The sequence below is a fragment of the Bradyrhizobium sp. CCBAU 53338 genome, assembly GCF_015291665.1.
Lineage (GTDB): Bacteria > Pseudomonadota > Alphaproteobacteria > Rhizobiales > Xanthobacteraceae > Bradyrhizobium.
Window position 1 is genome coordinate 2,150,153 of the sequence record NZ_CP030048.1, and the last position, 55,857, is coordinate 2,206,009.

Sequence of the window (55,857 nt, forward strand, 5' to 3'; positions counted from 1 at the left end):
CGGCTTTGGCGACCGGCGCAAGGCCATGCTGGAGGACATCGCGATCCTCACTGGCGGCACCGCGATCTCCGAAGACCTCGGAATCAAGCTCGAAAACGTCACGGTGAAGATGCTCGGGCGCGCCAAGAAGGTGGTGATCGACAAGGAGAATACCACGATCGTCGACGGCGTGGGTGCCAAGAAGGACATCGAGGCGCGCAGCCTGCAGATCAGGGCGCAGATCGAGGAGACGACCTCCGACTATGACCGCGAGAAGCTGCAGGAACGGCTGGCGAAGCTTGCCGGCGGCGTCGCGGTGATCCGCGTCGGCGGCGCCACCGAGGTCGAGGTCAAGGAGCGCAAGGATCGCGTCGACGACGCATTGCACGCGACGCGGGCGGCGGTCGAGGAAGGCATTCTGCCGGGCGGCGGCGTTGCGCTATTGCGCTCGCTAAGGGCCCTCGAGGGCATCAAGATCGCCAATTCCGACCAGAAGGCCGGCGTCGATATCGTACGCCGCGCGGTCCAGGTGCCTGCACGCCAGATCGTGCAAAATGCCGGTGAGGACGGGTCGGTGGTGGTAGGCAAGCTTCTGGAGCACCAGAGCTACAACTGGGGCTTCAATGCCGCGACCGGCGAATACCAGGACATGGTGAAGGCCGGCGTGATCGATCCCGCGAAGGTCGTGCGCACCGCCCTGCAGGATGCGGCCTCGGTCGCGTCGCTGCTCATCACCACGGAAGCGCTGGTGGCGGACAAGCCGAAGAAAACGGAAGCCGCGCCGGCTCCCGCCATGGACTTCTAACGCGTATCGGGCCCGGCCGACCGGCTGGGCCCACCTCTCACATACAGAAAGGACATCTGGATCTGTTTTCGACGATAGGAGCATGAGATGATCAAGGATCAATTCACATTCTCCGCTCGGGCGGAGGGCACCCACAAAACCCTAATCAATCTCCTCGCAGTAACACTCGGTGGTGTCGTTGCGCTGGCGCCGTTTGCGGCGCGAGGGTCGGAAGCGACATCCCCGCTGCGGGCAGCAAAAATCGGCTTCGAACAAATTGCCTTGCCGCCGATTCCGTACGTGGACACGATGCCCTGGCTGACCTGGCCGCAGGCGCCTTCCACGATGAAGGTGGATACGCTGCTTTCGCCGGTCCTGGATGCGCCCCGGCTGAGGTTCGACCTGTTGCCGACCCAGCGCGACGGGACGCCACCTGCAACCAGCTAGTCCGTGTGGAGCGGCCGGTCGATCCGGTCGCTCCAAACTTCCGTCTGAGCTGTGTAAGGACTTTCCATGCCGTATGAACCCGCTGTTGGCGGCGCGTTTGCCTTTCTGATCGAAAGCCAGAGACGCGTTATTTCGCATTGCGAAAGGCTCTTGCCTGCGAGCGACCTAACTTCTGAGGATCGCGCTCGCCTCATGCGCCTGCACAATGATGCTGAAGCACAACTGGCCCGCCTGACTTACGCCGAGGCCGCGTAACCCGGATTGAAATTGCGGCATGATCGGAACTTGAAGATTTTTTTGAGCAACCCTCTTGAAATCATCTTCCATTTTTTTAAGTCATTTTTCGCCGCGAGAGCGGTGCGCCGGACGCCGGTTTAGGGTCCGGTACGGGCGCCGGACCGGGCTTCGGACCGTTCCGTAAACACGGCCTGGCGTTCCTTCGTATCCATCTTGCTCTTTGGAGGACTTGGCTATGAGGACACTCGACTTCGCGCCGCTGTGGCGCTCCACGATTGGCTTCGATCACCTGGCAGACCTCGTCGATTCGACGCTGCGTCAGGCGACCGAAGACAACTATCCTCCCTACAACATTGAACGTTTCGGCGAAGACCACTACCGGGTCACGCTGGCAGTGGCCGGCTTCGGTGTTCAGGACATCGCCGTGACGGCGGAACAGAACGTGCTGACCGTTGAGGGCAAGAAGCCCGACGGTGGCGCGCGCGAATACCTTTACCAAGGTATCGCGGCCCGTCCGTTCCGGCGTGTGTTCAACCTCGCTGACTATGTCCAGGTCAAGCAGGCCTCGTTCCAGGACGGTCTGCTGATCGTTGATCTCGTGCGCGAGGTGCCGGAAGCGATGAAGCCGCGCCGTATCGAGATCGGAACGGCGGCTTCTTCCTCACCCCAGATCGCGCAGAAGAAGGCAGCTTAGGCGCGATTGCAGCATCGAGACGGGGCGTGCGGCGCGTGAAGCGTCCGCACACCCTGTCCCCACGAACAAGCGAGGTAGAACAATGGCTATTCGTGATCTCATTCCGTGGTCGAAACCGCAGGAGCTTGCGCCCGCCCGCGACAGCTTCGATCCCTTCCTGACACTGCACCGTGAAATGAACCGTCTGTTCGACGATGTGTTCCGCGGCTTTGGCAGCCCGGGCCTGTCGTCGTCGATGGAAGGTCGCTTTGGCTGGCCGAAGGTCGAGCTCAGCGAAACGGACAAGGCACTGACCGTGTCGGCCGAACTGCCGGGGATGACCGAAAAGGACGTTCAGGTGGAAATCACCAATGGCGTCCTGACGATCCGCGGCGAGAAGAAGGCCGAGCACCATGGAGAAGGCCGATACTTCAGCGAGCGGTATTACGGCGCCTTCGAGCGCCAGATTCCGCTCGACGATGTGCAGGAAGACAAGGTTGAGGCGACGTTCAAGAACGGTGTCCTGACTGTCTCGTTGCCCAAATCGGACAAGCCGCGCGAGGGCGTGAAGCGCATCGCGATCAATGCGGCATAATCAAAACCAGGAAGCGACGGCTCCGCCGCCGTTTCTTCCCACAGCAATCCCTCGGAAAGGAGAGATAAGGGAGACGCGACGATGACGAACGCAAACACAAATGCTCACAATCTTCATCCGATCTTTCACCCCGCCGCTCACTACGATTCTCCAAGGAGCGTCCTGAACGACAATGAGCTCTCCACGCCGGAGAAGCGCATCATCCTGTCGTCCTGGGCCTCCGACATGTATGCGGTGGAATCCTGTCCGTGGTTGCGCAAGATTCCCGGCATGAGCCATACGGTCCGGCTCGCGGATATTCTCGCAGCCTTGCGCAAGCTCGACGGCGACAATGACAATGATGACCCGCCGCGTGGTGGCGGCGTGCCGATGCGGCTGCGGCGGCCTTGGGCCGCCGCAGAACGGAGGGCCGCATGATGGTCACGCACGCTGTCCTCGGCCTTGTCTTGTTCGGTCATATGGCTGCGGCCTGTGTCGTTCCCTGCGTCGCTCTGCAACGTGCGATGTGGCTGCCGGCAAGCGCTTGAGCCGGCTCCCGCGAATATCATGGTGCACAAGATGAAAAATGGTCGCGTAATCCAATTGGCGCTGTTGGTGTTGACGCTGACGTTTGGGGCACCGTCTCTCGTGACGGCGCAAGTTCCCGATCTCAAGACCGGAGCGCCGATCCCGACATTGGCGCCGCTCGTTCGCCAAGTCACGCCTGCGGTCGTTAACATTTCGGTGCACGGTCGCGTGCGTGAAGACAATCCCCTCTACCGTGACCCGGTGTTCCGCGAATTCTTCGATGTTCCGAAGCAAATCGAGAAAGAGGTCAACGCAACCGGATCCGGAGTGATCGTCGATGCTCTGCGCGGCTTTGTACTCACCAATAATCACGTCGTCGAGGGCACTTCCACCGTGCAAGTCACCACGAAGGAGGGCCGACAGTTTTCGGCCAAGGTGATTGGTCGCGATCCGCCGACCGATGTGGCCGTGTTACAGATCCAGAGCCCCGTGGGGCTCAAGGCGCTTGCTTTTGGCGACAGTGACATCCTGGAGGTTGGTGATTTTGTGCTCGCGATCGGCAATCCCTTTGGTCTGGGCCAAACCGTAACCTCGGGTCTGGTCAGCGCACTCGGCCGCACCGGCCTTGGCAAGCAGGGCTTTGAGGATTTCATTCAGACTGACGCGGCGATTAATCCCGGCAATTCCGGCGGTGCGCTGGTCAGCCTCCGCGGCGAGCTAGTCGGAATCAATTCAGCGATCATCTCGCCAGCGGGCGGAAACGTCGGAATTGGCTTTGCGATCCCGTCCAATATGGCGCGGAGAGTGATGGAGCAAATCGTTGCTACCGGCCATGTCGAACGTGGCCGCATCGGCGTTTCTTTGCAGGACCCGCGGCTGTCCGGTGCTCGGGCCGAAGGCGCTTTGATAGCTGAGGTTCTGCCAAACTCGCCGGCGGAAATGGCCGGTCTGCGCAAAGGGGACATTGTGACAATGGCCGACGACCGTCCCATTCGGTCGGCTGCGCAATTGCGCAACAAGGTAGGCCTGGCGCGAGTTGGACAGGAGTTGAAATTGACGCTTCATCGAAGGGAGGGCACAAGCATCGTCGTTGTCAAAGTGGCGCCCCGCATGGAACGGGGCGCGGCAGTTACCCCAGGCGACTTCGGATTGACGAGCCGGCGACTGTCGGCCGGCCTTACGGCGCCTAATTTCAGTGCTGCTCCGGCTTACGCAACCGATGGCCATCTCCTGGGCTTGAGCCGTGCTGCATAACCCGTGTCGCATCAATTTCCTACTTTCGAGATCATCCTGCAGCCGAAGGGCCGGCGATGGCGTTGGCGTGTATGTTCAACGAGTGGGACAATCGTCATGCAGGGTTCGCGAAGCACACGTGCTGCTGCGAGATATGATGCGCATAGTGCTTTATTTCTTCTGCTGCTCTCGACAACCAGCGCGGGCTGGCCCCGGGGGTAGAGCCGATCGGCAAACTTATGATCGCTTCGCTATTTCCACGAAACCTTCGTGAGCGATCATGAGAGCTTTTTCAGTCCCCTTTTCTGGCGTCCAGGTAGTCGCGGTCCGTCCTTTGTGAGGTCCGCAGCCGTGCCTCGGGACCGCGACCGGGTCTGACCGGGTGCCCGAGGCGGCGAACGCCATGCATCGAGGAGCATCTTGAGAAATTGGCTGGCATGAGGGGATAGCGTCGACCCATGCCTGCGCACGATGCCTATCGTCCGCGACACCTCCGGATCGGTTACCCTCACGGTGTGAATGATCGGATGGCCGGCGGCCGGGGTCGCCAGCCTCGGTAGAATGGCGATGCCCAGCCCCGCTTCGACCAAGCCAAGCGAACCGGAAAGGTGAGCAACTTCGTAGGACCAGTTGAGCTGCAGGCCGTGTCGCGCCAGCGCATTGTCGATCAACGCGCGATTACCACTATTGCGACCGACGGTAATAACACGGTGCGAAACGATCTCCGACCAGCTTACCTGTTTACGCGATGCCAACGGATGGTCGTGGCGGCAGGCCAGGACAAAAGGATCCTCGACCAGTTTCTCGAATTCGATTTCGGCATGCGACGCACCGATGAAATTGATCCCGAAGTCGACTTCTCCGCGCGCGACCGCCTCTAATCCCTCATTGGCACCGATGTCCAGAATCCGGATGCGAATGCGCGGATACGCGTCGGCGAACCGGCCGATCGCACGCGGCAAGAAATAAAACACCGCCGTCGGCACCGCAGCCACCGAAACCAAGCCTGAACTTCGCGCGCCGATGTCACGGATGGCGAGCACCGAGGTCTCGAAATCGTCGATGAGACGACGCACCTTCGGCAAGAAGTCGCGGCCGGTCATGGTGAGATTGACGTGACGCGTCGAGCGTTCGAGCAGCGGCGCACCGAGGCTTTCTTCTAGCTTCTGAATGCGTCGGCTGAGCGCCGGCTGCGACAGGTTCAGCGCCTTGGCGGTGCGGACAAAGCTTCCAGTCTCCGCGACGGTAATGAACGCCTTCAGGTCGAGCAATTCTGCGTTCATGGCTGGCCCCAATTATACCGAATGACGCATTAATACTTCAGATATTTGCATTTTACAGAAGAGTTTCAAGGGCCCATGCTCTGTTCGCACGAAGATGTCGCCGAATGGAACAGCTCCAATGAACGATCAGATTGCCATTCCCTGCGTGGTCATGCGCGGCGGAACCTCGCGCGGGCCGTTTTTCCTGGCCAGCGATCTTCCGGCCGATCCCAGGGCGCGCGATGCGGTCCTGCTGTCGGTGATGGGGGGCGGGCACGATCTGGGCATCGATGGAATCGGCGGCGGCAATGCCGTCATCAACAAGGTCGCGATCATCGGACCGGCATCGGTGCCCGGCGCCGATGTCGATTATTTGTTTGCCCAGGTGCGGGTCCGCGAGGGGATCGTCGATACCTCACCCAATTGCGGAAACATGCTAGCAGCGGTAGGGCCCTTCGCTATCGAAACCGGCCTGGTCGCCGCTGTCGCAGATCGCACCCAGGTACGCATCCATAATGTCAACACCGGCAAGCTGATCGATGCGACGGTTTCCACCCCTGGCGGGAGGGTGACCTATGAAGGCGACGCGCGGATCGACGGTGTGCCGGGAACGGCCGCGCCCATCGAACTGTCGTTCCCCAACGCGGCCGGCGCACGCACCGGTCGCCTCCTGCCGACAGGACAGCCGGTCGACCGCATCGAAGGGATCGATGTGACCTGCATCGACGCAGCCATGCCCGTCATGCTGGTTCGCGCGGCGGACCTGGGATGGACCGGCCGCGAGGCACCTTCGGAGTTCGCCGACAGCGGCTTCCGCGCCCGGCTCGAAAACCTGCGCATCGAAGCTGGGCGCCGGATGGGCTTTCCAAACTCAGCGTCCATGGTGATTCCGAAACCGGTCCTGATTGCACCCGCGACGGACGCGACGTTGCACACGCGGTACTTCATGCCGCACGACTGCCATAGCGCGCTGGCGGTGACGGGCGCGGTCGCTATCGCGACGGCCTGTGTGACGTCAGGAACGATCGCGGCAGAGATTGTCGGACCGCTGGCGCCGCCGGTGCCGATCACGCTCGCCCATCCCTCCGGCCAGCTCGTGGTTCGGCTGGAGCCCGGCCCGGTTGCCCGGGTGCAGCGGACGGCCCGCCGGATTTTCCAAGGTCACGTCTTCGCCCGGCGAGCGCACGTGCCTCATTCAATCCTGGCGGCCTGAACTCGGTCCGCCTTAAGCCATCAAGAAAAATCAGAGCCATGGGAGAGATGAGAATGCACAAAGAAGCGCTAGTCGGCCACGCGAGCACCGAGGCTGGAAAACCCTTCTACCGGATTCTCTATGTTCAAGTGCTGATCGGCCTCGCGCTGGGTGTCCTCACGGGCCATTTCTGGCCCGAATTCGGAGCCGCGCTGAAGCCGTTTGGCGACGGCTTCGTCAAGCTCGTCAAGATGATGATCGCGCCGATCGTGTTCTGCACCATCGTGAGCGGCATCAACAGCATCAGCGATTCCCGCGAGGTCGGCCGTTCGCTGGTGAAATCCATGGCGCTGTTCTACCTGCTGACCGCGCTCGCGCTGTTGGCGGGACTGGTTGCTGTATTGCTGATCCAGCCGGGCGTCGGCATGCATGTATCCGTCAATACGCTGGATCCGTCGGTGGCTGCGAAATTCACCAAGCAGGCAGCTGCGACCGGATTTGCTGACTTCGTGCTGCATATCATCCCGCATTCGTTCTTTGGCGCGTTCGCCGATGGCGAAGTGCTGCCGGTCCTGCTGGTCTCCATCCTGATCGCCTTTGGGCTGAGCCGCGCCGGCGATGGCGGTGCCGTAGTGACGAAGGCGGTTGAATCGTTCTCGCAGGTTCTGTTTATTTCCTTCGGCTTCATCATGAAGCTCGCTCCACTCGGCGCCTTTGGCGCCATGGCGTTCACGGTCGGCCGCTATGGCATCCGTTCGATTGGCTCGCTCGGACTGCTGATCCTGACATTCTATATCGCGTGCTCCGTCTTCGTATTCGTCGTGCTCGGGACGCTTGCGCGACTGAACGGCTTCAGCCTGTGGAAGACGATCCGCTACTTCAAGGAAGAGCTGCTGATCGTGCTCGGCACGTCATCGTCGGAGCCGGCGCTTCCTGGCGCGCTGCGCAAGCTGGAGCAACTTGGATGCCGGAAAGGCGTGTCAGGACTCGTGCTTCCGATGGGTTACTCCTTCAATCTGGACGGCAGCGCTATTTATCTCACCCTGGCGTCCATCTTCATCGCCCAGGCCTGCGACATTCACCTATCTTGGGGGCAGATTGCGGCGATGCTCGGACTGATGCTGCTGACGTCCAAGGGAGCGGCCGGCGTCACCGGCAGCGGCTTCGTCGCGCTAGTTGCAACTCTCACCGTCATGCCGGACTTGCCCGTGACCGGTGTGGCTCTACTGGTCGGTATCGACCGTTTCATGTCGGAAGCGAGGGCACTGACCAGCATGATCAGCAACTGTGTCGCTGCCATCACCGTTTCGCTGTGGGAGAACGCCTGTGACCGCGAGGTGTTGGCCCGTGAACTGGGACAGATTAGCGCTCCCGAACCCGCAGCGGGATCGAAGATAGCCGCAGCAGCAGTGGTGCAGGAGGGCAAGGGTTGGATGCCGACAACGCAATCGGTTGCTTGAAGGTGTCCGTTTCGGCCAGTAGCGCCCACCCCTCCGAGATTTGGGACTCCCGCCGACGCTGGATTCGCAACGGCAGCGCGGGAGGCGACACGACCTCGCCGTTCGATCCAAGGCTCGCTAATAGCCGCTCCACTACGGCCGCAAATTGCGTGGCCTTCGTTGCTTCGGCTGACCGGAATGATGTAGACCCCGCACTTGCTGCTGTTGAAAAAGCTCCCCGCATACGTCACGCAGCCACTGGCTTGCCGGGTCGTGATGGAAGCGGGCATGCCAATATTGCTTCACCGTGAAGCCGGCGACCGCCAACGGGCAATCGAGCACGCGCAGTCCGTAATAGTGAGCCAACGTTTCGCCGATGTGCCTTGGCAGGGTGGCGATCAGGTCGGTCGTCCCGACGATTGCGGGTAGCCCCAAAAAGCCCGGCAGTTCGAGCGCAACGTCGAGGACCATCTGCTGCTCCTTCAGCGCGTCCGCGAGCAATTGATGTCCGGTGCCGGAGCGAATGTGAACGTGCGCCTCACGCCGGAAATCCTTTGCGGTGATGCAGTCGCGGATCCGGGCATGTTTTGCGTTTGCCAGGCAGACCCAATCCTGCGGAAACAGCGCCTGCTGGAAGTGTCCGGCGTCGAGATCCGAGATGTAGCCGAGCGCCAGATCGGCCTCGCCGGACTGCAACATTCGTGGGGTGTCGGCGCCGATCTGTGCCGCCTCGATGCGGATGCCCGGCGCAACATGACGAACATGGGCGAGAATGGCCGGAAGCAGCGTGATGTGGCTCGCGTCCGTCATGCAGATGACGAAGCGGCGTCTTGCAGTCGCCGGATCGAACTCCGGGCGAAGCTCCGCCAGACGTCGCAGCATCTCCAACGCCTGCCGGGCCGTGCCGATCAGAGCCTCGGCGCGCGGGGTCGGCAGCATTCCCTCCGCCGATCGGATGAATAGCGGATCGTCCAACTCCTTTCGCAGGCGGGCCAGCCAGATGGAAATGGTCGGCTGGCTTTGACCGAGCTTCTCGGCGGCCTTGGTGACGCTGCCCGTGGAGAACAACGCGTCAAACAGCCGGAGCAGGCGCGGCTCCAAAAGATTCGTCTCGGACGGGTTTCGTTGCTTCATTGCGAATCGCAATAATGATTATAAGTATCATAGCATATTCAAATACTACTCAGCCTGCTAGCACGCTTCCAACGCCAAAATAGGCGAGGGAGACGCGTTCGGATGAGGATCTGCTTTGCCGGAGCGGGAGCCTTGGGCTCGACCATCGGCGGCACGCTGGCGCGCGGTGGGGCCGAGGTTTGGTTGATCGATCCGTTTCAGGCTCATGTCGACGCAATCAATGCCAGTGGTCTGCGGATGCTCGAAGGTGGCGCCGAGACCGTCGTGAAGGTCTCGGCCTGCACCTCCGCGGGCCAGGTCGGCAATGTGGCGGACCTGGTCATCATCCTCGTCAAATCCTACCACACGCGGGATGCGATCCGGGCGGTTGCGCCGATCATCGGGCCGCAGACGGTCGTGATGTCGCTGCAAAACGGCCTTGGCCACGAAGACATCCTTTCGGAGGAAGTCGGTCGTGACAGGGTCATGGCAGGCAAGACCTATGTTGGCGGCGTGCTGCTCGGACCCGGTCATGTTCGCTCCGGCGTCGTCGGCAAGGAAACCATCATCGGCGAGCTCGATGGACGCTTGACCGAGCGCGCGCAACGGATTTCAGAGACGTTCAATCGTGCCGGCGTTCTCACGCTGCTCAGCGACAACATCCTGGGCACGATGTGGGACAAGCTCTTCATCAACGTCGCCGGCGGCGGAATCACCGCAATTACCGGGCTGACCTATGGCGGTCTGTATTCTCTGCCTGTCCTGGAAGAGTGTGCACTTGCCGCAATCTCGGAGGGCATCGCTGTCGCGCAAGCGGCTGGCGTGAAGATCTCGATTGCCGATCCGCGCGTTGCCTGGACGATGGCATCTGCCGGACTGCCGCCCGAGTTCAAGACGTCGATGTTGCAGAGCTTGCAGTCAGGCAATCTGACCGAGGTCGACTACATCCACGGCTCGGTCGTGCGTTGGGGCGCCAAGGTCAACGTGCCGACCCCCGTCAACGCGACCCTCGTCGCGCTGGTCAAGGGGCTTGAGTACGCGCGCAGCGATTATCCGGGAAGGGCCTGAGACGATGTCGTTGCCCCGCGCTTATGTCGAACACGTCGCGATCCGCGTGCCGGATGTCGATCGTCACGTCGGCTTCTTTCGAGAGGTGCTTGGTCTTGCCATTCGCGACGAGCAGCCCGCCGAAGGCGCGCGTCCGCGGCAGGTCTGGGTGCTCGGAAGCGTGCAACTCATCGAGGATCCGAACTTCGTCGGACCGGAGGGGCGCCTCGCCCATCTTGGCATCATGGTCGACGACTATGAAGGTGTGCTCGCCCGTGCTGCTGCGTGGGGCGCTAAAGCACTGCCCGCGGGGCCCAACTGGCTCGAGCTGCCGGGCGGGCTGAACGTCGAAATCTTGCAAGCCAGTGCGGGTGCCGTGGAAGCGGCGCTGGCGATTAATCCACGGGCCTAGGGAACACGCGACATGACCGATGAGCGCTACTGGGACGATGCCAAGGTTGGCGACGAATGCGTCACTCCCTCAGTGACAGTTACCGAAACCATGGTGAATGCCTACGCCGAGCTGACGGGCGATTTCACGCCCGTTCATGTCGACGAGGAATACGCCAAGACCACACCCTTCGGTACACGCGTCGCGCACGGGCTGTTCGGCCTGTCGCTGGCCGATGGCTTGAAGACCCGTGCCGACTACCGCTTCCTTCCGGGAATGTCGCTGGGCTGGACGTGGGATTTCAAGCTGCCGATCAAGCTCGGCGACACCGTGCATGTGAAGTTCCGCGTCGGCTCGATGCGCACCACCAAGCGCGATGGATGGGGCATCGTGGTGCTGCCCTCGGAGCTGATCAACCAGCGCGGTGAAGTGGTGCAGCTAGGTGAGCATCGGCTGATGATCCCGATGCGCCCGAAGACCAGCGTAGCAGGAGAGCAGGCATGACCGTGCAAGATTTGTCGTTCAAAGATCTGCCGCTCAAAGGCATCCGCGTTATCGACTACAGCCATTTCCTCGCAGGCCCGTTCATGGGCCGCTGCCTCGCCGCGATGGGCGCTGAGGTCATCAAGGTGGAGCGTCCGAGGCAAGGCGATGCGGGCCGCGCCCACGGCTATTTCAAGGACGGTCAGTCCGGCTACTTCCTGCAGCAGAACATGGGCAAGCAGGGATTGTGCATCGATCTGCGCGATACGCGTGGTCTCGACATGATGATGAAGCTGGTCGACACGGCCGATGTCTTCATCGAGAACTACCGCCCCGGCGCACTCGAGCGTCTCGGGCTTGGCTACAAGGCGCTGTCCGCGCGCAATCCCAAACTGATCTACTGTTCGGTCTCCGCCTATGGCCACACCGGTCCCTATGCCGACCGTCCGGGCTTCGGCCTGATCGCAGAGGCGATGTCGGGTGCTCTGGCGCAACTGGGGTCCCCCGGCGAAGCGCCGCCGCTGCTGCGGATGCCGCTCGCGGACATGTACACCGGCATTCACGGCGTGGCTGCCATCAATGCCGCGCTGCTCGGCCGCGCGTCGTCCGGGCGCGGTCAACACATCGATCTGGCGCTGTACGATTGCATGGTCTCGATGCACGACTATGCCGTTCAGCGCTACTTCTTATCCGGCGGGACCGACCTGCCGCGGCAGACCGGCAGCGGGCAGCCGGATTCGACCGTCTACGGCGTCTTTCCCGCAAAGGACGGCAATCTCGTCATCGCTGCGCAAGTCGATGATGCGTGGAAAAGATTGGCAATGCTGATCGGTGGCCCCGCGTTGTCGTCCGATGAACGCTTCGCCACGCCTGCCGCGCGCAACGCTCACTATGCCGAAGCGATGGAGATCGTGCGCAACTGGACGCTGTCGCAACCCTCTCGTGACGCTTGTCTTACGGCGCTTGAGGCAGCAGGCGTGCCGTCCGCTCCCGTGCAGACCATCGAAGAGGTCGTGAAGGATCCGCAGATCAAGGCGCGCGGCATGCTGGTCGAGCAGGAGCATCCTGTGCTCGGCAAGGTGACGTTGCCGAACCTTCCGTTCCGGTTCTCCGATTGCGACACCACGGTGCGCACGCCGGCGCCGCTGCTCGGCCAGGATAATCGCCGTATTGCGGCTTCGCTGGGGCTGTCGGCCGAGCTCGTAGAAACGATGGTGCGCGACGGCGTCCTCTACAACGAAGCCGCAGCGCGGGAGTGAGCCATGAGCGACCGTTACGCGGTGATCGGCAATCCGATCGGCTTCAGCAAATCACCTCTCATCCATGGCACGTTCGCCAAGATGGCGGGGCAGGACCTCGTCTATGAGGCAATCGAGGCACCACTCGGTGGCTTCAACGCACGGGTTGATCAATTCCGGACCGAGGGCGCCAAGGGGCTGAACATCACGGCCCCGTTCAAGCTCGATGCCTTCGCTTACGCAAACGAGATTTCAGAGAGCGCCGACCGCGCTGGCGCCGCAAACTGCCTGAAGTTCGAGGGCGATCGGATCATTGCCGAGAATTTCGACGGGATAGGGCTCGTGCGGGACATCACGGTCAATCTCGGCGTCAAGATGGCCGGCCGGCGCGTCCTGATGCTCGGCGTTGGAGGCGCGGCGCGCGGCGCGCTGCTGCCGTTCCTGCGTCAGGAGCCATCCGAGTTGGTCCTCGTCAATCGCACCTTATCGAAGGCCGTGGCATTGGCCGAAGAGTTTGCCGGTTGTGGTCCCCTGATCGTCAGCGGTTATGCCGAACTGGCCGATCTTGCCGAGGGCTATGACGTCGTGGTCAACGCGACATCGGCCAGCCTGCGAGGTGAGATGCCGCCGCTTCCGGGCAACGTCTTCCGCGGTTCGGAGCTGGCGTACGAACTTGCCTATGGCAAGGGACTCACTCCCTTTCTGCAAGCCGCCCGCGCCGAAGGCGTAGCCAAGCTGGCGGACGGCGTCGGCATGCTGGTCGAGCAGGCGGCGGAAGCTTTTGCGTGGTGGCGCGGCGTTCGACCTGGCACGGCTCGGGTCATCGCCGAGCTGACTGTCCCTTTGAGCTGACGGGCGATGCCGGGCATGCATCCGAAGTCCAGCTTTCTCGTCGGTCTGATCGGTAGCGGCATCGCTGCGTCCCGCACGCCGCCCATGCACGAGGCGGCGGCCGACGCCGCGGGCATCCGCTATCTCTACAAGAAGATCGACCTGACAGAGTTGAAACTTGGTGCCGAAGCACTGCCGGAGTTGCTGACGGCGGCAAGGCGGATGGGCTTCGACGGGTTGAACGTGACCCATCCCTGCAAGCAGGCGATCCTTCCGCTCCTGGACGAGCTTTCGCCTGACGCGGAGGCGCTTGGCGCCGTGAACACCGTGGTCATCAGGAACGGTCGAATGACCGGCCACAACACCGACTGGTTCGGCTTCGCCGAGAACTTTCTCCGCAACATGCAGGGTGCACCACTCGGTTGCGTCGTCCAATTTGGCGCGGGCGGCGCAGGCGCGGCGGTTGCTTTCGCGCTCATGAAGCTTGGTGTGCGGGAACTGACCATTATCGACGTCGACGTAGCCAAAGCGCAGAGCGTCGTCGACGGCTTGTCCCCCCGATTTGCAGAAGTGCGCTTGAAGGTCGGCCGGGATGTCGCGGCGGCCGTCGCTGCCGCTGACGGAATCGTCAACGCAACGCCGATCGGCATGGACAAATATCCGGGCACGCCGCTGCCGACGGCCTTGCTGCGTCCCGATCTGTGGGTCGCCGAGATCGTCTATTTCCCGCTCGAAACCGCGCTGCTGCGTGCGGCGCGCGGCCTCGGCTGCCGCACCGTCGATGGCGGTGGTATGGCGATTTTCCAGGGCACCGAAGCATTTCGCCTGTTCACGGGCATTTCACCTGATCCAGACGTCTTCTTCGCCACTTTTGCATCCCTGGGAGGGTGACCTCAGGCCGATGGGCGAGCGGCACGCACAACGCCCGAGAGGAAACGCAAGATGGGCTACACGCTCGATTTCTCGGTGGTTTGGCAGGCGATGCCCGCGCTGCTGTGGGGGTGCGTGGGTACGTTGGGTCTGGCGCTTGCCGGCATGACGCTCGCGATGGTGATCGGTGTCGCCGGCGTCGCGGCACGCGATGCGAAGGCGGCATGGTTACGTGCTCTCGTGATCGGCTTCGTCGAGATCGTGCGCAATACGCCTTTCCTGGTGCAGATCTTCTTTCTGTTCTTTGCCCTGCCGCTGATCGGGTTGAAGCTCAATCCGACGGCCACCGCCATTATCGCGCTCGGTGTCAATGGCGGCGCATATGCCATCGAGATCATCCGAGGCGGGGTGCAGTCCATCCATAAAGGACAGGTGGAAGCGGGCTACGCGCTCGGACTGCACAAAGGGCAGGTGTTCCGGTTCATCGTGCTGAAGCCTGCACTTCGAGCGATCTACCCCTCGCTCACGGGTCAGTTCATCATGCTGACGCTGACCTCCTCGATCTGCTCGGCGGTGTCGGCCTACGAATTGACGTCGGTTGCCCAGCGCATCGAAAGCGACACGTTCCGCAGTTTCGAGGTCTATTTCTCCGTCACCTTCCTCTATCTCGCGATCTCCTGGCTGCTGATGCTGGGCTTTGCGGTGATCTCTCACCGCTTCTTCTCTTATCCGACGCGCTGAGGGAGGCGATCATGACACCGCATTTTGGTCTTCTTGAGTTCGGATTCCTGCTGCGCGGGTTGCAATGGACCGCGCTGCTGACGCTGGTCGCGTTTGTCGGTGGCTGCACGGCTGGGGTGGCGGTTGCATTGCTGCGCACCTGTGGTCACAGGAGCGTGGAATGGATTACCCGCATCTACATCGGGATATTCCAAGGCACGCCGCTGCTGCTGCAGCTTTTCGTCGTGTATTACGGACTGGCGCTCACCGGATTGAAGCTCGACGCCTTCGCCGCAGTGGCGATCGGTTTCACCGTCAATGCCTCCGCCTTCCTTGGTGAGATCTGGCGCGGAGCGATACAGGCGGTGCCGCGCGGCCAGACCGAGGCGGCGATGGCGCTCGGACTGCACTATTCGTCCCGCATGCGCGACATCGTGCTGCCGCAGGCTATTCGCATCTCGCTGCCGGCGACCATCGGTTATCTCGTGCAGCTCATCAAGGGCACGTCGCTCGCCGCCATCGTCGGTTTCATCGAACTCGCCCGCGCCGGTCAAATCGTATCGAACCAGACCTTCCAGCCGTTGCTCGTCTTCGGCGTGGTCGGCGCGATGTATTTCATCCTCTGCTGGCCATTGTCGTGGTGGGGCAGCCGGATGGAGGCCAGGCTCGCCCTGGCCAGTCAAAGGTAGGAACGGCGCACCTATCCAATCACAAACAGCCATCACCAGGAGGAGATACTCATGTTGTTTTCACCCAACCGTCGCCAGCTCGGGGCCGCATTGCTGGCATTGGCGGCTATCGCCGTCGCAGGCAAATCGCAGGCCGGCACGTTGGAAGACGTGAAGAAGAAGGGCGTCGTCGTCATCGGTATCCAAGGCGACAATCCCCCGTGGGGCTATGTCGACAGCTCGGGAAAGCAGGATGGCATCGATGCCGATATGGGGCGCGCCTTCGCTGACTATCTCGGCGTGAAGGCCGAGTTCGTTCCGCTGGCGGTGGCCAATCGTATTCCGGCGCTGACCACAGGCCGCGTCGACATTCTGTTCGCGACCATGGCCATGCTGCCCGAGCGTGCAAAGGCGGTGCAGTATTCCAAGCCGTATGTCGCCAACGAGATCACGCTTGTCGCGGCCCTGGCGACGGCGATCAACAGCAATGCCGATATGGGCAAGTACGTCATCGGCGTTCCGAGGTCCTCCACACAGGATACCCAGGTCACAAATAGTGCTCCGGCGGGCACCGAGATCCGCAGGTTTGACGATGATGCGGCCACGATCCAGGCGCTGCTCTCCGGGCAGGTGCAGGCCGTCGGCGCCAACAGCTTCTATCCGCAGCGCCTGAACGCCGCAAAGCCGGAACTTGGGTTCGAGCCCAAGCTTCACTTCACCGCTCTGTACAACGGGGCCTGTACGCGTCTCGGAGACAAGGAGTGGAACGAGACGGCCAACAAATTCATCGATCAGATCAAATCCGACGGCAAGTTGGCCAGCTTCTACGCCAAATGGATGAAGGCGCCCGTGCCGATCTTCCCGGGCTCGGTCCCCGGCGTTCCCTTCACAGTTCAATAGCCATTGCAGGCGGCCGGCGCCCGATCCGCGCTGGCCGCCGGCCGATAGCGGAGCGGAATCCATGCAGGACAATATCCTGATCGAAATGAACGGCGTGCAGAAGTGGTACGGCGGATACCAGGCTCTCCGCGACGTCGATCTCATCGTGCGCAAAGGCGAGAAGATCGTGCTCTGCGGTCCGTCCGGGTCGGGCAAATCGACGCTGATCCGCTGTATCAACCGCCTCGAGGCGATCCAGCAGGGCAGCATCGTGGTAAACGGTCATCGGCTTGACGACAGCATCAAGGCTATCGATGTCGTACGTCAGGACGTCGGCATGGTCTTTCAGAGCTTCAATCTCTTTCCGCATATGACGGTCTTGCAGAACTGCATGCTCGCGCCCATTCGCGCACGCCGCATCAACAAGACCGAGGCGGAGGCGACCGCGCGAAAATACCTCGAACGGGTGCGTATCGGGGATCAGGCCGAGAAGTATCCGGCGCAACTTTCCGGCGGTCAGCAACAGCGTGTCGCGATTGCGCGTGCGCTCTGCATGCAGCCCAAGGTGATGCTGTTTGACGAGCCGACCTCGGCACTTGACCCTGAGATGGTCAAGGAGGTGCTCGATACGATGATCGGACTCGCCAACGACGGCATGACCATGATTTGCGTCACCCACGAGATGGGCTTCGCCCGCCAGGTGGCCGATCGCGTCATCTTCATGGCTGAAGGCCAGATCATCGAAGAAGGCGCTCCCGACGCCTTCTTCCGCAATCCGCAGCACGCCCGCACCAGGCAGTTCCTCGGCGAGATTCTTGCCCATCACTGAACGGAGTACTTTCGTGAATCGTCTTGTCTACGTCCTCAACGGTCCAAATCTCAATTTGCTCGGCAAGCGCCAGCCCCACATCTACGGTCACGAGACGCTTGCGGACGTGGAGCGGGATTGCCGGGCGCTGGCCGGGGAGCTGGCATTGGAGCTACGATTTCACCAGTCGAACAGGGAATACGAGCTGATTGACTGGATCCACGAGGCGCGCGAGACGGCTGCCGGGATCGTGATGAATCCGGCGGCCTTCACCCACACGTCGGTCGCCATCCTGGACGCTTTGAACACGTTCGAGGGGACGGTGATCGAGGTGCATATTTCCAACGTGCACAAGCGCGAGGAATTCCGCCACCATTCGTTTGTGTCCAAACGAGCTGATGGGGTCATCGCTGGCTTCGGCACCCAGGGTTATTTGCTCGGCTTGCATCGTGTCGCCAAGCTGCTTGACGAGAAGAAAGGATAGCATCGTATGAGTGCACCCGTCAGCCTGTCGGTGATGGGAGCGGGTCTCATCGGAAAGCGACACATCGAACAGATTCTCGCGCGGCCGGAGGCGGTACTATCGTCGATCGTCGATCCGATGCCGGCGGCCCGAGAGTTGGCGGTTTCGCTGAACGTGGATTGGTTTCCGTCCTGCAGGACTTGCTCTCCGGAGGTCGGCCGGACGGCGTGGTCGTCGCCACCCCCAATCGCGGCGGGCATCCCGGCGCTCATTGAGAAGCCGCTGGCGGATGACGTCGACGCTGCGCAGGCCCTGGTCGAGGCCTCCGAGCGAGCGGGCGTGCCGCTGCTCACCGGTCATCATCGCCGCCACAACCCGATGATCCAGCGCGCCAAGGCGGAGATCGACAGCGGCCGGCTCGGTCAGATCGTGTCGGTGCATGGCATGTTCTGGCTGATCAAGCCTGATGATTATTTCGATGTGGCCTGGCGCCGCGAGAAAGGGGCGGGGCCTGTCTTCCTGAATCTCATCCACGATGTCGACCTGCTGCGGTACCTGTGTGGGGAAATCGTCGCGGTGCAAGCTGCCCAATCCAATCGGCTGCGTGGACATGCGGTCGAAGAGACCGCGGTGATCATCCTGCACTTCGCCTCCGGCGCGCTGGGAACGGTCAACGTCTCCGACACCATCCAGTCGCCCTAGAGCTGGGAATTCACTTCCGGTGAGAACCCGGCCTACAGTCATACGGAGGAGGCGTGTTACCAGATCGGCGGCACGAAGGCATCGCTGGCTATTCCGCAACTCGATCTATGGCATCACCCGAGCAAGGCCAGCTGGTGGGCGCCGATCGAGCGCGAGCGGCTGAGCTGCGAGAAGGAAGACCCGCTCGGCCTGCAGATCGCCAATTTCTGCGGGGTCATCTGCGGTACGGACAAGCCTGTGGTGAGCGGGCGCGAAGGGCTGAAAAGCGTTCGAGTGATCGACGCGATCAAGCGCGCGGCGGAAACCGCAGATCTCGTGTCGATTTGACCCTGGAAGGCATGGCGACCACGCCGAGGTATCGGCGTCTGGAAATGTCGGCCAATTCGCAAGCTCGCTTTTCATTTGGAAGCAACCGCCAAGCCGATGTTTCTGCGGCAGAATTCTGTGCTCCTTTCCAAACGCGGATTGAAATCCGTGAGCAATCAAACGGAGGTTGATTCCTCCACGCTGAGGTCTGATCCGTTGCGGCCGAAACGAGAATAGGGCGCGGGATTGGTTGTGCACCAAAGTCGAGCAGGTGCAAATTCCGGCGCACGTTTGGAAAACGTGCAACATGCCGTCTCCGCGGGTCGAATTAATGGCATCGTCCTGGACTTACATCATTGCATCGAGACCATCTCGGGCGGCGATGGATCGCACACAAACGGCGCTTATCCAGACACCACCTCCCGAGTCAGGCTGCCCGTCGATAAGAAAACAGGACTTCCGAACTAGTGGGTCTCGCGATGTAGCGGACCAGGTACTCGATCCCCCGACGCTTCTGATCGCCGGTCCCGCCGACCATGGCGCGCGCGCAATTGGAGGTTTCGATGTAAGCCATTGATCTTTGATGATGCGATTTCGGTCCAGTTGGAAAAATTCTTCAGAGAAATCAACGCTCGCGGCATGTCTCTTAATCAGCGGGCCCCAGGTTCGAGCCCTGGTGCGCCCACCATATAAATATCCTGGCCAGCAAGACCGTTTGAGCGTCTCATTTTTCAAACGGTCATTTTCGACGCACGGCCGGTAGCGGTTGATAGCAGTTGCATCGCGCGTCACCTCAGCACTTCGTTGTGTCATTAAGGGCTGACTGACCATCAGCGGATGGCGATCGACGAGTGGCGCTGCGGCTTGTCCAATGATGGATTGGAACGAGAGTTAAAGCGTTTCAATTGCTTAGAGGGTGGCGCGTGCACGCTGTGTGCACTAGAAGATCTAGAAAAATCTCACCATGGCCAATGTGGGCAGGCTTATGGCGCATGCGCATGATTTGAAATGCTGGGGCCGGAAGGGCGGCAAAAGCGATGGTCACCGACGAACTTCGCGGGCGGCCGCCGTCAATGCACCGCCATTGCTATGGCTGCCAGTGCGGCGGGAAGTGACCAGGCCCAATCTGCCATCAGCGAGACTGCTCCTGCAGCAAAGACGCATCCCAGGATAAAGCTGAGCAGGCGATGCAGTGAGTGATTGAGCGGCGTGGAATCGCGCGGCCGCAGACGGTTGCGTGGGGCGAGGAGGTCCATCGTGGACAAGACTGCATTGGTTAAATTGCCAGTCATCACCGCGGTCGATATCGCGCCTGGCCACGCCAGGCGAAGGAGTGCGTATTGGCAGGCCATGGCCGACATGGCCATCGTCGCGGCAGCGTTGGCGTTCAGTCCGGAGGGACCGGCTGACGGCTTGGTGATGACGATGAAGATCAACAGTGCGAGAAGCACCAGGAACTGAACCTGAAGCAACGGCCTGGCCAGACTCGAGCCGTGTCGACCGGAAGCTTGGGCGATTAGCCAGACAGTCGCCAAAGCAATCATAAAGACGGGGATTGCCGACAACTGTGCCCAGCGAAAGGCGCCGCCATCAACGGCAACGACGGTGGCCAGCACGATGTTGCCGGTCACGTGGGCCGTGAAGATGTGACCCAAGGTGAAGAAGCCGGTGAAATCGGCCATTCCGGCAATGAGACTGAGCAGCGGTGGTAGCCGCGCCTCCAGGCGCGACAGTTCCGCTGCTTCGTCTGCCGAATCCAGACCCCTCTGAGGCAGAGGACTGTCTTGAGTAAGGAGAGACATCTCAAGCGGCTCCGGTTGCAAGCTTTGACAGATCTTCAGGAGCCCGCGCTTTGTCCGCCATCGACATGCAGGATTTCGCCGGTGACGAATCCGGCACCTTCAAGGAAGAGCACGGCCTCGACGATCTCGTGGACCTCGCCCATACGCCCGATCGGGTGCTGCTTCGCGAGATGGTCATACATTTCAGGCCTGTGCATCGACGTCTTGGTCGCCCCTGGTGCGACCGCGTTGACGCGGATTCCCCTGCTGGCGAATTCGACGGCAAGCGACTTTGTCGCCGCATTCAAACCGCCCTTGGTCAAAGCCGCTAACGCTGATGGCGCCGCGCTGCTGACGTTCTCGTCGAGGCTGCTCGTGATCTGCACGATGTGCCCGGACTCGCGCCTCAGCATTTCCGCCGCTGTGCGTCGCGTAATATGGAAAAAGCCATTCAGGTTGATCGCCAGCATTTTCGCATAGTCGTCGTTGGTGTACTCGATGAACGGCTTTCCGATGAAGATGCCAGCATTGTTGACGAGCGTGTCGACGCGACCAAAGCGATCGATCGCTTGCGAAATGATTTGTTCGGCCGTTCGCGCGTCGCCGATGTCGCCGGCGACGGCGAGAATGTCCGGATCGGATGACGGTTCGATCGAACGGGCGTTCGCGATCACGCGGTAGTTTCTGCCGCGATACGCTTTGACCAAGGCTTCGCCGATGCCTCGTGACGCGCCGGTGATGATTGCAACTTTGCGTTCTTCGTCCATGCGGACCTCCATTCTTTCGCTCGTCGAGCGATTTCGCAGGTTGTTTTGCTATTGCGCGGTCCATCCGCCATCGACTGCGAGGGCGGTGCCCGTGATCTGGTCCGCCGCAGGCGAACACAGGAAGGCCACGGTGCCTCCAAGCTGCTCCGGAGAGACGAATTCGGAGGACGGTTGCTTTTCACCCAGCAGTGCCTTGGCGGCGTCTTGATGGCTGATCCTCTTTTGCGTCGCCATGTCGCCGATTTGCTTTTCGACCAGAAGTGTCCGCACCCAGCCGGGACAGACCGCGTTGCAGGTCACGCCGCTGCCGGCGGTCTCTAGGCCGACCACCTTGGTCAAGCCAATCAAGCCGTGCTTTGCCGCGACGTAGGCCGCCTTGTGTGTCGAGGCAACGAGGCCGTGGGTCGAGGCGATGTTGATGATCCGGCCCCAGCGTTGCTTCTTCATCTGGGGGACTGCGGCGGCGATGCCGTGAAATGCGGCCGACAGATTGATGTCCAGGATCGCGTGCCACTTCGCGGGTGGAAATTCGTCCACCGGTGCCGTGAACTGGATGCCGGCATTGTTCACCAGAATGTCGAGGCGCCCGAACGTCTCGATCGTGGTCACTATCAGTCGGCGTACCGCATCGCCCTTCGACATATCGGCGCCGTCGTACACGACACGCACGTCGTGTTCGCGCTCGATCCCGCTGCGGATGGCTTCGATCTCGCCGGGGTCGCCGAAGCCGTTCAACACGATGTCAGTGCGGAGCCTGGCCAGCTCCTGGGCGATTCCGAGCCCGATGCCGCTGGTCGAGCCGGTGACGATCGCTACTCTATTCTTCAACATGGGAGTTCCTTTCATGCTTCGTTGTGGTGTCGTTGCGGATGAAATCAATGTCCGCCGCCAGCCTCGATGCGCTCGGGCCTTGTCAGCATGAGCGCAGCGAGGAGCGCGACGATCTGCGAGACGCCGAGCAGATAGAAGGTGTCGCTGAAGGCGAGAATGAAGGCCTGCTTCTGGATGATCTTGCCGATCGCGACATAGGCATGGTGGATGGCATCGACGCGGTCGATCACGCCGTGGCTCATGAAATATTGCGTGAGCTGATCGAGCCGGGTGCGGGTTGCCTGCTCGAACATCGTCACCTGCTGCGAGAGCACGTTGGAATGATACTGCTCGCGCTTGGTCAGGAGCGTCTGAAGCGCGGCGATTCCGATCGCGCCGCCGAGGTTACGCATCATGTTGAACAGGGCGGACGCGGTCCCGGCATTCTCCGCCTCGATGCCGGCGGTTGCGACTGCCGAGAGCGGCGCAAAGACGAGGGCTTGACCAAACGCGCGGATCACGTTCGGCCAGAAAAGCTGATCGGCCGCATAATCGTTGGTCATGTAGATGTTCAGGAAGTTGGAGCCGCCGAAGAGCACAAAGCCGACGCCGATCACGAGACGTGGATCGAGCCGCTGCATCAGGCGGGGCACCAGCGGGATCAGCACGAGCTGCGGCAGGCCGGTCCAGGCCAGCACCATGCCAATCTGCTCGGAGTTGTAGCCCTGGATGCGTGACAGGTAGACCGGCAGGACATAGACGGAGCCATACAGCGATACGCCCAGCAGAAAATTCGCCAGAACGCCGAAACCGAAATTGCGCCGGAACAGGATGCGCAGGTTCAGCAGTGGTTTCTTGACGGTCAGCTCGATCGCGAGGAACAGCGTCAAGGCGACGGCAGCGATCACGGTCAGCCGGACGATGAAGGGTGAGCCGAACCAGTCGTCCTTGTTGCCTTCTTCCAGCACGGTCTGAAGCGCGGCGAGCCCGATCATCATGGTGGCGATGCCGGCCCAGTCACCTTCGCGCAGCAGCGTCAGTTTCATGGGCTCCGCCTCCAGCGAGACGTAGAGCATGGTGATCATGATCGAGCCTGGCACGATGTTGACGTAGAAGACGTATTCCCAGCCGAGATTCTCGGTGAGATAGCCTCCGATGGTCGGACCAATGGCCGGTGCGAATGTCGCGGATATCGCAAACATCGCGAGTCCGATCGGTTGCCTGGCCTTCGGCAACAGCGTGATGATCAGCGTGAACGCCATGGGGATCAACACGCCACCGGTAAATCCCTGCACCGCGCGCAGCGCGATCATCTGCGGCAGGTTCTGCGCAAGCGCGCAGGCCGCGGAAAACACCAGGAACAGGAAGGCATTGGTGAGCAGATAGAGGCGGACCGAGAACACCCGGGCGAGCCAGCCGCTCAGCGGGATCACGACGATTTCGGCGATCAGATACGAGGTCGAGATCCAGCCGCCGTCATCGATGCCCGCGCCGATCCCGCCCTGAATGTTGGCAAGGGAGGCGTTGACGATCTGGATGTTGAGCACCGCCATGAAGGCGCCCAGCGTGGCTCCGATGACGGCGAGCCAGGTCTTTGCCGAAACGGCGGGGGCCATGGCCGGTAACTGACGTTCGCCTCCGGTCCCGGCGCCAACAGCGGTTTGCAGTGTCGTCATGGCGATCTGCTCTCTTGTGAGAGGGGGGGGGACGGTTTTGTCAGCTGCGGGGCTTGCCGCCGCGCGAGGCGAGCCGCTTCCCGGCGTCGCGCTCGGCGACAACAGCCGACTTGGTATCGACGGTCGGCTCGGCCGACATTCCGGGGCGCAGGAGGCCGTTCAGTCTCTGGTCGTCGAGCACGATCTTCACCGGCACGCGCTGCACGATCTTGGTGAAATTGCCGGTCGCGTTGTCAGGCGGTAGCAGGGCGAACTCCAGGCCGCTCGCCGGCGACAGGCTGTCGACATGGCCCTTCAGCTTCGTCGTATGGAAGCTGTCGACGCGCAGTTCGACCGGCTGTCCATTGCGTACGTGAGTGAGTTGGGTCTCCTTGAAATTCGCGACCACATAGACCGCATTGAGCGGGACCACTGCCATCAGCTGCGTACCCGCCTGGACATATTGGCCGACCCGCAATGTGCGCGCGCCGACGGTGCCGTCGACCGGCGCGGTAATCCGCGTATAGGAGACGTTCAGCGCCGCCTGCTGCTCCAGCGCACGCGCGCGATCGAGCTGTGCGAGGGCCTGGGCGCGCTGGGTCGCGAGCACCTCGATCCTCTTTTTGGCGGCGATCAATCCCGCCTTGCCTTGCTGCAATTGTGCGATCTGCGAGCGCAACGCCGCGTCGGTCTGCTGGGCCCGTTGAAGGGTGCCCGCACCCGACTTCATGAGATCGTCGTAGCGGGCGCGCTCTTGCTGGGCGAATTTCAAGGTCGCCTCGATCGCGTCGACCTCAGCTGCCTGTTGCTGGATGAGCGGCTCCTGCAGTTCGATCTGCGCGTTCAGATTTTTGACCGCGGCCTCGGATGCTGCGACATCCGCCTGGGCTTGCTTCAACGCGGTCCTGAAATCGCGGTCGTCGATCCGCGCCAGCACCTGGCCGGACTGTACCGGCTCGTTGTCGGCGACGAGAACCTCCGCAATGTAGCCGGAGACTTTGGGTGCGACGATCGTGGAGTCCGCCTTCACGTAGGCGTCGTCGGTGGTCTCCAAATAGCGGCCAGCCGTGACATAGTTGTGGCCGTAGACTGTAGCCCCGGCTGCGGCCAGTGCGGCGGCGAACGCGAGTGCTCCGCGCCGGATCGCCTGACGCGAGGGCAAATGACGGGCTTTGGTCTTCGGTTCGGAGGCGTAAGAAAGGGTCGACATGGCTCTCTCCGGAAGCTGCGGGGGACGCGTGATCTCAGTCACGACGATGGACGTCGTGGGTGACGATGCCGAGCTCGAGAGACGGCGGATCCAGGCGACGCGGATCGGCCAGCGTGCGGCGGATGTCATCGAGCCCGCTCTGCCAATGCGCGCGCATCGCGCTCAGCCCGAACTCGTAATCCCGCGAATGGCCTTCATGGATCTTGGTCTGATAGATCAGGTGCACGATATTGTAGGCGCGCTCGCGCGCCATCTCGGCGATATCGCGGATCTCAGGATCCCGCCTGTCGGCGTCCGATAGCTTCTCGATCGTGCGCTGCAAGGCCCGACGCATCTTCTGCATACGCAGCACCTGATCGGTTACGGTGCGGGTGCGGCTCGAATACTGGATGTCCTTCTGCCGGCTCGAAACCTCCATCATGTCGTAGGGAACGCGGCCCCTAGCCGACCACAGATCGATCTGGAACGTCAGCGTGTCACGAGGCTCGCCGGACAGGACGCGGGAGAGGGGCGTGTTCGACACCACACCGCCGTCCCAATAGTGCTCGCCCTCGATTTCGACGGCGGGGAACCCCGGCGGCAGCGCGCCGGACGCCATGAAATGCTTCGGTCCCAGCCGGCGTTCGGCGGTGTCGAAATAGACCAGATTGCCGGTGCGGACGTTGACTGCACCGACGCTGACGCGCACCTCGCCCGAGTTCAGCCGGTCGAAGTCGACGAACCGCTCCAGCGTCTGGTGCAGAGGTGCCGTATCGTAAAAGCTCGTCGCGGAATTGCCCGAGAATGGCGACCACAGCGGCGAGGGGAAGCGCGGCTTGAAGAAGCCGGGCTGGCCCTGGACCAATGCTCTCGTTGCCGCCAGCGCGTTGCGGATCGAGGTGATGTCGAACGCAAAGGGCAGGGCATTGGCTAGTCCTTCGCCTGCGGGCCATTCGATCGAAAAGGCGCAGATGGTCTCCCAGAACGCGCGCAGCCGCTGCACGCGCTCGCCCTCCGGCGAGCCAGAGATGATGGCGGCGTTGAGAGCCCCGATCGAAATGCCGGCCAACCAGTTTGGCCGGATGCCGGCCTCGTGCAGGCCTTCATAGACTCCGGCCTGATAGGCGCCGAGTGCACCGCCACCCTGGAGGACGAGAGCAACCACGTCATAGGGCAGCGGCCTGGATTGTTTTGACACTGGAATGTTCAGTTCGCGCGTGACCTTAAGCATTTAGATTCTCCCGACGTTGCGACTGATCTGGTCAGCCGGCGTTTGCCTCAATGAGGATTTCGGATCTGGATCTGGGGTGCCGTGCGGTCGCTTCGGGCGACAAATAGTCGTGGACCACGGTGCCGAGACCGAGCGTCAGGTCGGCGACGAGGTGTTTGGCCGACAACACTTGCAGGACCGGAAGTTCGGCGACGGGCGCCAGGGCATGCGAATACAGGTCCAGCGCCGCCGGCCCGGTCCAGGCGCCTTTCACGGTGATGTCTTCGAGGTGGTAACGGACCAGCTCGCAAATGCGCGCCGAGCCATCGACATGCGGCAGGATCTTGAGCAGGAAATTGGGTGCGGCGAGCTTCCTGGTCTCGGTCTCGATGTCGAGCGCACGGTGTTTGTAACCCATCGTGCCGGTCGCGATGCGCACCGAGCCGTAGTTCAAGGTGCCGACCAGCGTATCGATCTCGACCGCGAGCTTCGGCTGCGCCAGCTTCTTCGGAAATCCCCACAGCTCCCGTCCGCCGGCGATGGGGGGATGATCATTGAGGAACATCTGATGAGTAAAGCTGCCGGCCTGCCCCTGATAGGACACCGGGATGACCTGGCCGCTCTCGGTGTAGTCGCCGAACCCTGTCGAGTCAGGCATGCGGATGAATTCGTAATTCACCACCGGATCGGTCAGTTCGAGCGGCGCCGGTACGATCCGGCGCAGCGCCTCGGGATCCGTCCGGTACTGGATGATGAAGTATTCGCGGTTGACGAAGCGGTAGGGGCCCGGTGGAAAAGCCGGGTTGGTCAGCGGCATGGCGAACGCCGTCGTGCGCACGGTCTCGTGTTTCATCGGGGGCGGCTCCAGTTTGGTCGATTGCGAGGGAGCCGCGCTTCTGCGAGGGAAGCGCGGCCGTATCTCTTGAGGCTCTCAGACCTCGGTGACGTGCTCGGGATCGGCGGACGCGAGCGCGGCGGCGCGCTCGGCCCGGGGCGGGTAGATCCACACGGTGTTGATCTCGTGCTTGGTCTTCTTCGCGACGTCGCCGACCATCTCGACTTTCCGTTCCCAGCCGCGGGTGAAGACTGCGCCGGCTTCGCCAAGGTCGAGGCATGTGACGTAGGCTTTCTGGTGGTACGGCTTGGTCGGCACGCCAAGGAGCTCGGCGGCGGCATTGTTGCCGGCGAAGGCACCCATTCGGGTGGCGTGCTGGCAGGACATCAGCGCAAAGTTGCCCGCGTCGTCGCACGCTGCCTTCGCGGCATCGCCGGTTGCAAAGACGCCGGGCACCGATGCCACACGCAGATCCTGATCGACGAGGAGACGGCCGGAATTGTCGCGTTCGGCCGGGATCTGCTGGGTCAAGGGAGCCGCGCGAATGCCTGCTGCCCAGACCACGGTCTCCGTTTCGATGCGCTCACCGTTCGAAAGCGTGACACCGGTTTCGTCGAGCGAACTGACGCCGGCGCCGACCCTGGTCTCCACGCCGAGCTTGCGGAGTGCATCCTCGATGACGGGACGAGGGCCCGCGCCCATGTCGGGCGCGATCGCGCCGTTGCGCTCGACGATGATCACCCGCGGCTTGGTCTCCTTGCCGAGGATGGCACGAAGTCGCGCGGGCATCTCGGTGGCGGCTTCGATGCCGGTGAAGCCGCCGCCGGCAACGACGATGGTGTCGCGTCCGTTTCTGGCCGGCCTGTCGGCCAGGCTGTGCAGATGCCGGTCGAGGGCAACCGCATCATCGAGCGAGTCGACACTGAAGCCATGCTCGGCGAGGCCCGGAATATTCGGCCGGAACAGCCGGCTGCCGGTGGCGACGACCAGCCGGTCATAGGAGAGCGTCTTTCGTGTTCCCTCGGGGGTCGAGGCCTTCACCATGCGGGATTTGGTATCGATCGTTTCCGCGCTGCCCTGCACATAAACGACATCAATAGACTTGAGCACCTCAAGCAGAGGCGCGGTCAGCGTTTCCGGCTTCGCTTCGTAGAGCCGCGGGCGCACCACCAGTGTCGGCTCCGGTGCAATCAGCGCGATCTCGAGCTCGTCGGGCGAAACGCCCTGGATGTCGCGCAGGCGGGCAGCTGAAAGTGCGGCGTACATGCCGGCAAAGCCGGCGCCGATGATGACTAGTCGCATGTGACGTTCTCCTGTGGTTGATCTTCGGGCATAGGCACGCCGCCGCCGCCGCAGTGCTCGCGGTTTCGTGTGGTCGTCGACGCGAAGACGTGAAACGAAGTGGTCAGGCTTTACGGGGAGGGGCAGCTCGACATCGAGGCGGCCCAGCGCCGGCGAAAGAAGATCGGCTCGATGGCATTCGGGCCGCCCCAGCCGGCGTAGGGAAGGCTCGCGTCATCGTTGGCCATGATGGACAGCGCCGGGTCGGTCCTTTGCAGGGACTGCGGAGGGATTTCCACTTCCTCGCCGGTTGCAGACGTGAAGCGAACCGCCAGGGAGAGCCCATACATGATTGTCGTTGCGGCGAGCCTGCGCCGCGGAGGGAATGCGAGGAAGCTGACGAAGGTCTTCGAGGTCATCGTTTGTCTCCGTCTGTTGGGAGCGTTGGGGACCTTGACTGTCTAGCGGATCGAAGCTTGAGCTGCGCCAGCGCGATTGCGGTGCCTGTAGAGCAATTGCTGTTACCGCATGCGCCGTCGCCAATCGCTCGGGGTTTCTCCGGTTAGTTTCTTGAACGCCGCCGCGAACGCAGTTTGCGAAGCGTAGCCAAGCTGTGCTGCGATTGCCGCGATCGAGGCGTCGCTGTCGCGCAGCATGTTCATGGCTTGATCGAGCCGCTGCTGGCGCAACCAGGCATGAGGAGAAAGCCCGGTACTTTCCTTAAACGCACGACAGAAGTGGAAGCGCGAGAGCCCGGCATCCGACGCGAGAACCGCGAGAGAGACGTCGGTATCGCAGTCCGAGCGCAGGCGTTCGATCGCACGTCGCAGGGCATGCGGCGACAGTCCACCGACGACCAGCTCGAAGGTGGATGATTGGCCGGTGTGCTCGGCCAGGATACGCGTGGCCAGAACATCCGTCAGTTGCTGCCTGAACAGATGATCCAACGCCGCGTTACCCTCCAGCACGTCCGCCGCACTCATCAGCAACCCGGAGACGACAGGGTCTGGATGTCCTGTCCGTTCAAGAAGATCGCCGGGAGCGGGCATGCTGGCTTCAGAGGCAATGCGTGCGAGTGCGGCTTGCGGAAGATAAAGTTGGATCACGTCGACAAAGCCGGGAATATCCCATCTCGAGCTTGAGCCTGCCGGAATGATCGTCACGACTCCGGACCGCGCCGTCCCGATTGCAAGCGATTTCCCGTTGCGCCTTTCGAGGCGCTGAACCCCGGTGGGGTAAGTCATGATGACGTGGTCGGTCATGGGCTCGACCACGTCATGTAGGGCGCCATGTTTCCAGTGTGCGATGGCGCCGTTGGACGGGTCCGACGCCATTTGCAGCGGTGCGGTTTTGAGGACTCTCGCCATCTCCACGTCGGCGCGGCGCCGCCCGACGCTCGGAGCGCCATCGTGGTCCGCACCAGGTGCGACGAGCAAAGCCTCCAAAGGATCCCGTGGGACTGGTCTGGTCATGGAGCTGTCCTCGCTTTCCGAGGCATTTCACAACAGCGGGAAGGTTGTCGCTAACGCACGCGTCGTCGCCAATCGCTCGGCGTCTCCCCGGTCAATCGCCTGAACGCCGCCGCGAATGCCGTTTGGGAAGCATAGCCAAGCTCCATCGCCACCGACACGACGGATGCGTCGGTGTCGCGCAGCATGTTCATGGCCAGTTCAAGCCGGTGTTGCCGCAACCAGGCAAGCGGCGAAAGTCCGGTGCTTTCCTTGAACGCGCGACAGAAGTGAAAGCGCGACAGCCCGGCGTCGGACGCCAGGTCGTCGAGAGAGACGTCCGTCTCGCTGTCCGAACGCAAACGTTCGATGGCACGCAGCAGGACTTTCGGCGAAAGCCCGCCGACGGCCGGCTGGAATGTCGTCGGCGAACTGGTGTGCGCGGCCAGCAGGCGTGTCGCCAGGAGGTCGGTCAATTGATGCCTGAACAGTGCATCCAGGGTCCGGTTGCCCTCCAGCACGCTGGCTGCGCTCAGCAGCAATCGGGATGTAATGGGGTCTGGATGCGCCGTTCGCTCCAGCAGATTGGTGGATGTGCCGGCCGCGGCTTCGTCGGCAACGCGAATCAGCGTTGCGTGAGGAAGATAGAGCTGGACGACGTCGACGGGCTTCGGAATGTCCCAGCGGGAGCTTGATCCCTCCGGAATGACGATCAGCACTCCGGGACGGAACGTGCCACTCGCAACCGATCTTCCGTTCCGCCGCTCCATGTGTTGGGTCACACCGTTGTAGGCCATGATGACGTGGTGGCTCATGGGTTCGACGACGTCGTGCAAGGGGTCATGCTTCCAGTGCGCGATCCCGGCGCCGGTGGTGTCCAAAGCCATTCGAAACGGCGTGGTCCCGAGAACGCGCGCCATCTCCACGTCTGCGTGACGTCGATCAGAGGCCGGCGCGTCAGGGCCGGACGTCGCGGGTGCGACTGGCGGGGTCTGGAGGGAATCGATGTTCGGATGGCTCATGAGTTGTGCTCGTACTGGAGAGGTCCTACGCTCACCTCTCACCGGCGGCTCAGGGGCCGATGGGCAGAGCGGTCACCTCGGCCTTGTTGGCGATGGTGATGGAAAGCAGCGGACTGCGGTATCGTTCGGTGGGTCTGATTTCGCTGGTTTCGCGGCTAGCTTCACCTGTACTTTGGGATAGGCTCGGGCGGAGCTTGGGCGATTGCGTCCAGTGAGATGCGCCGAGCTATGACGTTGCATGCCCTGGCTCGGAGCTGCTAACCCCCGGCACGGGGACCGTGAAGTGGAAATGGGCGCCGCCCTTCTGACGGTTTGCGCCGGCGATGCGGCCGCCATGCGCAGTGATGATCGACTGGCAGATGGTGAGGCCGATGCCAAGGCCCGCATCCTTGGTGCTGAAGAAGCTGTCGAAGACACGCGACAGGTCAGCGCCGGGCACGCCGGGCCCGTTGTCGAACACGGAGAGGGCGACCGAGCCTTCGTCATCGATCGACGTCTTGACATCGATCCGGCGTATCGGCTGGCCCGACTGCACGATCGCCTGGATGCTATTGACGAGGAGATTGATGATCACCTGCTGCAACTGAATCCGGTCACCCAGGACCTTGGGGAGATCGGCGCCGAAGTTCGCGGACAGGATGATCGCCTTCGAGTCTATGTCGTGCCGGATGAACAAGAGCGCCTCTTCGAGCACCTCGTTCAAATCGATCAGGCGCTTCTCCGGCTCGTGCTTCGCGGCCATGCCGCGGATGCGATGAATGATATCGCTGGCGCGACGCGCGTTCGATACGATGCGCGATGTGAGCTGCGTGACCTTTTCGGTGTTTTGATCGGCGCGCGCGAGCCACCGCAGGCTGGTCTCGCCATTGGTCACGATGGCCGCAAGCGGCTGGTTGATCTCATGCGCGATTGAGGTCGCGAGCTCTCCGAGCGTCGCGATCCGCCCGGCGTGCGAGAGGTCGGCTTGCAGTTTCCGCAGCTGCTGTTCGGCGTTCAGGCGCTCGCTGATGTCCTGCATGGTGATGAAGGTGTTGTCGAGCTGCTCGGGAGGTACCGGATAGGTCACCGTGAACAGGACGTCGATGATCGCTCCATCGAAGGCACGAATCCGGGTCTCCTCGATCAGGTTCCGCCGGCCTTCGAAATGTGCGACCATGACCCGTTCGGCAAGTCCGGGGGCGGCGGCGAAAATGTACCTGACAGGCTTGATGAGATCCGCGGGGTTGTGGGCGCGGAACAGCGATACGGCGTCCCGGTTGACGTCGGTGACTCGAACGACGTCCTTGGCGTGTTCGACGAGGTCCGGGTTGCGCTCGAGGTGACCGGCGATATCGCGCACACCATTGGCCTTCAACTGGTCGAAGGCCTCGCCGGCACGACGGGAATCGACCTGCCAGAGCGCAGTCGGCAGATACTGAACGAGCTGACGGTATCTCTCCTCGCTGGCCCGCAATTCCCATGTCGTCCGGTCATCATTCGATACGCCATTGATGGTCACGAACACGGTACCGGGAGGCTTTGGTTCTGCGGAATGCCAGGCCTTGACGATGGGATTGCGCAAGCTTCCGCTCAGGATCATCCTGCCCATCTCGAGGCGCGTGCGGTCACTTGCGACGCGCTCGAGCAGCGAGGCCAGAAGTGAGCGGCTCTCCGCCGGCCAGAAGTCGCCGATAGGCTTGCCGATCATCTGCTCGTAACCGGCATGGGCGCCGAACATGCGGACCGCGCGATCGTTGACGGCCGTGATGCGGGTTGCGGTCAGCAGCCTGTCGACCCAATCCGGGTGCTGGTTGAGGTCGACTCTGGCGCCGCCGCGCCGATGTTCGGCGATCGCATCGAGCAAAGGGTGCGCTGGCGTCGTATCGAGTTCCCAGGATGCGGCGAGGGAGGATTGCAGCTCGGCATCCATGCGCAGATACCCCGTTTCGGTGAGAGAGCCAGCGTTCCGGCCGAACTCGACGATATCGAGAAGCGCGCCGGTCGTGTCCCGGCGGACGATTTGCCTGACGGCCGCGACGACTGCCGCTCCGGTCAGACCACGGCGGTGAACCACGCCCTCCCATCGTCCTTCACGCAGCAGCGCGCTGAAATGGTCGGTGCCGCTGTGTGTAAGGGAGCCTATCGTCTGGACGCTCTGTCCCACCATCGCCATGGCAGGCCAGCCGTAGAGAGCCTCGGAAGCCGCGTTCCAGTAGCGGATGACGCCATGTGCGTCACTGACGATGATGCTTTCGGAGGCAAGATCGGCCAGTTCCATAGCGTGAGGGTAAACGTGATCAGCCGCCGTAGCCCGTTGGAATAGATTAGTCATCTGACGGCGTATCCCGTCGGTCGTCGCCGCGCGAGCCGCCTGCATGGTTCAGCGCGGACTGTAGATAGCGAAAGAGGACGTCGTCGTTGACCGGCTTTGTCAAACAGGCAAGAGCGCCGCCGCTGAGCGCGCGCGCGTGCGTGGCCGGACTTACGTCCGCGGTGATGACGATGACCGGCATTGTCGAGCCCAATTCCCGCAATCTTTCCTGGAGTTCGAGGCCACTCCGGCCTGGCATGCTCACGTCCGTAATCAGGCAGTCGAAACGATCCGGAACATATTCGGCCATGAAAGATTCCGCTCGATCGAATGTCTGGCACGCAAGTTCCAGCACCAGGAGGAGATCGGAAAGCGCCTCTCGCACGGCTTCGTCGTCATCTACGACTGCAACGATGGGCATCTCTGGCGAATGGAGCATTTTCGCTGGCATGGCCCGACGACCATCCGCCCATTGCCGGCTGGGTTGTACCTATCCTTTGGTGTAGGCCGATTGCTGCCCTTGAAGGGTGGCAGGCAGCGATTGCCATATCCGGATCAATTGGCCGACGGATCCGGCCTGTAGTTTCCGCATCGCGTTGCCACGGTGAAGCTTGACCGTGATCTCGGTGATACCAAGATCGAATGCGATCTGCTTGTTGAGGCGGCCCTTGACCACTTCGCGCAGCACCTCGCGCTCGCGCGGCGTCAATCTCGCGTAGCGGTCGGCGTGTTGCCTGACCTGATCGGCCGCGGCCCGTTGCGCGACGTCCTTCTCGATCGCGGCGGTGACCGCATCAAGCAGCGCTTGATCCCTGACGGGCTTGGTCAGGAAGTCGATGGCTCCTGCTTTCATGGCCTGCACGGTCATTGCTATGTCGCCATGACCTGTCAGGAAAATGATCGGCCGCGTGTTGCCGTTCGCGACAAGACGCTGCTGGAGATCGAGGCCGCTGGTTCCGGGCATGCGAACGTCGAGGATCAGGCAGCCCGGTCGCTCCGGGAGATCGGCGTTCAACAACTCCTGAGTTGAACCGAAGCAGCACGCATCGAGTCCAACCGACAGGAGCAGTTCGCGAAGCGCAAGGCGGATCTCTTCGTCATCGTCCACGATCAGGACGAGCGGACGGTCTGTGGAATCAGTCTCCACGTTCATGGGATAGCGAGGTAAAGCATGAGCACCGGCGGTCGTTTCAAGCATGAGTGGCCTCTTGATCGCTTCCAGCTCCGCGTTTTCACGGGTCTTACTGGTGTACCGTCCGGCCGTCTTTCCCAAAACGAGCGTGTTTTGTCTAATTGTGCCCGACGCCGCACCGGCCCACGCGGATGTGACTGAACTGACATCGAACGGCTGCGCCTGCCGACCGGCTTGTTCCCCTAGACCTGCGGACTAGAAACACGAGCCCTGAGTACGGTAGTCCGCCCGGCCTCACGCGGCCCATCTTCATCGACGTTTCGTCAAGAGACGGAGAGAGCGATGTCGATGACCGACGGACGGCAACAAGCGGACACTGCAAAGTCGCATCGATCTCGGTTGAGGACGTCCTCATCGAGCCGCGCGCCGGACCGACCAGCCATCAACATTCCCAACGTCGGCGGCAGGCCGCCGCATGGTCCTTCCGGCCTATTGAGCGATGACACGCTGGTCTATGCCGTTTGCCTGTCGGCGGGGTCAGGGACGGTTCCCGCACGCCCCTCGCGCGATCGGAAAATGGACCGTCGCTTTGTGCAGGAAGATGTCAGCGACGAGATGCTGCTCAAGAATATTGCGGAAGGCGACAAGGCCGCCATGCACATCATCTTCGCCCGTTACCGCGAAAGGGTGTCCCGATTCATCAAGCGCCTGGCTCGCAATCCAGCGGTCGTCGACGATCTCGTCAATCAGGTCTTTCTTGACGTGTGGCGCTCGGCAAACAGGTTCGAGAACCGCGCGCGCGTGGCCACATGGCTGTTTTCGATCGCCCGATTCAAGGCCATCGGCTCGTGGCGAGAGCGAACACACGAGGATATCGATCAAGACGATGCGCTAGGAATTGTCGACCCGCTGGATACGCCTGACGTCGCTCTGGAGCACAAGGATGCGAGCGGAATCCTGCGCGCCTGCATCGACAAGCTCGCGCCGGCGCACCGGGAGATCATCGACATGTACTATTTTCGCGAAAAGCCCGTCGCCGAAGTCAGTGGATTGATCGGTATTCCGGAAGCCACCGTGAAGAGCAGGCTCTTTTACGCGCGCAAGCGGCTCGCCAGAATCCTCCTGGATGCGGGTTTCGATGCCGCTGCCGCCCGAACGAGTCTTGGAATTTCGCTCGTTCGCGCTACAGACGAACTGCCAGCGGCAAAGTGAGACGCTGGTCGTGCGCGCTGCCTGATTCTTTTCAACGTCGCCATTGCGGCAGAAATCTTGGCATACGCCGGGGCGACGGCAATCGGGCTTTCACAAACGCACGATGGAACCAAGACCGGGATTGTTCCCGTGCGGGGCATCAGGGCTCGATCACCTTGGAATTGCTCCGGAAATCCTTTGTTGGGAATCTGATCGGGGGCGCTCGCTGCAATTGCCCATACCAGCGCAGGTCTGGACGGTTGTCTGCCGATTTCCGATAGTGGGGTCGGTTTCGCGGGCGGATGATCTGCCCGGTCCAGCTCCAGGAATAGGCCGACTGATATGTTGCGTGCGGGCGCCTTTGCAGAGATGGTCAGGCGGCAGTTGCGCTTGCGGGATGCGCCGCCCTCGCTGGTCACGCGTTCATTGCGCGGCATCGACCTCGCGCTCACCGAAACCCAGGACGTGAATCCCCAACCGGGCCGTTCCGGCTCCATGGCTGATGAAGCCTATCTCGTCAGCCTGAAACTTCACGACTACCCGGACTGCGAGCTCTGGGACCACGGCAAGTGTGTCATGAAGGCGGACGTCAGAGCCGGTACGACCTATCTGTACGACCTCAGGAGCGATCCCGGCTATGTCATCGACAAGCCGTTCCATTCGCTTCAGTTCTATCTTCCGCGTTCGGCCCTTGACGGTCTTGCCAAGGAATCTCGCACGCCCCCCGTGGGGGACCTCGCGTGTCAGTTTGGTTTTGGCCATGACGACAAGGTCATGCGTCATATCGGGGCGTGTCTGCTGGAAGCGCTCCGTCGTCCGGACGAGGCCAATCAGCTTTTCATCGATCACATGATGCTCGCATTTGCTGCGCACGTCGCCCAGGCTTATGGGGGATTCCAAAACGCTGCCGGATCGGTTCGCGGTGCTCTCGCCCCATGGCAGGTGAAACGAGCCTGCGAAAGGCTCGATGCGAATCTCGGCGGGACTCTATCGTTGCAACAGATCGCGGCGGAGTTCGATCTTTCGGTCAGCCATTTTTCGCGTGCGTTTCGCATTTCCACGGGCCTGCCACCGCACCAATGGCTGTTGCGACAGCGCGTCAAAGCAGCCCAGCAGTTGATGACCGTCCGCGACTTGCCGCTGTCCGAGATCGCGATCTCGGTCGGGTTCGCCAACCAGAGCCACTTTACCAAGGTGTTCTCAGCGCAAGTCGGCGTCAGTCCGGCAACATGGCGTCGCGGATCGCTGGGCACCGGCGAAAGCGATATGTAATCGTGCGGTCTGCCTCGGAGGGCCGCTTCATAGTTGTGGTTATCGCCTTCGGTCGATGAGGAGCACTCACTCCGTCCAATTCTACGCAAGGAGTGGCGCATATGAAGTTGACGGGTTTCTATGGCCAGACTGTCAAGCGGTTCTTGCACTTGGAGCACGAACCAGTCTCGTTAATCACGCGTTCGCTACGAAACGCTGAGATTGCAGTTACCGAGACCAGGGATGATGCGCCTGTGCCACGCTCGTCCGGCGAGATGGGCCTTCAGGATGCCTATGTCGTCAGTCTGAAACTCAACGATTACCCGAATTGCGAGATCTGGGAACGCGGCAATACTATCAAGACCGACATCCGGGCGGGCGCAACATACGTATATGACATGAAGAAGGATCCGCGCTTCTTTATCAACAAGCCGTTCCACTCTCTTCATTTCTATCTTCCGCGCTCGTCGCTCGATGGTATCGCTGAGCAGTCGGCCGCGCCACGCGTCGCTGAGCTCCCCTCTCAGCTCGGCGTCGGCCATGATGACCCGGTTATCCGTCATATCGGTGGAGCGCTCCTGCAAGCTCTGCGTCGGCCGGCCGAGGCCAACCAGCTCTTCATCGACTACATGATGCTCGCATTTGCGACGCACGCCGCGCAGGCCTACGGCGGATTAAGGTGGGGCGTCAAAGTGTCGAGGGGCGGTCTGGCGCCATGGCAGTTGAAGCGGGCCTACGAAAAGCTCGACGCTGATCTCGGCGGAACACTTTCGTTGCAGCAGTTGGCCGCCGAGTTCGGTCTCTCGGCCAGTTACTTTTCGCGCGCGTTTCGTGCCTCCACCGGCCTGCTGCCGCACCAATGTCTGCTGCACCAGCGCGTGAAGGTGGCGATGCAGTTGATGACCCTGCGGGACCTGCCGCTGTCTGAAATTGCGATCGCTGTGGGATTCGCCAACCAAAGTCACTTCACTAAGGTGTTTTCGGCGCAAGTCGGCGTCAGTCCGGCAACATGGCGTCGCGGATCGCTGGGCACCGGCGAAAGCGAGAACTGATCAGAGGATGCCCCCACTCAGCGACGCTTTGCCAGCGAGATGGCATAGGCGGCGCTGCGCGCCGCGAAGATCTCATCGGGCGGATGGGCGATGCCTTCGGCGAGATTTGCCGGATCGAGGATGGAGACGTCGCACGTTTCGTCCGGCTCGAGGCCGGTGATCACGATCGTTCCCAGCCGAACCTCTTCGCGATTGTCCTCGTCGGGCCATCGGATGGTCACATCAGTGGTGGGGTCGCCGGGACGATCGAGCAGCGCCATCACGCTGAAGCGGACGTCGCCGCTGGCGACGCGATGTTCGAGGTCGTCGTCCAGCACGTTGGCCGTAACGTCGCTCTTCGCCGGCGCGGCGTCTGCGCCGACGGGGGCAACCTTGAACTTGATGAACCGTGTTTCGCCGGCGGAGTTCGTGGCCGGAAATGAATGCACGCCCCAATAGGTCGTGCCGGCGAAATTCCGGGGCAGCGGATGCGCGGCGATGTAACTGGCCTGATGCAGCGTTTCGGGATTGGCCACGGAAAATGCCCTGATCCTCTCAATATCCGGTTTGCCGTCCGGTCCTGGAACGCGCGCCTTGAGGAAAGCGAGCATCTGCTCGAGTGTCTTCGCGAAGTGCACCGGAGCGCTTTGCGTGAGAATGTCGGAGCGGTGATGAGTGTCTCCGAGCCTGAAGCTAAAGCCGCGCAACGCGAGGTTATCGGTATCTGCCACATTAAGATTGTTGCTGCCGATCGAGAAGCGCGCAAGCACGCGCGATGGCCGTGTGAAGCTTCGGGATCTCGTGATCTCCTCGGCTCGATCCGACGGAACGTAGGTTCCGCGGACACATCTGCCTTTGGCAAAGCTTGCGCGCCCCTGTGGCTGGTCGCCGGCGACCGCTTTCAGGGCATCGACGATCCCCGCGAGCGTGGCGGTCCGGGTTCGGGACGTTGGGGGCTTTGAGGGGGACACCACCGACGATCTACTGGACCTGCCACCTCGTGACTCCAGAGCGATTGCTGCGATTCCAGAGCTATTGCTGCCAACAGGGATCGCGGCCCCAATATTGGACGATGGTTGGGGCCGGGGCTTCGACCGCGATCAGATCGGAACCCGAATCGAATGTCGGTGCCGGCAGCGCGCCTCCAAGGTTGGAACCTGTGGCGGGGGGCAGCGGGTCATTCGTTGCCGACGCGGCGTGACCTAGGTGTCTCCGGCCGTAGTGATCATCAGACAGCATAGCCGCATGTTTGAGCGATTATAGTTCTCGCGAAGAACGGACGTAGAGGCGATCGGAGTGGATATTCATCAATTCACACTCTTCAACTTGAAGGTCAAAAGCGCCGCTGAACCTAGCGCAACCGCGACGCCGATCGCGCACGCCGCCCATCCCATCAGATCAAAGACCTGTCCAAGCACCGCGGTACCGGTCAAACCTCCGAGGAAATAGCAGGCAAGATAGGTCCCGCTGGCAACACCGCGGTTTTCGGTCGTGGCCTGCCCAACGAAGCTGGTCGTTGCCGCCTGAGCGAAGAACGTCCCAACGCCGACCAGGACCATGCCGGTCAACACCTCGGCAAGATGCCGGCCCAGCATCAAGAGCACGCCAAGCGCCGCGAGGCCGAGCGCGCCCCAGATCGCCGGTCGTGGTCCGATGCGCGCGGCGACCTTGCCGGCGAAAAGGGTGGTGACGATTGAGGGCAGGAAGACGAAATAGACGAAGCCAAGGTCCATCATGCCGAGCGAGAGTGGCGGCCGGACCAGTACGAAATTCACGAACGTGAAAGTGCCGATGAAGGCGAACAGGATGCAAAAGCCGATGCCGAAAGCTGCGCGAAGCCGTGGATTGCGCCAGTGGATCAACAGGGTGGCCAGTGGCGAGGCAGCCGTGGACATCGCATGCATCGGCTGCACGCGATTGATGGTGAAATAGACCAGAACGGCGCCCGTCAGATTGAGCGCGGCAAAGAAATAGAAATTCCAGGACAGTCCAAAACTGTCAGCGACGGCGGCCGAGATCAGCCGCCCGATCAGATTGCTCGCGACATTGCCGGTGATGTAGGCGGCAAAGGCACCGCCGGCATCCATCGCGCTGCATTGTTCGCCGAGGTAAGCGAGCGTCAGCGCAAACGCCGACGCCATGCACAGGCCTTGCGCGACGCGGAGAGCCGTGAAAACAGCGAGATTCGGCGCCACCGCAAGCAGACTGGTCGGGATCGCGAGCAGCGTGAGACTGAGAAGAATGCCAAGCCGCCGGTCGATATGCGGGCTGAGGAAGCCGACGACGAGGCTAGAAATCGCCATGCCAAAGGTAGAGGCGTTGACCGCAAAGCCCATGGCGGCCGGTGTCACGCCGTAGTGCCGCGTCAGCGATGGCAGGATGGCCTGGGTCGCGAAGAGATCGACGACCGTCAGGAACGCCGTCAAGCCGATGACGAGCGAGCGGAAGGCGACACCGGGCGAGGGTCCATGCATCGCCATGTTGGCCGTTCTGATGTGCGCGGACAGATCCGTCATGACACGGTGTCTCCTGACGAGAAGGGAAATGTGACGTCCGGCATGCGGGGCAGCAGGGGGGTTCCGGGCGTCACATCCGGTAACGAGAGCAGGGGTCTGATGCACTCGCTACATGTTGTGGTCGTGCTGATCCTTGCGGACGTCGCCGACGTAGAGAATGACGGTCTCCTTGCCGAGGTTCTTCCACCAGTGCGACGTACCGAAGACCTCAGCCCTGATCTCGCCGGCCTTGTGCACGATCGGGTCGACGCAGTTGGATGCATATTCGACGATCTGGCCTTGCTGCACGAAGATCAGTGCCGGACGGTCGTCATGGCTGTGCCAGGGCACGATGCCACCGGGTTCGATCGTCAGCTTGCGGAAGCGCAGCTCGCGATCCTTGATGTTTGCGGGCTGCTTCTCGAGGTCGATCGAACCAAGCGTGACGTCGGTGACGCCGACAGGCTTGTAGTCTACCATCTGCCGGGCATTCGGCTTGATCTTGTCGGCCGGGCATTCGCCGGCGAAGGCCGGTTGCGCGGTGAGTGCGACGGCGCCGGCGAGGGCGACGGCCGACCAGATTGCGTGCGAGAGCTTGGGGTTCGTGGTCATTTCATGTGTCTCCTCTGTTGGCCGCGACCTTCGGTCACCGGCTATGGCATCAGCATCGTCGAAGTGGTGCGCTTGATGAAATGCTGTCTGTCTCTTGAGACGATAGCGTGCCGCTATGCGTGCCCGAGCATGTGCTTGATGTCGGCCGAAAACGTCGGATAGGCGTAGACGCTGTCTCGGAGCTGGCTGGCCGTGATGCCGAACTTGATCGCGAGCCCGAAAATGTTGATCAGCTCCTGGCCGCCATGGCCGACGAAATGCGCCCCGAGGATACAGTCCGAGAGGCGGTCCACGATCACCTTCGACCAGGCGACGGTCTCGGCATAGGACCGAGCCGAGAACCAGTCGCGGATGTCGTTGACGTGAACGTCGATGGTGGCGCCGGCCTGTCGTGCCGTGGTTTCGGTGACGCCCACGGCGGCGAGTGCCGGCACGGTGTAAACCGATGTCGCCATGCCCGCATAATCGGGCATGTGTTTTGCTCCGGCAACGATGTTGCGTCCGACGATGTCGCCTTCATAGGTCGCGATTGGCGACAGTTGCGGCGAGATCGGGACCGCATCGCCGCAGACATAAACCCGGGGGTTTGATCTCGAGCGCAAATATTGATCGATCGCGATGCGGCTATTGTCATGCTCGACACCACCCGCGGCGAGATCGAGGCCGTCGATATTTGCCACGCGGCCGGCGCCATTGACGACGCGATCGGTCACAGCAGCGTACTCGACGCCGTCATGGGTGTAGATCACGCGAAGCTGCCCGCCGACGGCCTCTATGCACCGGACGCCGACGCCGGTTTCGATCTTCATTCCGATGCGCTCGCTCTCAGCTCGCAATTGGGCGACCGCGTCGGCGTCCATGGTAGGCAGAAGCTGCGGAAGCGCCTCCAGAATGGTTACGGCCGCGCCGGCCCGCGCATAGACGTGACCGAATTCCAGTGCAATCACGCCGCCGCCCACGAAGATCACCGAGGTCGGCAGCACCCGGTCGCTCAGCATGTCGTCCGAGGTTATCATGTGCTCGGCACCGAGAATCGGCAGGGGCCGCGGCCTCGATCCCGTTGCGATCACGATATGGCGGCCCTCCAGCAGACGGTCGCCGACGCAAATGGTATTGGGCGAGACAAAGGTACCAAAGCCCTTGATCACCTCGACCTCGCGGCGTGCCATCGCGCGGGTGAGATTGGCCGGAATGTCCTTGATGATGTCCTTCTCGCGGTCGATCAGTGCGGCCCAGTCGAGGCGGGGCCTGCCGACCGCGATGTGGTGCACCGCGGCGCGCTCGATGTCGTGCAGCGCCTGACCTGCGGCAACCAGCACTTTTTTCGGCGTGCAGCCGCGGTTGGGGCAGGTGCCGCCGAGATCGGATGCTTCGATCATGGCGACGGACTGGCCGGCCCGCCGGACCGGGCCGGTCACGCCGATCCCGGCATTGCCGCCGCCCAGGATCACCACGTCAAATGTCTCGCGTGCCATGGAAGCAGCACCTATTTGCCGGTGATGGTAGACGTTATCGATCTAACGACCGTCGTCGCCATCTTGAACTGCGCTTCGCGATTTGTGATGTTGTGGCGCTTGGCGATCCAGTCGAAATCGGTCCAGACTGCCCAGACGTCGCCGTTGTCGTCCTGCGTCAGCAACAGACGCACGGGCCAGTCGAGCCCGGCACTGGGATTAGCAGTGATGAACTGGATGCCGAGTGGCGGATTACCGAAGATGAGCAGCGTTGAGGGATGCAGCTTGATGCCAGCGTCAGCGGCAAGCTTCGATTGGTCCACCTCGAGGAAGAACTTGATGCCCTTGGCAGCGATGTCGGCCTTGATGCGGCTGATTGCCTCTGTCATCGGCACGGCACTTTTCACGCGAACGACGCCGTCATCGCTGTCGGCGCGGGCCGCCGGGGCGGCGCCCGACAGCAGGAGAAATATCAGTGCCAGCGGGGTGGCGAAATGGGAGAGACGCGAGGCGATTTGGCGATTCATGACCGGCTCCTGACGGCTGCAGCTTCGACTGCGCTCAGGATGGACGCCGCACTGAACGGGGTGAAATGCGATCTCGCTCTCGATGCGATAGCCCTGTGCTATCGGGCTTCGATAGGCGACAGCTATCGAACCGATTGGGGATCGGCATTTCCGCCTTCAGAAAATCGGGCGTTCGATGCCACGGTGCCCAGTCGGCGTTGACGGTGACCCTTGCAGGGGGGCCAGAACGCAAAATAATGTCCCTCGCACCATGTGCCGGAGCGGAAGAATGACGTCCCTGACCCCATCCGATGCTGAGCAGTTGAAACTCGCCTTTCAGCGCTGCCGCGATATGGAGGGCACGCTGAACGAGCAGCTTCGTGCCTATGCGGATGCCGGCCGTGAGATATTTCCTGCTTACGGGGACGCGGTCGATCGCCTGGTCGAGCGGCTGAGCCAAAACGGGGGCGGCGAGAACGCGCCGCGTCCGGGCGAGGTGATGCCGCCCTTCATGCTGCCCGACGATAGGGGGCAACTCGTTGGGCTGCCATCATTGCTGGCATGCGGACCTGTGGCGGTGATGTTCTTTCGCGGGCACTGGTGTCCCTACTGCCGGTTGAACGTCCGCGCCGTGATCCAAGCGCAGGACCGGATCCGTGCAGTAGGCGCACAGATCGTCGCGATCATGCCGGAGACGCAGGAATATACCGGGAAGTTCATCGCTGATTCGGGCGCACCGTTCCCGGTGCTCACCGATCTCGACAACGGCTATGCCCTGTCGCTCAACCTGGCGATCTGGCTTGGCACCGAGATCCAGCGGCTATTGTCATACCAGGACATGGCAAAATTCCACGGTAATGACGGCTGGATGCTGCCGATCCCGGCTGTGTTCGTTGTTGGTCGGGACGGCCTCGTCAAAGCCCGCTTCGTCGACCCCGATTTTCGCAAGCGCATGGAGATCGACGATTTGCTCGCGGCGCTGGAGAGCGGGGGCCGGGACAATTAGTTCTACCGTCGCCTAGTCCTCTCCGACAGGAGGAAAGATCACCCCGCGATCGTCCGCCAATCCGCGCCGCGCAGCATCCGCATCACCGTGTTCGCGACGGCTGTGCGCTGACGGCCAGCGACGCCGTAGAGGCTAACGGTGCGGCGCGCGTCGAGGCCGCTAACAGCGGCACGCTTGAGGCTCCCGGGCACCGGTGAGGAGTGCGGCACCATCGCGATGCCGATGTCGGCCTCGACGAGCTCGATGAGGTCGCGCTCGCTGGATATCTCATGGCCATGATCGACATCGATGCCGTGCTCGCGCAAGCTCGACGAGATCCGGCCGGCATGCTCGCAATAGTTTCGGCTCAGCATTTGCTCTGCGCGCAGATCGTCGAATTCGATCGTGCTTTGGCTCGCAAGCCGGTGGTCTTTTCCGATCACGAGGTCGAAATTCTCGGTGAATAGCGGCCAGACGTCGAGCCGCTCCCAGGTCCCGTCGATCTCGGCGGCAATGCCGAGCTCGGCTTCACCTTTCTTGAGATAGTCAGCGACTTCGCGGCTTGAACCACGCAAGAAGCGGAATTCGAGCCGGTTGAACTGCCGCCTGATCTGATTGAGGTGGGGGATGAGCAGTGAAAGATCGATTGCATGGGTCAGCGCGACACGAAGCGCGCCGACCTCACCGCTCTTGAAAGAGGAGGCGAGTGAGCGTGCGCCGGCGGCGGCCTCATAGCACTGCTTCAACAGCGGATGCATCCGTTGGCCAAGCTCGGTCAGTTGTGCAGCCGGCCGCTCGCGGCGGAACAAGTCGCCGCCAAGCTCGGCCTCGAGCTGCTTGATGGCGCGCGTCAGCGAGGGTTGCGTCACGTTGCATTCCTCGGCGGCGCGCGTGAAGTTCAGGAGTTGCGCTACCGCGAGGAAATAGCGGACCTGGTGCATTTCCATGGATCGGCTCCCGGCAGGATCGTGAAGGAACCTACCCGATCGGGGCGGGGAATGACATCCCAGGCCCGATAGCGGGGGCGTATCATTACGGAAGCCAGCCGGCATTTCCGTTTGGGGAGGCGGTCGCTCACAGTCTGCGAAAGTCGGGGTCCGGTCGCCGGACCGCTTATCGCACGAGGATCGGCTATGAACATTCCCGTAAAACCGCAAACGTCGCAAGCCATGCAGGCACTCGCCGGCAAGGTCGCCCTGGTCACGGGTTCGACCAGTGGCATCGGGCTCGGCATCGCGCGGGCACTCGCGGCGGCCGGCGCCGATGTCGTCCTGAACGGGCTCGGCGTCGCCGCAGAGATTGGCAAGGTTCGCGAGCAGATCGCGGCCGAGTTCAGTGTCAAGGCGAGCTTTTCACCGGCCGACATGACCAGGCCGAGTTCGATCGCCGAGATGATCGCGGCGACCGTTGCGCAATCCGGCCGGCTCGACATCCTCGTCAACAATGCCGGCATCCAGCACGTCGCGCCGTTGGATCAGTTTCCCGTCGACAAATGGGACCAGATCCTTGCGATCAACTTGACCTCAGCCTTCCACACCACGCGGCTTGCACTACCCGTGATGCGCCAGAACGGGTTCGGCCGCATCATCAACATCGCTTCGGCCCACGGCCTTGTAGGCTCGCCCTTCAAGGCGGCCTATGTCACCGCCAAGCACGGTATCGTTGGCTTGACCAAGGTGACGGCACTGGAAACCGCGGAGGAGGCGATCACCTGTAACGCGATTTGCCCCGGCTATGTCTACACGCCGCTGGTGGAGGCTCAGATCGACGGCCAAGCCAAGGCGCACGGCATTTCCCGCGATCAAGTGATCCGTGACGTCTTGCTCGCCCAGCAGCCCAACAAGCGGTTTGCGACCATCGACGAGCTCGGCGCGCTCGCGGTGTTTCTGTCGACTGAGGCCGCAGCCTCCATCACCGGCATCGCGCTTCCGGTGGACGGCGGCTGGACCGCGCATTGACATGAGCCGGCGCAACAAGCCGCGACGATTCGCGAACATCCAAACGGTGCAAGCTCACAGGGAGCGCGACATGAACCGCAATACACAGAGTATCGGGTCACAGGACCTGCCGGGCCAGATCGTGCTGGTGCTGCAGGGCGGCGGCGCGCTCGGCTCCTACCAGGCCGGCGTCTACCAGGCCCTGCATGAGGCCGCCATCGAGCCGGATTGGATCATCGGCACCTCGATCGGTGCAATCAATGCCAGCCTGATCGCTGGCAATGAGCCGCAGCATCGGCTTGAGCGCCTGAAAGTGTTTTGGAAGCGGATGGAGCAGAGCCCGGCCTGGAGCTTCCGCACCGCATTCCCAGGCTTCAACGAAAAGCTCACCTATTGGTCGACCGTCACGAGCGGCATTCCCGGCTTCTTCCGGCCCAATCCACTGGCGCATGCCGGCGATTCCTATCCGCTCGGCGCCGATCACGCAGGCTTCTATTCCACTGCGCCGCTCGAGAAGACGCTGAACGAGCTTGTCGACTTCAGCCTGGTCAATCGCTGCACGCCGCGGCTCACGGTGGGCGCGGCCCATGTGCGCTCGAGTCGTATGCGCTATTTCGACAGCCGCGACGGCGAGCTGACGGTGAAGCATGTGATGGCGTCAGGTGCGCTGCCGCCGGCGTTTCCGGCCGTGCGCATCGACGGCGAGCTTTACTGGGACGGCGGGATCCTGTCCAACACGCCGACGGAAGCAGTGTTCGACGACAATCCGCGCAAGAACTCGCTCATCTTTGCCGTGCATCTCTGGAATCCCGTAGGTGGTGAGCCAACCACGATGGCCGAGGTCCTGAACCGCCACAAGGATGTCCAGTATTCCAGCCGCATTGCGAGCCAGATCACGCGCCAGCAGCAGGCGCATCGCTTGCGTCACGTCATCAACCAGTTGGCCGCAAGGCTCCCCGAGCACGAGCGCAGCAATCCGGCGGTCCGTGAGCTGACAAGCTATGGCTGTCCGACGCGAATGCACGTGGTGCGACTGCTCGCCCCGCAACTTGACCACGAGACGCACACCAAGGATATCGACTTCAGCCCGACGGGCATCATGCGGCGGTGGGAGGCTGGCTATGCTCACACCCGGGCAGCATTGGCAAGCAAGCCATGGGAGGGAGAGTTCGACCCTCTGGCGGGCGTGATCCTGCATGATCAGCGGGAGATGATGCCGATGGCGGCCGAATGAGACATGCCATCGGACTGTTGTCGGTTCGTCTTGACCGTGACGAGCCCGCCGCGAGCGGTCCAACGAGAGGATGTCCGTGGCGATATGACCACGGACATCCTGTTATGTCTTGGGAGCCAATCCTGGACCAGATAATGCTTATAGCTGGTACGGAAGAAGCGCGCTGTTCCGCAGAACAGGCTCTCGCTGCGCTTGTTCCAGCCAACGCCCTTGTCGGTCCTGAAGGCGTCCGCGATCTTGGGTTCGTCGAGGAAAGTCGCTGAGACGAGGTTGCCGACGGCGCCGAGGAAGACTGGGCTGTCCTCGTCTGCCAGCGCCAAAATCTGCTCCGGCAGCATCGAGAATTTGCCTGAGGTGCAGTCGTACTCAACATAGCCTGAAGCGGCCTGTGCTGCGACCCATTCGCGGATGTAGCGCTCGGCGGTGCCGGTCGCCTTGGCCAGAGCGGCGGCATCCATCGGACTGTCTTTTGCAAGAGCCGTGTAGAGACCGAGCTTGCCGCCGAGCAGCAAGAGCGACGCGGCTCATCGCTGCGCCGACATCGCCGATCATCTTGCCCATGAAAGAATTGAAGCGGTCTTCGTTGACTTCCATGACGTTCCTCCATGGCGTTCGAGTTGAGCTTGAGGGCTTCGCGCACGGACGGTCACAACTATCCGGGTGTTATCAGTCGGGATGCATCACAAACCTGCAAAACAAATGATCGAGCGAGACGCGCCCAGGTCCATAGGCCATGATCGCCAGCGCCATCGCGGCCCAGGTGATGTGGACCGGCCAGCCGTCCGGCACGGTGAGCTCGACGATGACGGTCATGAACAGCAGCCCAAGCGCGGCAAAGCGCGTGCCGAGGCCGAGCACGAGCAGAACCGGGAACATGATCTCGCCGCAGCCGGACAGGAAAGCCATCGTCGCAGGGATCGGGTAGTGATAGGGGCCACCGGGCAGATGCAGCATGAATTCGTCGGTAAACAGCGTCACCGCAACGTCGCTTAGCTTGAGAAAGCCGGTCCATTTGAGGATCCCGGAGCGCCAGAATGGGACCGCCAACGCCAGGCGCAGTGCGAGCTGCACCATGGATGGAGTCGCGATCGTCTGGACAAGACCATTGGCCCGGTCGATGAGCGCTCCGAAAGAGGGCAGGATGTTCGAAGGCACGATCCGTTGTTCCGAGATCATCTTGCGTCTCCAGACGTCAGCGAGGCGAAGGCGCCCGCCTCGAACAGGCCGGCTATGTTGGTGGCGAGATCGAATTCAGGTGCGTCGTCCAGCGCCGCTGCGGCGGCTTCTGCCAGCATGCATCCCGACATCAGGCAGGCCAGGAACGCCGCGCCGCCGGGTGGCAATAGTCGCACCACGACATCGGCGTCCGGCCGAGTGATCAGGGCGTCTTCCGGTACAGATGCGTCGATGGTGTTCGCAGCCTCCGTGCCGCGGTTAGCGGCGAAGATGGTTACCGCCGCGTAAGGCGACCGCACCACGCAGGCCGCCGGATGTAGTGTGAAGACAAGGCTTGCCAGACGATCGGGCGCGACTGTTGCAAGCGAAGATGGCAACAGCGGCGCGGTGTCGGCGGCGTGATAGGCGTCAAGCCATGCCCGCTCAATCCGCGCGACATCGGCGAGCCAGGGCAGCGATCGAGCATGTTCATAGCCCTCGATGAAGGCCGGAAAATCGCGACCGTAGTCGAACAGCAGCGGGGACGTCGGCGGGGTTTCGCGGATATGGAAACGCGCCATGGCGCGAAAAAAATCCGTACCCGTCAGGCGCTGCACCGCCGGGTAGATCGACGCGAGCGCGTCGATCAGGCTGACCGTGACGTTGTTGCGATAGACGTTGTAGCACGTGGCGGCCGATTTGCCGCACGGCCCGGTCACGATGCTCGGTACCTCGCTGCCAGGATCGAGCAAGGCAGGCGCGAACGCGGCCGCGTAGGAGGCAGTCGGTTCAGGCTGCACGACGAACCCTCCCGATATGGCGATCCAGGATCGCCTGTGCGGCCGCGGCTTCGGCCTGCAGGACGGGCCAATCCGGAATATTGCTGTCCCATTCGATCAGCGTCGGAACGGGACCGCAGCGCGCGATTACGATCTCGAACAGCTTCCACACTGCGTCCGCGACCGGACCGTCATGGCTGTCGATCAGCAACAGCTTGCCTTCGTCATCGCCCTGCTCGGCGTGGCCAGCAAGGTGAATTTCACCGACACCTGCCAAGGGGAAGTCAGCAAGATATTGCAGTGCCGAGAAGCAGTGGTTGGCCGCGGATACGAAGACGTTGTTGATGTCAAGCAACAGGCCGCAGCCGGTCCGCTCGGCGACGGTGCGGATGAAGTCGGTCTCGCACATCGTGGAGTTGCGGAGCGCCACGTAGGTCGAGGGGTTTTCCAGCAGGATCGGCCGCCGGATTGCCTCCTGCACCTCGTCGATGTGGTCGCAGACGCGAGTAAGGGTTTCCTTGTTGTAGGGCAGTGGCAGAAGATCGTTGAAGAAGCTGGTCCCGTGTGTCGACCATGCCAGATGCTCGGAGACGAGCGCTGGTTGATAGCGCGCGACAAGGCCGCGAAAGCGTGCCAGGTGCGCACGGTCGAGCGGCGCGGGTCCGCCGATCGACAGGCAGACGCCGTGCAGCGAGAGCGGATGATCGCGGCGCAATCGTTCCAGCATCCGATGGGGCGGTCCGCCCGCGCCCATGTAATTCTCGGCGTGGACCTCGAAGAAACCACGGTGCGGGCATTCCTCGAGAATTGCGGTCAGGTGCTCCGGCTTGAAACTCGTCCCGGCGACGCCGCCGACGGGAGGCGAAAAGCGGAGGGGGACGGCCGCGGACGTCCGGGGCCTGATCGTTGCGTCCATGTCGCTCCTCCGCGCTGGTTTGCCTTGATGTCGCCTTAGCTCAGACCGGCTTGAGCGAGCCCTTCTTGCCGCCAGGCAAATCGATGCTGGTGCAGGTGCCGCCCTGGACGAACTTCCATGCGTTGCCCTGGAAATCGACCGTTGAGGTGCCCTGGCAGGTTGTGCCCGGTCCGGCAGCGCAGTCGTTCTGGCCCTTCAGCGCGACGCCGAAGCACTTTTCCTTCTTGGCAGCGATGGCGGCATCGGCCTCGGCCTTGGTCAGCGGAGCGGCGGAAGCGAGGGTTGCGAGTGCGGTTGAGACGGCGCCGGCGACTACAAGCGAACTGATGGTGGTCTTGGCAGACATGAGATCTCTCCTCTGGAGTAGGGCGATGGGCCCAGTGTCTCGATCGTCCTCGCCGCAGCCGCCGTTACCGAAAGCCCGCTCACGAGTTGGTGAGACCGTTGGGTAAAGCGCACGACGTCGTGCGCTTGGGGGGCGAATTAGCGGCAGGCGGGGAGACAATTCCAATGCCTGGTGTCTATGGAGACACTAGCCGGCGGGCATTGGCCGGCATTGCCGGCATCTGCAAGATGTAACGAACGGCTGCGGGCCTGCGAAGAAGGCTACCAGTTGCGCCTCGCCAACCCGTTGGATCAAAGCCATGAACGCCGACCCCGGACGCGTGATATCGAGCCAGGCGCTGCGGCGGCTCACGGTCAGCATCCGTCTCGCAGTGTCGGCGCTGGTCCTGACCGCGATCCTTTTGACCGCAGCCCTGTCCAGCCTCCTATGGTGGCGCACGGCGGAGGCAACCAGCCGGCAACTTGCCTCGACCATCAATGAGCAGATCGTCGCGGCCGTCCGCAAGGAAGTCGGCGCGATCGTCGACGAAGCGCGCGCGGCGCACACTGCGATCCGCACACTTTTCCTGCAGAACGTCCTCGATACCCGCGAGGCCGACAAGCGCGAATTCGTGTTCCTGTCTCAACTGCAGTCGCAGGCGACGATTTCCTGGGTCGCGTTCGGCTGGCCCGACGGCGCGTTCTTTGCAGCTCACAAACTCGGCGATGGCCGCCTGGAAATGATGGAGATCTCGCTCACCGATCATGCCGGCCAGCGCCGCGTCGACGAATACGATGTCGTGCCCGGCGATATCGAATTCGCCAACCGCCGTTTCGAGCCGACGGATTTCCGCGTTGCCGATCGCACCTGGTTCAAGACCGGACTGAAGGCCGAAGAGCCCGAATGGTTCAAGGTCACGGACCATCCGATCGGGCAGCGTCCATCGATCGCCTTTGCGGGGCCGATCGACGTCTATCAGGAGCGCCAGGGCGTCCTGGCGATCATGATCGAATACACGCGCCTTGCACGCTTCCTCGCCCAGCTCGAGGTCGGGCGCACCGGAACGGCCTTCATCTTCGACGGCAACGGCGAACTCGTCGCCGCGCCCGACAAGGACGCAGACGAATTGCACCCCGCGCGCGGTGACCAGAAGCTGTTGCCGCTGGCGCAGAAGGCGCTGGCCCAGGCCGGCACTGCCAAGGACAGCTGGCGGAGCCGGCTCACCTCAGACGGTGCCGCCTACGAGTTTGCACTCACGCCGCTGCCGTTTCCCGGCTGGCGGATCGCAACCATCATTCCAGAGGCCGAGTTTCTCGGCCCAGTCGAGGCAACGCTACGGCACTTGATCCTCGGCCTCGCCGTCGGCGCGGTGCTTGCGGCGCTCGCTTCCGCCTTGCTCGCCCGCACGGTGATTGCGGCACCGCTCTCCCGTGTCGTTGGTGAGATCCGCCACGTCGAGACCTTTGCACTGGAGCTGGTGCGCCGCCATCCCTCGCGACTGAAGGAAATCGCAAGCTTGTCGGGCGCCATCGCAGAGATGGCAGCCGGCCTCTCGGCATTCCGAAAGTTCATTCCGGCGGATCTCGTCCGGGCGCTGTTGCGCCAGGGCGTCGAGGCAAAACCCGGTGGCGCAATCCAGGAATTGAGCGTGATGTTCGTGGATGTGGCGGGCTTTACCGGCCTTTCGGAGCGGATGGGCGACCGTGTCGTACCCTTGCTGTCGCGCTATCTCGACCTTGCCTCGGAAGTCGTCGTCGCCAATGGCGGGACGATCGACAAATTCATCGGCGATGCCGTGATGGCCTTCTGGGGCGCACCGCAGCCGCAAGCCGATCACGCGGAGCGCTGCTGCCGTGCCGCGCTGGACATCCGCCGCGCCATCGTCGAGTCCGGCCTCACCGACGATCTCGGCGATCCCCTTCAAATCCGCATCGGCATCAATTCCGGCCGCATGCTGGTCGGCAATATCGGCTCCGAGTTGCGGCTGAACTACACGGTGATCGGCGACGCCGTGAACGTTGCAAGCCGCCTGGAAAGCGCCAACAAGAGCTATGGCACGCAAGTCCTGATCGGTGAGGCAACCGAGCGCCTTGCCCGTGGTGCCATTATCACGCGCGAGATCGACAGCATCGCAGTCTACGGCCGCGAGGAGGGGGTCGCGATCCATGAGTTGATCGGTTTGGCGGGCGAGGTCGACGCAGAGCGCCACGCCGCAACGTGGATCGCGCGCTATGAGCGCGGTCTTGCCAAATATCGCAGCCGCGACCTCGAGGGCGCGGTCGTTGATTTCGAGAAGGTGTTGTTGGATCGACCCGAGGATGTCGCGGCGAAGGCAATGCTAGCGCGGTGCGAAGAGCTTCTGAAAGGCCACCACGAATTTTGGCGTCCGGTCACGATCCTAAATTCAAAATAGGTCGTACGACACATCGCAACTGCATCGATGGACGGATAGTCTCGCCACTGCGGAGCACTTCTCCGCCGGCGACAGCCCTCCGCGGATGGGTCTTGGCGCAAGTCCGCATTTTCGCTGAGGCCGTCTCCGTTAGACAGCTGCGGAGAGAATGAATGATCGAGGAGCGCCCCAGTCAGCCCGGCAGTCCCGAACTGAAAAGATTGAGAGGCTGGCAATCATCCGGCGGATTGCGCTGGACTACCCTTGGCCTACCGCAAGCGTGGCCTGTGATGAGGTACTGCCGCCATGGCGTAGCTGTAGTCGAACTAACGCATGCTTCCGAGCGTTCTTCGTCCTAAACCTGGGAAGCATTATGGTTTCGGCTTGGCTTCACGACCTAGCGTTAGCGTTCCTTTCACTCGGAATTGTCTGCGCCGTCGTCATTGCAATTGACCTCATTCGCCATCCGCAGCACATGTGGATCATGAACGTAGTCTGGCCAGTCAACGCTCTGTTCGGTACCGTACCAACGTTGTAGTTCTATTTTCGCTTCGGACGACTAGCCGTACGCGACGTCGAGACATCGAGCGATAAATCGACCAACGATTCGACGCCGTATTCGGCGATGGTCGCCAAGGGTGCAATGCACTGCGGTGCCGGATGTACGGTAGGGGACATTATCGCCGAGAGTCTCGCTCTGGCGTCTCCGGTGATTGCCGTCTGGGCCGGATGGCACAGCTTGTTTTCGGAGAAGATTTTTGCGATCTGGATCGTGGACTACATCTTCGCTTTTGTACTGGGCGTCGCCTTTCAGTACTTCACGATTAAACCGACGCGGCAGTTGTCGCCTGGCGAGGGAATTCGACACGCAATGAAGGCAGATGCGCTCTCGCTCACCGCGTGGCAAGTCGGCATGTACGGCTTCATGGCGATTGCGCAATTCGTTTTGTTCCCAAAGCTCCTGGGGCAGAAGCTCGAGGGTTCAATGCCGGAGTTCTGGTTCATGATGCAGATTGCCATGATGGCCGGCTTACTGACGAGCTATCCGGTGAACTGGTGGTTGATCAAGGCCGGTGTTAAGGAGAGAATGTGACAACGGTCCTGATCTCGGGCGCAGGCATCGCTGGACCGACGCTTGCTTTTTGGCTTAAAGCTGCGGGGTTTGAGCCCACGCTCGTCGAGCGCGCACCTGCCTTGCGTAGTGGCGGTTACGTTATCGACTTCTGGGGACTTGGCTACACGATCGCCGAACGGATGGGACTGCTCCCGGAGATCAACCGCGTTGGCTATCGCGCGCAGGAACTGCGCATCGTCGATGACAGCGGTTGTCGTTTGGCCGGCTTTGGCACTCGGGTGTTTTCCGAATTGACGAACGGGCGCTTCGTCACCCTCCAGCGCAGCGATCTTTCGCGTCTCTTGTTCGACAGGATCGCCGGCCAAGTCGAAACCATTTTCGGCGACGAAATCGTTGCTGTCGAAGAGCAGGCAGAGTGCGTCAAGGTCGAACTGAAACATGGCGGCCAACGTCGGTTCGATCTCCTCGTCGGTGCCGACGGGCTCCATTCAGTCGTCCGGAAGCTGTCTTTTGGACCCGAGGCGCGGTTCGTACGAAATCTAGGCTACGTCGTCGCGGCTTTTGAGGCTCGTGGTTATCGTCCCCGCGATGAGGATGTGTATTTGATCTATGGCCAGCCTGGCCGCATGGTCGGCCGCTTCACGCTGCGCGACGATCGCACGTTGTTCCTACTGGTGTTCACCGCAGGAGTTGCGACATTGCCGGATGTACCGGGCGCACAAAAGGCGGTCTTGCGTGAAGTCTATGGCGGCGACGGTTGGGAATGCGATCAGATGCTCAGGGAGCTAGGGCCAACCGGCGATCTCTACTTCGACAGCGTGAGCCAGATCAGAATGCCGAGCTGGTCGCAAGGTCGGGTGATCCTTGTCGGTGATGCCGCCTTCTGCGTCTCGCTCCTGGCCGGCCAAGGGTCGGCACTTGCGATGATATCAGCCTACGTACTGGCAGGCGAACTTGCCGCAGCTGGTGGACGACATCGGGAGGCGTTTGCCAGATGTGAGGCGCGGCTGATGAGCTATATCCAGAAAAAGCAACAGGCGGCCGAGCGCTTTGCCGGCGCGCTCGCGCCGAAGACACGCTCGGGAATGCTTTTTCGCAATCTCGTGACCAGAACGTTTGCCATACCTGGCGTCGCGAGGCTCGCAATAGGACGCGATATCGCGGACGAACTGGAGCTTCCCGACTACAGCTGGCCCTCCCTCGACCGATTGACGTCGGCCGCCCAATGATGCCCGAATTGAAGCACGCTGATTGGGACCACCAGCTTGATGTGACGTCTTACGGCGGCACTCGGTCGGCGCCGTTCCAGCACAAGGCGTTCATTCCATGACATGTCCGTTCCTGTATCGATCTTGAAAACCAAATGCCCGCAGCCCTGACGTCCAGCGAAAGCAAAGCATTGATCGGTACGATCCCCAAGCCGCTCGCCGAAGAGCGAAGGGTCAGCCTGCTCGTACTCTGCGGTCTAGCACTGGTGATCGGCGGCATGACCGGGCTTGGCGCCGTTGCCTTTCGCGTTTTGATCGCCTTCGTGCACAATCTATTTTACAGCGGGGCACTCAGCTTCGTTTACAACGCGAACGTCAGCGAGGGGCCGAGCCGTTTTGGCGACCTCTTGCTGTTCTCGCCGGTGATCGGCGGCCTCGTCGTCGTTTTCCTCGTCCGGCGCTTCGCGCCCGAAGCGAAGGGCCATGGCGTGCCTGAAGTCATGGACGCAATATTCTATAAGCACGGAAATATCCGCGGCACTGTCGCCTTGATCAAGGCTTTGGCTTCAGCCGTATCGATCGGCACCGGCGCCGCTGTCGGACGGGAAGGGCCCATCATTCAGATCGGCTCGGCGCTCGGGTCGGCCTTTGCCCAATTCATCGGGCTCTCGACCCGGCAAAAGATCACGCTCCTCTCGGCAGGTGCCGGCGCCGGCATTGCCGCAACGTTCAACACGCCGCTCGGCGGGGTGCTGTTCGCTCTCGAAATTCTCCTGCCCGAAGTCTCGAACCGGACATTTCTCCCCGTGGTTGTGGCCACGGGCGCTGCGACCACGATCGGCCGAATATTGATCGGTCCTGACCCAGCTTTTGCGGTTCCGGACATTCAGTTCAACATGGTTGCGTCATTCAACGTGCAGGAAGCGATAGCCTTTACTTTGCTGGGCCTGCTCTGTGGCGCGGCAGCATGGGCATTTATTCGCCTGCTCGTCTTCATGGAGGACGGGTTTCCGAAGCTGTCCGG

At 62.1% G+C, this 55,857-nt stretch carries 57 protein-coding genes and 1 pseudogene (2 of these 58 only partly in view); 30 read left to right on the forward strand and 28 right to left on the reverse strand.

Annotated elements, in window-relative coordinates:
- Together groL and XH90_RS10100 are read left to right on the forward strand one after the other, a co-directional pair.
- Positions 1-784 carry the final stretch of a chaperonin GroEL gene (groL, locus tag XH90_RS10095; RefSeq protein ID WP_194480923.1) on the forward strand. It extends 836 nt beyond the left edge of the window, so the window shows 784 of its 1,620 coding nt (coding positions 837-1,620); the start codon falls outside the window, past its left edge; its stop codon occupies positions 782-784.
- 87 nt (positions 785-871) lie between these two features.
- Positions 872-1,210 carry a hypothetical protein gene (locus XH90_RS10100; RefSeq protein ID WP_194480925.1) on the forward strand — a complete coding sequence of 113 codons (339 nt, stop codon included), beginning with the start codon at positions 872-874 and terminating at the stop codon, positions 1,208-1,210.
- Between the two features lie 165 nt (positions 1,211-1,375).
- Here XH90_RS10100 and XH90_RS10105 read toward each other — a convergent pair whose 3' ends face one another.
- Entirely contained in the window at positions 1,376-1,537 is a 162-nt protein-coding gene (locus tag XH90_RS10105; protein WP_194480927.1) for a hypothetical protein, read from the reverse strand.
- 145 nt (positions 1,538-1,682) lie between these two features.
- Between XH90_RS10105 and XH90_RS10110 the strand changes: the two genes are divergently transcribed.
- From XH90_RS10110 to XH90_RS10125, 4 genes are all read left to right on the forward strand, one after another.
- A complete protein-coding gene (locus XH90_RS10110; RefSeq protein ID WP_194480935.1) occupies positions 1,683-2,141 on the forward strand; it encodes an Hsp20 family protein in 459 nt (152 codons plus the stop codon).
- Between the two features lie 82 nt (positions 2,142-2,223).
- Positions 2,224-2,715: an Hsp20/alpha crystallin family protein gene (locus tag XH90_RS10115; protein WP_194480937.1), complete on the forward strand. Its 492-nt coding sequence runs from the start codon at positions 2,224-2,226 to the stop codon at positions 2,713-2,715.
- An 81-nt stretch (positions 2,716-2,796) separates the two neighbouring features.
- Positions 2,797-3,132 (forward strand): hypothetical protein, encoded by a 336-nt coding sequence (locus XH90_RS10120; RefSeq protein ID WP_194480939.1) that lies wholly within the window; start codon positions 2,797-2,799, stop codon positions 3,130-3,132.
- Between the two features lie 129 nt (positions 3,133-3,261).
- Positions 3,262-4,476, forward strand: coding sequence for a trypsin-like peptidase domain-containing protein (locus XH90_RS10125; RefSeq protein WP_371748340.1), 1,215 nt, complete (start codon positions 3,262-3,264; stop codon positions 4,474-4,476).
- A 257-nt stretch (positions 4,477-4,733) separates the two neighbouring features.
- On the opposite strand, the gene XH90_RS10130 is transcribed toward XH90_RS10125, so the two are convergent.
- Positions 4,734-5,738: a LysR family transcriptional regulator gene (locus tag XH90_RS10130; RefSeq protein WP_246755754.1), complete on the reverse strand. Its 1,005-nt coding sequence runs from the start codon at positions 5,736-5,738 to the stop codon at positions 4,734-4,736.
- Between the two features lie 118 nt (positions 5,739-5,856).
- On the opposite strand from XH90_RS10130, the gene XH90_RS10135 reads away from it, so the two are divergent.
- Both XH90_RS10135 and dctA read left to right on the forward strand, forming a co-directional pair.
- Positions 5,857-6,930, forward strand: a complete 1,074-nt coding sequence (locus XH90_RS10135) for a 4-oxalomesaconate tautomerase (RefSeq protein ID WP_194480941.1) — start codon at positions 5,857-5,859, stop codon at positions 6,928-6,930.
- A 53-nt stretch (positions 6,931-6,983) separates the two neighbouring features.
- On the forward strand, positions 6,984-8,369 hold the full coding sequence (dctA, locus tag XH90_RS10140; RefSeq protein WP_194480943.1) for a C4-dicarboxylate transporter DctA: 1,386 nt from the start codon (positions 6,984-6,986) through the stop codon (positions 8,367-8,369).
- A 132-nt stretch (positions 8,370-8,501) separates the two neighbouring features.
- On the opposite strand, the gene XH90_RS10145 is transcribed toward dctA, so the two are convergent.
- Positions 8,502-9,482 carry a LysR family transcriptional regulator gene (locus XH90_RS10145; protein WP_194480946.1) on the reverse strand — a complete coding sequence of 327 codons (981 nt, stop codon included), beginning with the start codon at positions 9,480-9,482 and terminating at the stop codon, positions 8,502-8,504.
- A gap of 102 nt (positions 9,483-9,584) precedes the next feature.
- Here XH90_RS10145 and XH90_RS10150 point away from each other — a divergent pair, with 102 nt between their 5' ends.
- The 12 genes and pseudogenes from XH90_RS10150 to XH90_RS10205 all read left to right on the forward strand — a co-directional run bounded on the left by XH90_RS10150 (position 9,585) and on the right by XH90_RS10205 (position 18,888).
- Entirely contained in the window at positions 9,585-10,529 is a 945-nt protein-coding gene (locus tag XH90_RS10150) for a ketopantoate reductase family protein (RefSeq protein WP_194480948.1), read from the forward strand.
- Positions 10,530-10,533: 4 nt separating this feature from the next.
- Positions 10,534-10,920, forward strand: coding sequence for a VOC family protein (locus XH90_RS10155; RefSeq protein ID WP_194480960.1), 387 nt, complete (start codon positions 10,534-10,536; stop codon positions 10,918-10,920).
- A gap of 12 nt (positions 10,921-10,932) precedes the next feature.
- Entirely contained in the window at positions 10,933-11,403 is a 471-nt protein-coding gene (locus XH90_RS10160; RefSeq protein WP_194480962.1) for a MaoC/PaaZ C-terminal domain-containing protein, read from the forward strand.
- On the forward strand, positions 11,400-12,641 hold the full coding sequence (locus XH90_RS10165; protein ID WP_194480965.1) for a CaiB/BaiF CoA-transferase family protein: 1,242 nt from the start codon (positions 11,400-11,402) through the stop codon (positions 12,639-12,641). The genes XH90_RS10160 and XH90_RS10165 overlap by 4 nt, the downstream gene beginning before the upstream one ends.
- 3 nt (positions 12,642-12,644) lie before the next feature.
- Complete coding sequence (aroE, locus tag XH90_RS10170) at positions 12,645-13,472, forward strand: shikimate dehydrogenase (RefSeq protein ID WP_194480967.1); 828 nt, start codon at positions 12,645-12,647, stop codon at positions 13,470-13,472.
- 15 nt (positions 13,473-13,487) lie between these two features.
- On the forward strand, positions 13,488-14,342 hold the full coding sequence (locus XH90_RS10175; RefSeq protein WP_194480970.1) for a shikimate dehydrogenase: 855 nt from the start codon (positions 13,488-13,490) through the stop codon (positions 14,340-14,342).
- A 51-nt stretch (positions 14,343-14,393) separates the two neighbouring features.
- Entirely contained in the window at positions 14,394-15,062 is a 669-nt protein-coding gene (locus XH90_RS10180; protein WP_194480972.1) for an amino acid ABC transporter permease, read from the forward strand.
- Positions 15,063-15,073: 11 nt separating this feature from the next.
- Positions 15,074-15,730, forward strand: a complete 657-nt coding sequence (locus XH90_RS10185; protein ID WP_194480974.1) for an amino acid ABC transporter permease — start codon at positions 15,074-15,076, stop codon at positions 15,728-15,730.
- A gap of 51 nt (positions 15,731-15,781) precedes the next feature.
- Complete coding sequence (locus XH90_RS10190; RefSeq protein ID WP_194480976.1) at positions 15,782-16,609, forward strand: transporter substrate-binding domain-containing protein; 828 nt, start codon at positions 15,782-15,784, stop codon at positions 16,607-16,609.
- 61 nt (positions 16,610-16,670) lie between these two features.
- Positions 16,671-17,417 carry an amino acid ABC transporter ATP-binding protein gene (locus tag XH90_RS10195; protein WP_194480978.1) on the forward strand — a complete coding sequence of 249 codons (747 nt, stop codon included), beginning with the start codon at positions 16,671-16,673 and terminating at the stop codon, positions 17,415-17,417.
- Positions 17,418-17,430: 13 nt separating this feature from the next.
- Complete coding sequence (gene aroQ / locus XH90_RS10200; RefSeq protein ID WP_194480979.1) at positions 17,431-17,880, forward strand: type II 3-dehydroquinate dehydratase; 450 nt, start codon at positions 17,431-17,433, stop codon at positions 17,878-17,880.
- 6 nt (positions 17,881-17,886) lie between these two features.
- Positions 17,887-18,888 (forward strand): annotated as a pseudogene (locus XH90_RS10205) (Gfo/Idh/MocA family protein).
- Positions 18,889-19,937: 1,049 nt separating this feature from the next.
- Here XH90_RS10205 and XH90_RS10210 read toward each other — a convergent pair.
- The 14 genes from XH90_RS10210 to XH90_RS10275 form a co-directional block, all read right to left on the reverse strand.
- Entirely contained in the window at positions 19,938-20,669 is a 732-nt protein-coding gene (locus XH90_RS10210; RefSeq protein WP_194480981.1) for a DUF1275 family protein, read from the reverse strand.
- A 35-nt stretch (positions 20,670-20,704) separates the two neighbouring features.
- Entirely contained in the window at positions 20,705-21,415 is a 711-nt protein-coding gene (locus XH90_RS10215; protein ID WP_194480983.1) for an SDR family NAD(P)-dependent oxidoreductase, read from the reverse strand.
- A gap of 48 nt (positions 21,416-21,463) precedes the next feature.
- Positions 21,464-22,246 (reverse strand): 3-hydroxybutyrate dehydrogenase, encoded by a 783-nt coding sequence (locus XH90_RS10220; protein ID WP_194480985.1) that lies wholly within the window; start codon positions 22,244-22,246, stop codon positions 21,464-21,466.
- A 44-nt stretch (positions 22,247-22,290) separates the two neighbouring features.
- Positions 22,291-23,901 carry an MDR family MFS transporter gene (locus XH90_RS10225; protein ID WP_194480987.1) on the reverse strand — a complete coding sequence of 537 codons (1,611 nt, stop codon included), beginning with the start codon at positions 23,899-23,901 and terminating at the stop codon, positions 22,291-22,293.
- Between the two features lie 40 nt (positions 23,902-23,941).
- Complete coding sequence (locus XH90_RS10230) at positions 23,942-25,090, reverse strand: HlyD family secretion protein (protein WP_194480989.1); 1,149 nt, start codon at positions 25,088-25,090, stop codon at positions 23,942-23,944.
- A gap of 34 nt (positions 25,091-25,124) precedes the next feature.
- A complete protein-coding gene (locus XH90_RS10235; RefSeq protein WP_194480991.1) occupies positions 25,125-26,300 on the reverse strand; it encodes a patatin-like phospholipase family protein in 1,176 nt (391 codons plus the stop codon).
- A 31-nt stretch (positions 26,301-26,331) separates the two neighbouring features.
- Positions 26,332-27,132 carry an acetoacetate decarboxylase gene (locus tag XH90_RS10240; protein WP_194480993.1) on the reverse strand — a complete coding sequence of 267 codons (801 nt, stop codon included), beginning with the start codon at positions 27,130-27,132 and terminating at the stop codon, positions 26,332-26,334.
- Between the two features lie 78 nt (positions 27,133-27,210).
- The gene (locus tag XH90_RS10245) at positions 27,211-28,416 is read right to left on the reverse strand and encodes an NAD(P)/FAD-dependent oxidoreductase (protein ID WP_194480994.1); all 1,206 of its coding nucleotides are present in this window, start codon (positions 28,414-28,416) and stop codon (positions 27,211-27,213) included.
- A 110-nt stretch (positions 28,417-28,526) separates the two neighbouring features.
- Positions 28,527-28,814: a hypothetical protein gene (locus tag XH90_RS10250; RefSeq protein ID WP_194480996.1), complete on the reverse strand. Its 288-nt coding sequence runs from the start codon at positions 28,812-28,814 to the stop codon at positions 28,527-28,529.
- Between the two features lie 102 nt (positions 28,815-28,916).
- The gene (locus XH90_RS10255) at positions 28,917-29,867 is read right to left on the reverse strand and encodes an AraC family transcriptional regulator (RefSeq protein ID WP_194480998.1); all 951 of its coding nucleotides are present in this window, start codon (positions 29,865-29,867) and stop codon (positions 28,917-28,919) included.
- A 50-nt stretch (positions 29,868-29,917) separates the two neighbouring features.
- Positions 29,918-30,865 (reverse strand): AraC family transcriptional regulator, encoded by a 948-nt coding sequence (locus tag XH90_RS10260; protein ID WP_194480999.1) that lies wholly within the window; start codon positions 30,863-30,865, stop codon positions 29,918-29,920.
- Between the two features lie 226 nt (positions 30,866-31,091).
- Positions 31,092-33,176: an ATP-binding protein gene (locus XH90_RS10265; protein WP_194481001.1), complete on the reverse strand. Its 2,085-nt coding sequence runs from the start codon at positions 33,174-33,176 to the stop codon at positions 31,092-31,094.
- Entirely contained in the window at positions 33,169-33,606 is a 438-nt protein-coding gene (locus tag XH90_RS10270) for a response regulator transcription factor (protein WP_210348722.1), read from the reverse strand. Before XH90_RS10270 ends, XH90_RS10265 begins: the two co-directional genes overlap by 8 nt.
- A gap of 39 nt (positions 33,607-33,645) precedes the next feature.
- Complete coding sequence (locus XH90_RS10275) at positions 33,646-34,308, reverse strand: response regulator transcription factor (RefSeq protein WP_194482650.1); 663 nt, start codon at positions 34,306-34,308, stop codon at positions 33,646-33,648.
- 321 nt (positions 34,309-34,629) lie between these two features.
- Here XH90_RS10275 and XH90_RS10280 point away from each other — a divergent pair, with 321 nt between their 5' ends.
- The 3 genes from XH90_RS10280 to XH90_RS10290 all read left to right on the forward strand — a co-directional run bounded on the left by XH90_RS10280 (position 34,630) and on the right by XH90_RS10290 (position 37,781).
- A complete protein-coding gene (locus XH90_RS10280) occupies positions 34,630-35,499 on the forward strand; it encodes a sigma-70 family RNA polymerase sigma factor (RefSeq protein ID WP_194481003.1) in 870 nt (289 codons plus the stop codon).
- 321 nt (positions 35,500-35,820) lie between these two features.
- Positions 35,821-36,750, forward strand: coding sequence for an AraC family transcriptional regulator (locus tag XH90_RS10285; RefSeq protein ID WP_194481005.1), 930 nt, complete (start codon positions 35,821-35,823; stop codon positions 36,748-36,750).
- Positions 36,751-36,851: 101 nt separating this feature from the next.
- On the forward strand, positions 36,852-37,781 hold the full coding sequence (locus tag XH90_RS10290; RefSeq protein ID WP_194481007.1) for an AraC family transcriptional regulator: 930 nt from the start codon (positions 36,852-36,854) through the stop codon (positions 37,779-37,781).
- 17 nt (positions 37,782-37,798) lie between these two features.
- On the opposite strand, the gene XH90_RS10295 is transcribed toward XH90_RS10290, so the two are convergent.
- The 5 genes from XH90_RS10295 to XH90_RS10315 form a co-directional block, all read right to left on the reverse strand.
- Positions 37,799-38,731: a catalase gene (locus XH90_RS10295; RefSeq protein WP_194481009.1), complete on the reverse strand. Its 933-nt coding sequence runs from the start codon at positions 38,729-38,731 to the stop codon at positions 37,799-37,801.
- Between the two features lie 336 nt (positions 38,732-39,067).
- The gene (locus tag XH90_RS10300; protein ID WP_194481010.1) at positions 39,068-40,276 is read right to left on the reverse strand and encodes an MFS transporter; all 1,209 of its coding nucleotides are present in this window, start codon (positions 40,274-40,276) and stop codon (positions 39,068-39,070) included.
- 108 nt (positions 40,277-40,384) lie between these two features.
- Positions 40,385-40,867: a cupin domain-containing protein gene (locus tag XH90_RS10305; RefSeq protein WP_194481012.1), complete on the reverse strand. Its 483-nt coding sequence runs from the start codon at positions 40,865-40,867 to the stop codon at positions 40,385-40,387.
- 113 nt (positions 40,868-40,980) lie between these two features.
- Positions 40,981-42,342, reverse strand: a complete 1,362-nt coding sequence (locus tag XH90_RS10310; protein WP_194481014.1) for an NAD(P)/FAD-dependent oxidoreductase — start codon at positions 42,340-42,342, stop codon at positions 40,981-40,983.
- Between the two features lie 11 nt (positions 42,343-42,353).
- On the reverse strand, positions 42,354-42,848 hold the full coding sequence (locus XH90_RS10315) for a DUF302 domain-containing protein (RefSeq protein WP_194481016.1): 495 nt from the start codon (positions 42,846-42,848) through the stop codon (positions 42,354-42,356).
- A 268-nt stretch (positions 42,849-43,116) separates the two neighbouring features.
- Here XH90_RS10315 and XH90_RS10320 point away from each other — a divergent pair, with 268 nt between their 5' ends.
- Entirely contained in the window at positions 43,117-43,833 is a 717-nt protein-coding gene (locus XH90_RS10320) for a peroxiredoxin-like family protein (protein ID WP_194481017.1), read from the forward strand.
- Positions 43,834-43,871: 38 nt separating this feature from the next.
- On the opposite strand, the gene XH90_RS10325 is transcribed toward XH90_RS10320, so the two are convergent.
- The gene (locus XH90_RS10325) at positions 43,872-44,759 is read right to left on the reverse strand and encodes a LysR family transcriptional regulator (RefSeq protein WP_194481019.1); all 888 of its coding nucleotides are present in this window, start codon (positions 44,757-44,759) and stop codon (positions 43,872-43,874) included.
- 186 nt (positions 44,760-44,945) lie between these two features.
- Here XH90_RS10325 and XH90_RS10330 point away from each other — a divergent pair, with 186 nt between their 5' ends.
- Positions 44,946-45,770, forward strand: coding sequence for a 3-hydroxybutyrate dehydrogenase (locus XH90_RS10330; RefSeq protein WP_194481021.1), 825 nt, complete (start codon positions 44,946-44,948; stop codon positions 45,768-45,770).
- Positions 45,771-45,840: 70 nt separating this feature from the next.
- A complete protein-coding gene (locus XH90_RS10335; protein ID WP_194481023.1) occupies positions 45,841-46,983 on the forward strand; it encodes a patatin-like phospholipase family protein in 1,143 nt (380 codons plus the stop codon).
- On the opposite strand, the gene XH90_RS10340 is transcribed toward XH90_RS10335, so the two are convergent.
- The 5 genes from XH90_RS10340 to XH90_RS10360 form a co-directional block, all read right to left on the reverse strand.
- Positions 46,950-47,495, reverse strand: coding sequence for a hypothetical protein (locus XH90_RS10340; RefSeq protein WP_246755759.1), 546 nt, complete (start codon positions 47,493-47,495; stop codon positions 46,950-46,952). The genes XH90_RS10335 and XH90_RS10340 overlap by 34 nt on opposite strands.
- Before the next feature lie 154 nt (positions 47,496-47,649).
- Positions 47,650-48,159 (reverse strand): DoxX family protein, encoded by a 510-nt coding sequence (locus XH90_RS10345; RefSeq protein WP_194481025.1) that lies wholly within the window; start codon positions 48,157-48,159, stop codon positions 47,650-47,652.
- Positions 48,156-48,938: a DNA-binding domain-containing protein gene (locus XH90_RS10350; RefSeq protein ID WP_194481027.1), complete on the reverse strand. Its 783-nt coding sequence runs from the start codon at positions 48,936-48,938 to the stop codon at positions 48,156-48,158. The genes XH90_RS10345 and XH90_RS10350 overlap by 4 nt, the downstream gene beginning before the upstream one ends.
- Complete coding sequence (locus XH90_RS10355) at positions 48,928-49,833, reverse strand: DUF692 domain-containing protein (protein ID WP_194481029.1); 906 nt, start codon at positions 49,831-49,833, stop codon at positions 48,928-48,930. The genes XH90_RS10350 and XH90_RS10355 overlap by 11 nt, the downstream gene beginning before the upstream one ends.
- Before the next feature lie 40 nt (positions 49,834-49,873).
- Positions 49,874-50,179, reverse strand: coding sequence for a DUF2282 domain-containing protein (locus tag XH90_RS10360; RefSeq protein WP_194481031.1), 306 nt, complete (start codon positions 50,177-50,179; stop codon positions 49,874-49,876).
- A gap of 298 nt (positions 50,180-50,477) precedes the next feature.
- Here XH90_RS10360 and XH90_RS10365 point away from each other — a divergent pair, with 298 nt between their 5' ends.
- The 4 genes from XH90_RS10365 to XH90_RS10380 all read left to right on the forward strand — a co-directional run.
- Positions 50,478-52,571 carry an adenylate/guanylate cyclase domain-containing protein gene (locus tag XH90_RS10365; RefSeq protein WP_194481033.1) on the forward strand — a complete coding sequence of 698 codons (2,094 nt, stop codon included), beginning with the start codon at positions 50,478-50,480 and terminating at the stop codon, positions 52,569-52,571.
- A gap of 604 nt (positions 52,572-53,175) precedes the next feature.
- Entirely contained in the window at positions 53,176-53,643 is a 468-nt protein-coding gene (locus XH90_RS10370; RefSeq protein WP_371748341.1) for a DUF4396 domain-containing protein, read from the forward strand.
- Positions 53,640-54,854 (forward strand): FAD-binding domain, encoded by a 1,215-nt coding sequence (locus XH90_RS10375; RefSeq protein ID WP_194481035.1) that lies wholly within the window; start codon positions 53,640-53,642, stop codon positions 54,852-54,854. Before XH90_RS10370 ends, XH90_RS10375 begins: the two co-directional genes overlap by 4 nt.
- A 134-nt stretch (positions 54,855-54,988) precedes the next feature.
- A protein-coding gene (locus tag XH90_RS10380) for a chloride channel protein (protein WP_194481037.1) crosses the window boundary here: on the forward strand, positions 54,989-55,857 show its 5' end (the start). It continues 949 nt past the right edge of the window; only the first 869 of its 1,818 coding nucleotides appear in the window; it begins with the start codon at positions 54,989-54,991; the stop codon falls past the right edge of the window.

Bases quoted from the DNA above. Each gene is read 5' to 3' on its own strand.
- XH90_RS10110 (WP_194480935.1), top strand. From the start codon at position 1,683: ATGAGGACACTCGACTTCGCGCCGCTGTGGCGCTCCACGATTGGCTTC.
- XH90_RS10120 (WP_194480939.1), top strand. From the start codon at position 2,797: ATGACGAACGCAAACACAAATGCTCACAATCTTCATCCGATCTTTCAC.
- XH90_RS10265 (WP_194481001.1), bottom strand. From the start codon at position 33,176: ATGACTAATCTATTCCAACGGGCTACGGCGGCTGATCACGTTTACCCT.
- XH90_RS10130 (WP_246755754.1), bottom strand. From the start codon at position 5,738: ATGAACGCAGAATTGCTCGACCTGAAGGCGTTCATTACCGTCGCGGAG.
- XH90_RS10145 (WP_194480946.1), bottom strand. From the start codon at position 9,482: ATGAAGCAACGAAACCCGTCCGAGACGAATCTTTTGGAGCCGCGCCTG.
- aroE (WP_194480967.1), top strand. From the start codon at position 12,645: ATGAGCGACCGTTACGCGGTGATCGGCAATCCGATCGGCTTCAGCAAA.
- XH90_RS10210 (WP_194480981.1), bottom strand. From the start codon at position 20,669: ATGTCTCTCCTTACTCAAGACAGTCCTCTGCCTCAGAGGGGTCTGGAT.
- XH90_RS10160 (WP_194480962.1), top strand. From the start codon at position 10,933: ATGACCGATGAGCGCTACTGGGACGATGCCAAGGTTGGCGACGAATGC.
- XH90_RS10305 (WP_194481012.1), bottom strand. From the start codon at position 40,867: ATGACCACGAACCCCAAGCTCTCGCACGCAATCTGGTCGGCCGTCGCC.
- XH90_RS10290 (WP_194481007.1), top strand. From the start codon at position 36,852: ATGAAGTTGACGGGTTTCTATGGCCAGACTGTCAAGCGGTTCTTGCAC.
- XH90_RS10335 (WP_194481023.1), top strand. From the start codon at position 45,841: ATGAACCGCAATACACAGAGTATCGGGTCACAGGACCTGCCGGGCCAG.
- XH90_RS10360 (WP_194481031.1), bottom strand. From the start codon at position 50,179: ATGTCTGCCAAGACCACCATCAGTTCGCTTGTAGTCGCCGGCGCCGTC.
- XH90_RS10285 (WP_194481005.1), top strand. From the start codon at position 35,821: ATGTTGCGTGCGGGCGCCTTTGCAGAGATGGTCAGGCGGCAGTTGCGC.
- XH90_RS10115 (WP_194480937.1), top strand. From the start codon at position 2,224: ATGGCTATTCGTGATCTCATTCCGTGGTCGAAACCGCAGGAGCTTGCG.
- XH90_RS10365 (WP_194481033.1), top strand. From the start codon at position 50,478: ATGAACGCCGACCCCGGACGCGTGATATCGAGCCAGGCGCTGCGGCGG.
- XH90_RS10280 (WP_194481003.1), top strand. From the start codon at position 34,630: ATGTCGATGACCGACGGACGGCAACAAGCGGACACTGCAAAGTCGCAT.
- XH90_RS10310 (WP_194481014.1), bottom strand. From the start codon at position 42,342: ATGGCACGCGAGACATTTGACGTGGTGATCCTGGGCGGCGGCAATGCC.
- XH90_RS10215 (WP_194480983.1), bottom strand. From the start codon at position 21,415: ATGGACGAAGAACGCAAAGTTGCAATCATCACCGGCGCGTCACGAGGC.
- XH90_RS10320 (WP_194481017.1), top strand. From the start codon at position 43,117: ATGACGTCCCTGACCCCATCCGATGCTGAGCAGTTGAAACTCGCCTTT.
- XH90_RS10315 (WP_194481016.1), bottom strand. From the start codon at position 42,848: ATGAATCGCCAAATCGCCTCGCGTCTCTCCCATTTCGCCACCCCGCTG.
- XH90_RS10135 (WP_194480941.1), top strand. From the start codon at position 5,857: ATGAACGATCAGATTGCCATTCCCTGCGTGGTCATGCGCGGCGGAACC.
- XH90_RS10250 (WP_194480996.1), bottom strand. From the start codon at position 28,814: ATGACCTCGAAGACCTTCGTCAGCTTCCTCGCATTCCCTCCGCGGCGC.
- XH90_RS10125 (WP_371748340.1), top strand. From the start codon at position 3,262: ATGGTGCACAAGATGAAAAATGGTCGCGTAATCCAATTGGCGCTGTTG.
- XH90_RS10260 (WP_194480999.1), bottom strand. From the start codon at position 30,865: ATGAGCCATCCGAACATCGATTCCCTCCAGACCCCGCCAGTCGCACCC.
- XH90_RS10330 (WP_194481021.1), top strand. From the start codon at position 44,946: ATGAACATTCCCGTAAAACCGCAAACGTCGCAAGCCATGCAGGCACTC.
- XH90_RS10220 (WP_194480985.1), bottom strand. From the start codon at position 22,246: ATGTTGAAGAATAGAGTAGCGATCGTCACCGGCTCGACCAGCGGCATC.
- XH90_RS10155 (WP_194480960.1), top strand. From the start codon at position 10,534: ATGTCGTTGCCCCGCGCTTATGTCGAACACGTCGCGATCCGCGTGCCG.
- XH90_RS10180 (WP_194480972.1), top strand. From the start codon at position 14,394: ATGGGCTACACGCTCGATTTCTCGGTGGTTTGGCAGGCGATGCCCGCG.
- dctA (WP_194480943.1), top strand. From the start codon at position 6,984: ATGCACAAAGAAGCGCTAGTCGGCCACGCGAGCACCGAGGCTGGAAAA.
- XH90_RS10100 (WP_194480925.1), top strand. From the start codon at position 872: ATGATCAAGGATCAATTCACATTCTCCGCTCGGGCGGAGGGCACCCAC.
- XH90_RS10270 (WP_210348722.1), bottom strand. From the start codon at position 33,606: ATGCCAGCGAAAATGCTCCATTCGCCAGAGATGCCCATCGTTGCAGTC.
- XH90_RS10275 (WP_194482650.1), bottom strand. From the start codon at position 34,308: ATGAACGTGGAGACTGATTCCACAGACCGTCCGCTCGTCCTGATCGTG.
- XH90_RS10345 (WP_194481025.1), bottom strand. From the start codon at position 48,159: ATGATCTCGGAACAACGGATCGTGCCTTCGAACATCCTGCCCTCTTTC.
- XH90_RS10235 (WP_194480991.1), bottom strand. From the start codon at position 26,300: ATGCTTAAGGTCACGCGCGAACTGAACATTCCAGTGTCAAAACAATCC.
- XH90_RS10255 (WP_194480998.1), bottom strand. From the start codon at position 29,867: ATGACCAGACCAGTCCCACGGGATCCTTTGGAGGCTTTGCTCGTCGCA.
- XH90_RS10245 (WP_194480994.1), bottom strand. From the start codon at position 28,416: ATGCGACTAGTCATCATCGGCGCCGGCTTTGCCGGCATGTACGCCGCA.
- XH90_RS10230 (WP_194480989.1), bottom strand. From the start codon at position 25,090: ATGTCGACCCTTTCTTACGCCTCCGAACCGAAGACCAAAGCCCGTCAT.
- XH90_RS10300 (WP_194481010.1), bottom strand. From the start codon at position 40,276: ATGACGGATCTGTCCGCGCACATCAGAACGGCCAACATGGCGATGCAT.
- XH90_RS10190 (WP_194480976.1), top strand. From the start codon at position 15,782: ATGTTGTTTTCACCCAACCGTCGCCAGCTCGGGGCCGCATTGCTGGCA.
- XH90_RS10185 (WP_194480974.1), top strand. From the start codon at position 15,074: ATGACACCGCATTTTGGTCTTCTTGAGTTCGGATTCCTGCTGCGCGGG.
- XH90_RS10225 (WP_194480987.1), bottom strand. From the start codon at position 23,901: ATGACGACACTGCAAACCGCTGTTGGCGCCGGGACCGGAGGCGAACGT.
- XH90_RS10195 (WP_194480978.1), top strand. From the start codon at position 16,671: ATGCAGGACAATATCCTGATCGAAATGAACGGCGTGCAGAAGTGGTAC.
- XH90_RS10150 (WP_194480948.1), top strand. From the start codon at position 9,585: ATGAGGATCTGCTTTGCCGGAGCGGGAGCCTTGGGCTCGACCATCGGC.
- XH90_RS10105 (WP_194480927.1), bottom strand. From the start codon at position 1,537: ATGGAAGATGATTTCAAGAGGGTTGCTCAAAAAAATCTTCAAGTTCCG.
- XH90_RS10325 (WP_194481019.1), bottom strand. From the start codon at position 44,759: ATGGAAATGCACCAGGTCCGCTATTTCCTCGCGGTAGCGCAACTCCTG.
- XH90_RS10370 (WP_371748341.1), top strand. From the start codon at position 53,176: ATGGTCGCCAAGGGTGCAATGCACTGCGGTGCCGGATGTACGGTAGGG.
- XH90_RS10240 (WP_194480993.1), bottom strand. From the start codon at position 27,132: ATGAAACACGAGACCGTGCGCACGACGGCGTTCGCCATGCCGCTGACC.
- XH90_RS10175 (WP_194480970.1), top strand. From the start codon at position 13,488: ATGCATCCGAAGTCCAGCTTTCTCGTCGGTCTGATCGGTAGCGGCATC.
- XH90_RS10355 (WP_194481029.1), bottom strand. From the start codon at position 49,833: ATGGACGCAACGATCAGGCCCCGGACGTCCGCGGCCGTCCCCCTCCGC.
- XH90_RS10165 (WP_194480965.1), top strand. From the start codon at position 11,400: ATGACCGTGCAAGATTTGTCGTTCAAAGATCTGCCGCTCAAAGGCATC.